Source organism: Arthrobacter sp. Dra40 (assembly GCF_059091905.1).
Genome location: NZ_JBNHHB010000031.1, coordinates 1 through 55,893 on the forward strand (window position 1 = coordinate 1; position 55,893 = coordinate 55,893).

Annotated in this window: 49 protein-coding genes and 1 tRNA gene; 26 read left to right on the forward strand and 24 right to left on the reverse strand. The window is 67.5% G+C overall.

What is annotated here, in order from left to right; translation table 11 throughout:
* On the forward strand, window positions 1–1,089 hold a 1,089-nt coding region (locus AC5RWT_RS14810; RefSeq protein ID WP_494080836.1), incomplete at its 5' end, for an AAA family ATPase.
* A 79-nt stretch (window positions 1,090–1,168) separates the two neighbouring features.
* Here AC5RWT_RS14810 and AC5RWT_RS14815 read toward each other — a convergent pair.
* Entirely contained in the window at window positions 1,169–2,308 is a 1,140-nt protein-coding gene (locus AC5RWT_RS14815; RefSeq protein ID WP_494080837.1) for a septum formation family protein, read from the reverse strand.
* Between the two features lie 263 nt (window positions 2,309–2,571).
* Between AC5RWT_RS14815 and AC5RWT_RS14820 the strand changes: the two genes are divergently transcribed.
* The gene (locus AC5RWT_RS14820; RefSeq protein WP_494042743.1) at window positions 2,572–2,802 is read left to right on the forward strand and encodes a DUF3073 domain-containing protein; all 231 of its coding nucleotides are present in this window, start codon (window positions 2,572–2,574) and stop codon (window positions 2,800–2,802) included.
* Between the two features lie 51 nt (window positions 2,803–2,853).
* Here AC5RWT_RS14820 and AC5RWT_RS14825 read toward each other — a convergent pair whose 3' ends face one another.
* The 6 genes from AC5RWT_RS14825 to AC5RWT_RS14850 all read right to left on the reverse strand — a co-directional run bounded on the left by AC5RWT_RS14825 (window position 2,854) and on the right by AC5RWT_RS14850 (window position 8,102).
* Window positions 2,854–3,318, reverse strand: a complete 465-nt coding sequence (locus AC5RWT_RS14825) for a 2'-5' RNA ligase family protein (protein WP_494042742.1) — start codon at window positions 3,316–3,318, stop codon at window positions 2,854–2,856.
* A 116-nt stretch (window positions 3,319–3,434) separates the two neighbouring features.
* Window positions 3,435–4,550, reverse strand: a complete 1,116-nt coding sequence (purM, locus tag AC5RWT_RS14830) for a phosphoribosylformylglycinamidine cyclo-ligase (RefSeq protein ID WP_494042741.1) — start codon at window positions 4,548–4,550, stop codon at window positions 3,435–3,437.
* Window positions 4,547–6,097, reverse strand: coding sequence for an amidophosphoribosyltransferase (gene purF / locus AC5RWT_RS14835; RefSeq protein ID WP_494042740.1), 1,551 nt, complete (start codon window positions 6,095–6,097; stop codon window positions 4,547–4,549). Before purF ends, purM begins: the two co-directional genes overlap by 4 nt.
* A 72-nt stretch (window positions 6,098–6,169) precedes the next feature.
* A complete protein-coding gene (locus tag AC5RWT_RS14840; protein WP_494080838.1) occupies window positions 6,170–6,709 on the reverse strand; it encodes a hypothetical protein in 540 nt (179 codons plus the stop codon).
* 10 nt (window positions 6,710–6,719) lie between these two features.
* Window positions 6,720–7,082, reverse strand: a complete 363-nt coding sequence (locus tag AC5RWT_RS14845) for a sterol carrier family protein (protein WP_494080839.1) — start codon at window positions 7,080–7,082, stop codon at window positions 6,720–6,722.
* Between the two features lie 15 nt (window positions 7,083–7,097).
* Window positions 7,098–8,102: an asparaginase gene (locus AC5RWT_RS14850; RefSeq protein WP_494080840.1), complete on the reverse strand. Its 1,005-nt coding sequence runs from the start codon at window positions 8,100–8,102 to the stop codon at window positions 7,098–7,100.
* Between the two features lie 66 nt (window positions 8,103–8,168).
* Between AC5RWT_RS14850 and purD the strand changes: the two genes are divergently transcribed.
* The gene (gene purD / locus AC5RWT_RS14855; protein WP_494080841.1) at window positions 8,169–9,488 is read left to right on the forward strand and encodes a phosphoribosylamine--glycine ligase; all 1,320 of its coding nucleotides are present in this window, start codon (window positions 8,169–8,171) and stop codon (window positions 9,486–9,488) included.
* Window positions 9,489–9,496: 8 nt separating this feature from the next.
* Window positions 9,497–10,453, forward strand: a complete 957-nt coding sequence (locus AC5RWT_RS14860) for a phosphoribosylaminoimidazolesuccinocarboxamide synthase (RefSeq protein WP_494080842.1) — start codon at window positions 9,497–9,499, stop codon at window positions 10,451–10,453.
* Here AC5RWT_RS14860 and AC5RWT_RS14865 read toward each other — a convergent pair.
* From AC5RWT_RS14865 to AC5RWT_RS14885, 5 genes are all read right to left on the reverse strand, one after another.
* Window positions 10,420–11,064 (reverse strand): hypothetical protein, encoded by a 645-nt coding sequence (locus tag AC5RWT_RS14865; RefSeq protein ID WP_494080843.1) that lies wholly within the window; start codon window positions 11,062–11,064, stop codon window positions 10,420–10,422. The genes AC5RWT_RS14860 and AC5RWT_RS14865 overlap by 34 nt on opposite strands.
* A gap of 83 nt (window positions 11,065–11,147) precedes the next feature.
* Window positions 11,148–12,305, reverse strand: coding sequence for an FAD-dependent oxidoreductase (locus tag AC5RWT_RS14870; protein ID WP_494080844.1), 1,158 nt, complete (start codon window positions 12,303–12,305; stop codon window positions 11,148–11,150).
* 117 nt (window positions 12,306–12,422) lie between these two features.
* Window positions 12,423–12,499, reverse strand: a tRNA-Pro gene (locus AC5RWT_RS14875).
* Window positions 12,500–12,602: 103 nt separating this feature from the next.
* On the reverse strand, window positions 12,603–14,411 hold the full coding sequence (locus AC5RWT_RS14880; protein ID WP_494080845.1) for an ABC transporter ATP-binding protein: 1,809 nt from the start codon (window positions 14,409–14,411) through the stop codon (window positions 12,603–12,605).
* Window positions 14,408–16,204 carry an ABC transporter ATP-binding protein gene (locus tag AC5RWT_RS14885; protein ID WP_494080846.1) on the reverse strand — a complete coding sequence of 599 codons (1,797 nt, stop codon included), beginning with the start codon at window positions 16,202–16,204 and terminating at the stop codon, window positions 14,408–14,410. Before AC5RWT_RS14885 ends, AC5RWT_RS14880 begins: the two co-directional genes overlap by 4 nt.
* 164 nt (window positions 16,205–16,368) lie before the next feature.
* Between AC5RWT_RS14885 and AC5RWT_RS14890 the strand changes: the two genes are divergently transcribed.
* On the forward strand, window positions 16,369–16,998 hold the full coding sequence (locus AC5RWT_RS14890; protein ID WP_494080847.1) for a nicotinamide mononucleotide transporter: 630 nt from the start codon (window positions 16,369–16,371) through the stop codon (window positions 16,996–16,998).
* Between the two features lie 300 nt (window positions 16,999–17,298).
* A complete protein-coding gene (locus AC5RWT_RS14895; RefSeq protein ID WP_494080848.1) occupies window positions 17,299–19,182 on the forward strand; it encodes an HNH endonuclease signature motif containing protein in 1,884 nt (627 codons plus the stop codon).
* Window positions 19,183–19,250: 68 nt separating this feature from the next.
* Here AC5RWT_RS14895 and AC5RWT_RS14900 read toward each other — a convergent pair whose 3' ends face one another.
* The gene (locus AC5RWT_RS14900; RefSeq protein WP_494080849.1) at window positions 19,251–20,237 is read right to left on the reverse strand and encodes a metallophosphoesterase; all 987 of its coding nucleotides are present in this window, start codon (window positions 20,235–20,237) and stop codon (window positions 19,251–19,253) included.
* Window positions 20,238–20,239: 2 nt separating this feature from the next.
* Entirely contained in the window at window positions 20,240–22,498 is a 2,259-nt protein-coding gene (locus tag AC5RWT_RS14905) for a transglycosylase domain-containing protein (protein ID WP_494080850.1), read from the reverse strand.
* 37 nt (window positions 22,499–22,535) lie between these two features.
* Here AC5RWT_RS14905 and sp36 point away from each other — a divergent pair, with 37 nt between their 5' ends.
* Genes sp36 through AC5RWT_RS14920 form a run of 3 tightly spaced genes read left to right on the forward strand, consistent with a single transcriptional unit; the run spans window position 22,536 to window position 24,104 of the window.
* On the forward strand, window positions 22,536–22,691 hold the full coding sequence (gene sp36, locus AC5RWT_RS14910; RefSeq protein ID WP_127512922.1) for a Sp36 family protein: 156 nt from the start codon (window positions 22,536–22,538) through the stop codon (window positions 22,689–22,691).
* A 2-nt stretch (window positions 22,692–22,693) separates the two neighbouring features.
* The gene (locus tag AC5RWT_RS14915) at window positions 22,694–23,188 is read left to right on the forward strand and encodes a RidA family protein (RefSeq protein WP_494080851.1); all 495 of its coding nucleotides are present in this window, start codon (window positions 22,694–22,696) and stop codon (window positions 23,186–23,188) included.
* A 31-nt stretch (window positions 23,189–23,219) separates the two neighbouring features.
* Window positions 23,220–24,104, forward strand: coding sequence for an NUDIX hydrolase (locus tag AC5RWT_RS14920; protein ID WP_494080852.1), 885 nt, complete (start codon window positions 23,220–23,222; stop codon window positions 24,102–24,104).
* Window positions 24,105–24,205: 101 nt separating this feature from the next.
* Here AC5RWT_RS14920 and AC5RWT_RS14925 read toward each other — a convergent pair whose 3' ends face one another.
* On the reverse strand, window positions 24,206–24,883 hold the full coding sequence (locus AC5RWT_RS14925) for a Crp/Fnr family transcriptional regulator (protein ID WP_127512919.1): 678 nt from the start codon (window positions 24,881–24,883) through the stop codon (window positions 24,206–24,208).
* Between the two features lie 251 nt (window positions 24,884–25,134).
* Here AC5RWT_RS14925 and AC5RWT_RS14930 point away from each other — a divergent pair, with 251 nt between their 5' ends.
* Window positions 25,135–26,319, forward strand: coding sequence for a MarP family serine protease (locus tag AC5RWT_RS14930; RefSeq protein WP_494080864.1), 1,185 nt, complete (start codon window positions 25,135–25,137; stop codon window positions 26,317–26,319).
* Between the two features lie 11 nt (window positions 26,320–26,330).
* Here the strand turns inward: AC5RWT_RS14930 and aroQ are convergent, their stop codons facing one another.
* The gene (gene aroQ / locus AC5RWT_RS14935) at window positions 26,331–26,783 is read right to left on the reverse strand and encodes a type II 3-dehydroquinate dehydratase (RefSeq protein WP_494042724.1); all 453 of its coding nucleotides are present in this window, start codon (window positions 26,781–26,783) and stop codon (window positions 26,331–26,333) included.
* Between the two features lie 145 nt (window positions 26,784–26,928).
* The gene (gene acs, locus AC5RWT_RS14940; protein WP_494080853.1) at window positions 26,929–28,908 is read right to left on the reverse strand and encodes an acetate--CoA ligase; all 1,980 of its coding nucleotides are present in this window, start codon (window positions 28,906–28,908) and stop codon (window positions 26,929–26,931) included.
* Between the two features lie 290 nt (window positions 28,909–29,198).
* Here acs and AC5RWT_RS14945 point away from each other — a divergent pair, with 290 nt between their 5' ends.
* From AC5RWT_RS14945 to AC5RWT_RS14955, 3 genes are read left to right on the forward strand one after another with little or no spacing between them, the layout of a single operon-like run.
* Window positions 29,199–30,797 carry a hypothetical protein gene (locus tag AC5RWT_RS14945; protein ID WP_494080854.1) on the forward strand — a complete coding sequence of 533 codons (1,599 nt, stop codon included), beginning with the start codon at window positions 29,199–29,201 and terminating at the stop codon, window positions 30,795–30,797.
* Complete coding sequence (gene nth, locus AC5RWT_RS14950; protein ID WP_494042721.1) at window positions 30,790–31,605, forward strand: endonuclease III; 816 nt, start codon at window positions 30,790–30,792, stop codon at window positions 31,603–31,605. Before AC5RWT_RS14945 ends, nth begins: the two co-directional genes overlap by 8 nt.
* Window positions 31,606–31,607: 2 nt before the next feature.
* On the forward strand, window positions 31,608–32,312 hold the full coding sequence (locus AC5RWT_RS14955) for an NUDIX hydrolase (protein ID WP_494042720.1): 705 nt from the start codon (window positions 31,608–31,610) through the stop codon (window positions 32,310–32,312).
* Here AC5RWT_RS14955 and AC5RWT_RS14960 read toward each other — a convergent pair.
* Together AC5RWT_RS14960 and AC5RWT_RS14965 are read right to left on the reverse strand one after the other, a co-directional pair.
* Window positions 32,203–33,900, reverse strand: a complete 1,698-nt coding sequence (locus AC5RWT_RS14960) for a WXG100-like domain-containing protein (RefSeq protein WP_494042719.1) — start codon at window positions 33,898–33,900, stop codon at window positions 32,203–32,205. The two genes, AC5RWT_RS14955 and AC5RWT_RS14960, sit on opposite strands and share 110 nt — an antisense overlap.
* Window positions 33,901–34,042: 142 nt before the next feature.
* Window positions 34,043–35,749 carry a bifunctional 3'-5' exonuclease/DNA polymerase gene (locus tag AC5RWT_RS14965; protein WP_494080855.1) on the reverse strand — a complete coding sequence of 569 codons (1,707 nt, stop codon included), beginning with the start codon at window positions 35,747–35,749 and terminating at the stop codon, window positions 34,043–34,045.
* A 110-nt stretch (window positions 35,750–35,859) separates the two neighbouring features.
* On the opposite strand from AC5RWT_RS14965, the gene ssd reads away from it, so the two are divergent.
* The 7 genes from ssd to AC5RWT_RS15000 all read left to right on the forward strand — a co-directional run bounded on the left by ssd (window position 35,860) and on the right by AC5RWT_RS15000 (window position 40,825).
* Window positions 35,860–36,966: a septum site-determining protein Ssd gene (gene ssd / locus AC5RWT_RS14970; protein ID WP_494080856.1), complete on the forward strand. Its 1,107-nt coding sequence runs from the start codon at window positions 35,860–35,862 to the stop codon at window positions 36,964–36,966.
* Entirely contained in the window at window positions 36,963–38,129 is a 1,167-nt protein-coding gene (locus AC5RWT_RS14975) for a TadA family conjugal transfer-associated ATPase (protein WP_494080857.1), read from the forward strand. Before ssd ends, AC5RWT_RS14975 begins: the two co-directional genes overlap by 4 nt.
* The gene (locus AC5RWT_RS14980) at window positions 38,126–38,932 is read left to right on the forward strand and encodes a type II secretion system F family protein (protein WP_494042715.1); all 807 of its coding nucleotides are present in this window, start codon (window positions 38,126–38,128) and stop codon (window positions 38,930–38,932) included. Before AC5RWT_RS14975 ends, AC5RWT_RS14980 begins: the two co-directional genes overlap by 4 nt.
* Before the next feature lie 92 nt (window positions 38,933–39,024).
* Complete coding sequence (locus AC5RWT_RS14985) at window positions 39,025–39,489, forward strand: type II secretion system F family protein (RefSeq protein ID WP_494080858.1); 465 nt, start codon at window positions 39,025–39,027, stop codon at window positions 39,487–39,489.
* A 129-nt stretch (window positions 39,490–39,618) separates the two neighbouring features.
* Window positions 39,619–39,948 (forward strand): DUF4244 domain-containing protein, encoded by a 330-nt coding sequence (locus AC5RWT_RS14990; RefSeq protein ID WP_494080859.1) that lies wholly within the window; start codon window positions 39,619–39,621, stop codon window positions 39,946–39,948.
* A 3-nt stretch (window positions 39,949–39,951) separates the two neighbouring features.
* Window positions 39,952–40,392 (forward strand): TadE family type IV pilus minor pilin, encoded by a 441-nt coding sequence (locus AC5RWT_RS14995; protein WP_494042712.1) that lies wholly within the window; start codon window positions 39,952–39,954, stop codon window positions 40,390–40,392.
* Window positions 40,382–40,825: an Rv3654c family TadE-like protein gene (locus AC5RWT_RS15000; RefSeq protein ID WP_494042711.1), complete on the forward strand. Its 444-nt coding sequence runs from the start codon at window positions 40,382–40,384 to the stop codon at window positions 40,823–40,825. Before AC5RWT_RS14995 ends, AC5RWT_RS15000 begins: the two co-directional genes overlap by 11 nt.
* A gap of 57 nt (window positions 40,826–40,882) precedes the next feature.
* Here AC5RWT_RS15000 and AC5RWT_RS15005 read toward each other — a convergent pair whose 3' ends face one another.
* Both AC5RWT_RS15005 and AC5RWT_RS15010 read right to left on the reverse strand, forming a co-directional pair.
* A complete protein-coding gene (locus tag AC5RWT_RS15005; protein WP_494042710.1) occupies window positions 40,883–43,237 on the reverse strand; it encodes a DEAD/DEAH box helicase in 2,355 nt (784 codons plus the stop codon).
* 129 nt (window positions 43,238–43,366) lie between these two features.
* Window positions 43,367–44,041 (reverse strand): GNAT family N-acetyltransferase, encoded by a 675-nt coding sequence (locus tag AC5RWT_RS15010; protein ID WP_494042709.1) that lies wholly within the window; start codon window positions 44,039–44,041, stop codon window positions 43,367–43,369.
* Window positions 44,042–44,163: 122 nt separating this feature from the next.
* On the opposite strand from AC5RWT_RS15010, the gene trhO reads away from it, so the two are divergent.
* Window positions 44,164–45,057 carry an oxygen-dependent tRNA uridine(34) hydroxylase TrhO gene (gene trhO / locus AC5RWT_RS15015; RefSeq protein WP_494042708.1) on the forward strand — a complete coding sequence of 298 codons (894 nt, stop codon included), beginning with the start codon at window positions 44,164–44,166 and terminating at the stop codon, window positions 45,055–45,057.
* A 7-nt stretch (window positions 45,058–45,064) separates the two neighbouring features.
* Here the strand turns inward: trhO and AC5RWT_RS15020 are convergent, their stop codons facing one another.
* Together AC5RWT_RS15020 and AC5RWT_RS15025 are read right to left on the reverse strand one after the other, a co-directional pair.
* Complete coding sequence (locus AC5RWT_RS15020) at window positions 45,065–45,643, reverse strand: GNAT family N-acetyltransferase (RefSeq protein WP_494042707.1); 579 nt, start codon at window positions 45,641–45,643, stop codon at window positions 45,065–45,067.
* Window positions 45,644–45,677: 34 nt separating this feature from the next.
* Entirely contained in the window at window positions 45,678–47,447 is a 1,770-nt protein-coding gene (locus AC5RWT_RS15025) for a putative bifunctional diguanylate cyclase/phosphodiesterase (protein ID WP_494042706.1), read from the reverse strand.
* Between the two features lie 75 nt (window positions 47,448–47,522).
* Here AC5RWT_RS15025 and AC5RWT_RS15030 point away from each other — a divergent pair, with 75 nt between their 5' ends.
* From AC5RWT_RS15030 to proC, 5 genes are all read left to right on the forward strand, one after another.
* Window positions 47,523–49,127: a DUF7059 domain-containing protein gene (locus AC5RWT_RS15030; RefSeq protein WP_494080860.1), complete on the forward strand. Its 1,605-nt coding sequence runs from the start codon at window positions 47,523–47,525 to the stop codon at window positions 49,125–49,127.
* Between the two features lie 82 nt (window positions 49,128–49,209).
* A complete protein-coding gene (locus AC5RWT_RS15035; RefSeq protein ID WP_494042704.1) occupies window positions 49,210–49,863 on the forward strand; it encodes an ArsR/SmtB family transcription factor in 654 nt (217 codons plus the stop codon).
* A 186-nt stretch (window positions 49,864–50,049) separates the two neighbouring features.
* On the forward strand, window positions 50,050–52,770 hold the full coding sequence (gene topA / locus AC5RWT_RS15040; RefSeq protein ID WP_494080861.1) for a type I DNA topoisomerase: 2,721 nt from the start codon (window positions 50,050–50,052) through the stop codon (window positions 52,768–52,770).
* An 88-nt stretch (window positions 52,771–52,858) separates the two neighbouring features.
* Window positions 52,859–53,878: a Ppx/GppA phosphatase family protein gene (locus AC5RWT_RS15045; protein ID WP_494080862.1), complete on the forward strand. Its 1,020-nt coding sequence runs from the start codon at window positions 52,859–52,861 to the stop codon at window positions 53,876–53,878.
* 297 nt (window positions 53,879–54,175) lie between these two features.
* Window positions 54,176–55,036: a pyrroline-5-carboxylate reductase gene (proC, locus tag AC5RWT_RS15050; protein ID WP_494080863.1), complete on the forward strand. Its 861-nt coding sequence runs from the start codon at window positions 54,176–54,178 to the stop codon at window positions 55,034–55,036.
* 82 nt (window positions 55,037–55,118) lie between these two features.
* Here proC and AC5RWT_RS15055 read toward each other — a convergent pair whose 3' ends face one another.
* A complete protein-coding gene (locus AC5RWT_RS15055) occupies window positions 55,119–55,757 on the reverse strand; it encodes a potassium channel family protein (protein WP_127512900.1) in 639 nt (212 codons plus the stop codon).
* Window positions 55,758–55,893 lie beyond the last annotated feature (136 nt).

Consider the following 55,893-nt stretch of genomic DNA (forward strand, 5'->3'; position numbering starts at 1 on the left):
CTGGCCCAGGCGCAGGCGGCCGAGGAACAGGGCGGCGCCGGCCGGGACCAGATGGTCTCCGAGGAGGTGACCGCCGACGACATTGCCGAGGTCATCTCCGCGTGGACCGGCATCCCCGCCGGCCGCATGCTGCAGGGAGAAAGCCAGAAGCTGCTGCAGATGGAGGAGCACATCGGCTCCCGGCTGATCGGCCAGTCCAAGGCGGTCGCCTCGGTCTCGGACGCGGTACGGCGGGCCCGGGCGGGGATCAGCGACCCCGACAGGCCCACCGGCTCGTTCCTCTTCCTGGGGCCCACCGGCGTCGGCAAGACGGAGCTGGCCAAGGCACTGGCGGACTTCCTGTTCGACGACGAACGTGCCATGGTCCGGATCGACATGAGCGAGTATTCGGAGAAGCATTCCGTGTCCCGCCTTGTCGGCGCCCCTCCCGGGTACGTGGGCTACGAAGAGGGCGGCCAGCTCACCGAGGCCGTGCGCCGTCGCCCCTACTCGGTGGTGCTGCTGGACGAGGTGGAGAAGGCCCATCCCGAGGCCTTCGACATCCTGCTGCAGGTGCTCGACGACGGACGCCTCACCGACGGTCAGGGCCGCACCGTGGACTTCCGCAACGTGATTCTGGTGCTGACCTCCAACCTGGGCTCGCAGTTCTTGGTGGACCAGTCACTGGACCAGGAGAAGAAGCGCGAAGCCGTCCTCAGCGTGGTGCATGCAAGCTTCAAGCCCGAGTTCCTCAACCGGCTGGATGACGTGATCATCTTCGACCCGCTGAGCATCGAAGAGCTGTCCCGGATCGTGGACCTGCAGGTGGCCTCGCTCGCCGCCCGGCTGGCCGACCGCCGGCTCACCCTGGAGGTGACGGACGCGGCCCGGGAATGGCTGGCCCTGACCGGCTTCGATCCGGCCTTCGGTGCCCGGCCGCTGCGCCGGCTGGTGCAACGCGAGATCGGCGACAAACTGGCCCGCGGCCTGCTGGCCGGCGAGATCAGCGACGGCGACACCGTGCTGGTGGATGCACCGGAGATCGGCGGAGAGGGCGGTGCCGGCGGCCTCACCGTGCTGGCAAAAGTGGGTGCGGTCCGGAACGTCTAAGGCAGGACCGTTCCTGGGACGGAAAAGTCCGGCGACGCCGCATCAGCGGTGGTCGCCGGACTTTTGTGAGTCGGCGGCGTTACGGGCCGACCAGAGTGCCGGTGATCTCTTCGCCTTCGGCGGCGATCTTGAAGCAATCGATCCTGCGGTCGCCCCGGGCCCAGGTTTCCTCGGACGGCATCCCGTAGGAGTCCTTGAGCTCGGGGGCCTCTGCCACGGCGTCGTTGAGGACGACGGCGGTGCAGACCGCCTGCGCCTTGATGTTCAGTTCGTCGGCACCCGGGAACTTTTCATCGGCGCCGTAGGAGAACGTTCCGACCAGCTGGGCCGTGTGCGGGGTGTCGCAGGTGACCACGGTGGCGTCGCGCATCACCGCCTCGAAGTCGGTGAAGCACTGGCCCTGCTGGAAGTCGAACGGCGAGACGTCCTCGGCGACCACTCCGTCGGCGTTCGCCGTCTCCGCCGGACTCTGCGACGACGAGGGGCTCGCGGCCCCGCCGGCCGGCGAGCTACTGGTCAGGCTGGACACGATGATGGCGATAATCACGATGGCTACAACGACCACCGCGCCGATGATGACCAGCGGCTTCCAGTCGATGTTCCGACCCGACCCAGCGGCGGAATCCTCGGCGGCGGCGGTGTCGTCGCCGGTGCTGTTCGGGGGCGTGGTTCCGGCGGGGGTCGAATACCATTTCTTTTCCGGCGCGGAACCGTCGGCGCTTGCCGGCGCGGAGTCCCAGTCCGCGGGCGGCATCGGCGGGGCCGCCGGTGACGTGGGCGGGACCGCGGGCGACGTGGGCGGGACGGCCGGCGACGTGGGCGGGACGGCGGGTGAAGCCGCGGTGGCTTCCGGTGCGTGCGCAGCCGGGAACGCCTCTGCGCTTTCCCCCAGGTCCTGATCGCCCGCCGCTGCTCCGGCCGGCGCGGTGCCGCTGGCCTTGATGGCACCGTCGTCACGGGGGCCACCGATTAACCGCCCGGCAGCTTCGGCTTCCTCCTCCACCGCCTGGGCTTCGGCGGCAGCGACCGCCAGATCGGCCTCGGCCGCGGTGTCGTCACTGATCCGCGCAGGGCCCAGGGTCGGCTCAGCCAGTTCGACGTCGTCGGCGCTGACATGGAGATCGGGTTCAGGCACGTGGAGGTTCTCCGCGTCGAGGTTCTCCGGGCCCTCCTGCGGAGGCCTCCCGCGGTCGTCAGGCCGCTTGTCCTGTTCGCTCATGGGGAAACTTGCCTTCCGTGCGTGTTGTCCTCCGGGAGAAAGGAGAACTGGTCCACGATGACTTTAGCCAACAATCCCGTTGCGCCGCACGATTTTGCCGTTTCCGGACGTGGGGAGTCGCCTCGCAGCGACTGGCCGCCCTGCCACGAGCAGTGTGGAAAACCATGTACCCTAGAGGTACGACAGAATTGATCAATTATTCCGGAGCCTCGTGCGCTAGCCGTGCGACCACCTCCGGATCGACGTACAAAGGGGGTCACGCCATGGGGCGCGGCCGTCAGAAGGCAAAAGCAACCAGGCAGGCCCGGGACATGAAGTATTTCAGCCCGGCCACTGACCTCACTGCTCTCCAGCGCGAACTCGGCGCTGCGAAACGCCATACCTCCGACGCATTCTCCGATAATCCGCCTGAGCCGGATTACTCGGGTTATGAGGACAAGTACGCGGATCAGTACGACGATGACGAGGACGAAGGCAGCCGCAACGTCGGTTAGCCGGCCGCGGTCGCTACCTCCCTGTCGAACGCTTTCGGCCGGACTTCCCGCCTAGTTCCAGACGGCGAGGACCCGTCGGTGCTTTGCATCCCCGTCGGGCCGCATGTCCACCAAAGCTGCCTGCTCCACCCGGATCACATCGCCCGGCTGCAGCCGTCCTTCTGCTTGGTGGCTGATGTGCGGGCGGAAGTTCTGGCGGGTGTGCTGCGGGCTGAGCAGGTGGATCTCCGTTCCGAGTGCGTCGAGCAGGCGGTCGTGCAGCAGCTGCAGTTGCGGATGCGGTTCCACCAGCGAGACCGGCACGGAATGGTTTCTGCCGAAGAAGTCGTCCGCCCCGGCGCGTACGTCAAACTCCAGCAGGCCGGCGAATGCGCCGCCGATCCGCTCGCCTACGCCGTCGGGCGGCTCCTTGCTGTCGAAGCGCGCCAGCGTGATGTGCAGCGGCCAGTCGCTCCGCGGGAACGTGTGCCCGGGGCGCACCGGCTTGACGAACACCACGACCACGTACGCACCCATACGCCCAGTGTCCCACCGCGGGTGGGCCCTGGACATGTCCGGCAAAGCAAAACCGCCCCTGCACCGGATGCGGTGCAGGGGCGGTCCAGCGTCGGAACGGCAGCGTCCGGGACGGCTCAGGCGTATGAATTGACCAGATGGACGGCGCCGCCGTCGACGCCCTTGGCGCCCTGGACAAAGTCGACGCCGCCCAGCGAAGCGTCGATGGGAGCAACCTGCCCCATGACCCAAGCCGGCATGCCGCGCTCGTTCAGCCGCTGCAGGGCGGCATCCGCCCCGGCGGCGTCCACGATGGCGACCATGCCGACGCCGAGGTTGAGCGTCCGCTCCAGATCGGCCTGCGGCACGTTGCCCAGTTCGGCGATGAGCTTGAAGATGGCCGGCAGCTCCCACGTGGAGCGGTCCACCGTGGCCATCAGTCCTTGCGGCAGCACGCGTGCGAGGTTGGCGGCCAGACCGCCGCCGGTGACGTGGCTGAAGCCGTGCACCCCGGCCGCTTCAAAGCGGGCCAGGTCCAGGCAATCTGCCGCGTAGACGCGGGTGGGCTCCAGCAGTTCCTCGCCGAGCGTCCGGCCGAACTCGGTCACCTGCCGGTCCAGCGCCCAGCCGGCGTGATTGATCACGCGTCGGACCAGCGAGTATCCGTTGGAGTGGATGCCGGAGGACGCCATGCCGATCACGACGTCGCCGTCCTTGACCCGCTCCGGACCGAGCAGCGCATCGGCCTCCACCAGCCCGGTGGCAGCTCCGGCAACATCGTATTCGTGCTCGCCCAGCAGGCCGGGATGTTCGGCCGTCTCGCCACCCACCAGTGCGGTGCCGGCCACCTCGCAGGCGGCCGCGATGCCGCGCACAATGTCCGCGATGCGCTCGGGGACCACCTTGCCGCAGGCGATGTAGTCGGTCATAAACAGGGGCTCGGCGCCCACCACCACGATGTCGTCGACGACCATGCCGACCAGGTCGAAGCCGATGGTGTCATGGATATCCATGGCCTGGGCGATGGCCACCTTGGTGCCCACGCCGTCGGTGGAGGTGGCGAGCAGCGGCTTGCGGTACTTCAGCAGTGCCGAGACGTCGTACAGTCCGGCGAAACCGCCGACCCCGCCGATCACGTTGGAGTTGTGAGTGGCCTTGATGGCACCCTTCATCAGCTCGACCGCCCGGTCGCCGGCTTCGACGTCGACGCCGGCGCTGGCATAGGTGATCTGGCCCTGTTCGGGGGAGGTCATACTCGCTCTTTCTTGTCTTCGGCGGTCAGGAGGTTCTCCAGGTCCGAGTCCGGCCCTGGGTCGCAGGAGCCGTGCTCCGGTTCGTCGCCGCGCTCGAGCAGATTCTTGCCCAAGCGGTCCGCGGACGGCAGTTCGATCGGATACTCGCCGGTAAAGCAGGCGGTGCACAACCGCTCGCGCGGCTGTTCCGTGGCTTCGATCATGCCGTCTTCGGAAATGTAGCCGAGGCTGTCGGCTCCCAGGGATGCCCGGACGTCTTCGACGCCGATTCCATTGGCGATCAGCTCGGCCCGGCTGGCGAAGTCAATGCCGTAGAAGCAGGGCCACTTGATGGGCGGCGACGAGATCCGCACGTGCACCTCGGCCGCACCGGCCTCACGCAGCATCCGGACCAGGGCCCGCTGGGTGTTGCCGCGGACGATCGAATCGTCGATCACCACCAGCCGTTTGCCCTGCACGACGGACTTCAGCGGGTTCAGCTTCAGTCGGATGCCCAGTTGGCGGATGGTCTGGCTGGGCTGGATGAAGGTCCGGCCCACGTAGGCATTCTTGACCAGCCCCTGGCCGTAGGGGATGCCGGAGGCTTCGGCGTAGCCTATGGCTGCCGGTGTGCCGGACTCCGGCGTGGGGATCACAAGGTCGGCCTCGACCGGATGTTCCTTGGCCAGCTTGCGGCCCATCTCCACCCGGGCAGCGTGGATGCTGCGGCCGTTGATGGAGGTGTCCGGGCGGGCCAGGTAGACGTACTCGAAGACGCAGCCGGCGGCCTTTTTCTCGGCGAAACGCTGGGAACGCAGTCCGTTCTCGTCGATCGCGATGAATTCGCCCGGCTCAACTTCGCGCACGAAGGAAGCGCCGACGATGTCCAGCGCCGCGGTCTCCGAGGCCACCACCCAGCCGCGTTCCAGCCGGCCGAGGACCAGCGGACGGACTCCGGCTGGGTCGCGCGCAGCGTACAGGGTGCCTTCATCCATGAAGGTGAAGCAGAACGCGCCGCGCAGCTTGGGCAGCAGTTCCATCGTGCGCTCTTCGAGCGACTGGCCTTCCTGGCCGGCCATCAGCGCGGTGACCAGTGCGGTGTCAGTGGTATTGCCCTGGGCCATTTCGCCGCGGTCGGGCTTGCCGAATTTCTCCAGCACCTTCTCGTACAGCTCCGCGGAGTTGGTCAGGTTGCCGTTGTGCGCCAGCGCCACCGTGCCGGTGGCTGTAGCGCCGAGGGTGGGCTGTGCGTTGGCCCAGGTGGAGCCGCCAGTCGTGGAGTAGCGGCAGTGGCCGACGGCGATGTGCCCGGTCAGCGTGTTAAGCGTGGTTTCGTCGAAGACCTGGGACACCAGGCCCATGTCCTTGTAGACGTTGATGCGTTTGCCGTCGCTGGTCGCAATACCGGCGGACTCCTGTCCGCGGTGCTGCAAGGCGTACAGGCCGTAGTAGGTCATTTTTGCTACTTCTTCACCGGGGGCCCAGACGCCGAAAACGCCACAGGCGTCCTGGGGTCCCTTTTCGCCGGGGAGAAGATCATGGGAGAGTTTTCCGTCACCGCGTGCCACCCGCTTATTCTCTCATGTGACCGGCGGGCAGCATCACCGAGGTGATGGGAATTACGGCCGTCGGCCGGCAGGTTACGTCCGGCGTTCGCCTTCGGATTCGCCGTCCGGTTCGCCGCCGACGGCAGCGCTGCCGGCAGTGGAGCTTTCGTCCTGGCCAGTGGAGTCGGCAGAAACTTGCGGCGTACTCATGGCGGTGTCCGTCTCGGCGCCGGCAGAGCCGTTGGCCTGCGCGTCGTCGGGCTCGGGCTGGCCGGGTAGCAAAAGTTGACCGTCAGTTGCCGCGGAGTCAACCACGTCTTCCTGCCCCGGCTCGGCAACGGCCGTAGCCGGCTTGGCACGCTTGACGCTGACCCGGTCGATGACCAGGAACAGCAGCGAACCGATCAGCACACCGGCCAACGCGAAGAGCACGGCCAGGAAGGCGAAAATGGTGCCGCGGGTGAAATCGGGGTTCTCCGGGCCGGTATACGCAGAGATGGCGGCAGCAATGACGCCCAACAGCGCCCAGATGAGGACGAAGGGCACGAATTTCGGCGCCCGGCGGACGGTGACGTCCCGGCGTTCCGGATCAGCCTGCCGGTTGTCGCGGGCCGGTTCTTGCTCAGAAGTCATGCATTCCAGCCTACCGGGCGAAGAGCGGCAGCCTATCCGCCAGCCCGGCCCGCAGGCCGGAGGCAGCCACCTTGCCTGCTGCGACGGCGCTGTCCCACCCCAGCGCCCCCGTCACCAGAGCCAGCCACGTGGCCGGGTCGGTTTCCACCACGTTCGGGGGAGTGCCGCGGGTATGCCGCGGACCTTCGATGCACTGGGCGACGCCGAACGGCGGCACCCGCACTTCCACGCTGTTGCCGGGAGCACGCTCGGAAAGTTCCTCCAATGCGTACCGCACGGCCGTTGCGGTTGTCTTCCGGTCGATGGCGCCCGCCCGCCACGCAGCCAAGGCGGCGTTGCCCTCTTCCGCCGCGATCCGGCGTCGTACTCCCATGGCTGGTGCTCCGCCTCAGTCCAGCAGGGCGACCATGGGCGGTGCCAGCCGGAGCCGGCCGACAGGCTGGCCGCCGCCGAGCACCGGCTTGACCACTTCCTCCAGCACCGGCCCCACCTTGTCCACGTCGATGGCGTCGCAGGCGGCCAGCAGGGTCAGCGCGATCAGCGAGCCGGCGCGGGAACTGCCGTCCAGGATCTTCACCGCCACCGAAACCCCCGACGGCGTACCCATCACCATCACGCCTTCGGCGCCGGACTTGGCGATGATCTCCAATTCCTGCATCACCACGGTGTTCTCCTGGCCGTGACCGTGGACGGCCCACGGGTAGTCCAGCATGGCGGTGGCGATGGTGGCCGCGCGGGCATCGGCGTTCTTGTCCGCCGGGGCCTTGGCCAGCTTGCCCACGGCCCGGGCGAGGCCAGTCAGGGACAGCGCCGGAGCCGGCGCGCCGCAGCCGTCGACGGCGATGTGCTCGATCTTCTCTTCGGCGTACTCCTCAAGGACTTCCATGACGCGGCGCTGGAGCGGGTGGTTCGGCTCCAGATAGTTGCGGGTGTTCCAGCCGTTCTCCACGCAGGCCCACAGGAAGGCGGCGTGCTTGCCGGAACAGTCGAAGGCCAGGCGCTGCTGGCCCCGTTCGGTGCGGACCAGCCAGCCCCGCGCCTGTTCGTCCTGCGGCCAGGCCGGCGGGCAGCGCAGGTCGGCGTCGGTCAGGCCAGCGGCCTTGAGCATGCCCTCCACTACGTCCATGTGCTCCAGCGATCCCACGTGGCTGGCACAGGCCAGGGCCACCTGGTCGCCGCGAAGCGGGACGCCGGACTGCATCGCGGCCAGGGCCTGGAAGGGCTTGAGCGTGGAGCGCGGGAAGATCGGTGCGGTGATGTCGCCGAGTTCGGTCACCACGGTGCCGTCCGCGGCCATCACCACGGCGGAGCCCAAGTGGCGTGATTCGATGAAACCGTTGCGTTCGACGACGGCCAGTTCCACGGCGTCCGCGGCTTTGAATGTCTCGGGCATGGACTTAGTTTAGGTCCGGCGCAACAACTTCGAGGCTCCGCCCCGCGCCAAGTAGGGTAGTTCTTTGTGAAGGTACTTGTGATCGGCCCCGGTGGCCGCGAGCACGCAATAATCCGTTCCCTGTTGGCCGATCCGTTTGTGACCGAGGTCCATGCTGCCCCGGGCAACGCCGGCATCGCGCAGATCGTGCCCACCCACCCGGTGGACGCCAGCGACCCGGCCGCCGTCGCCGAGTTGGCCCAACGGCTGGAATCCGACCTGGTGGTCGTGGGCCCGGAGGCGCCGCTGGCAGCCGGCGTGGCTGACCCGTTGCGCGCGGCCGGGATCCCGGTGTTCGGCCCCAGCAAGGAAGCTGCCCGATTGGAGGGCTCCAAGGCCTTTGCCAAGCAGGTCATGGCCGCGGCGAACGTGCCCACCGCCATGGCGCATGTTGCCACCAACGCCGAGGAGGCAGCCGAGGCGCTGGATGCGTTCGGCGCTCCGTACGTGGTCAAGGATGACGGGCTGGCTGCCGGCAAGGGAGTGGTGGTGACCGGGGACCGCGATGCAGCCCTGGCCCACGCCCAGGCCTGCTTCGACGCCGGCGGCTCCGTGGTGATCGAGGAATTCCTGGACGGCCCGGAAGTCTCCCTGTTTGTGATTTCCGACGGCGAACGCGCCATTCCGCTGGTGCCCGCGCAGGATTTCAAGCGGATTTTCGACGGCGACGAAGGCCCGAATACCGGCGGCATGGGCGCCTACACCCCGTTGCCCTGGCTGCCGCCGGGCTTCGTCGAGGAGGTCATGGACCGCGTTGCGCTGCCCACGATCCGCGAGATGGCCAACCGGGGCACACCGTTCGTCGGCGTGCTGTTCTGCGGCCTGGCCGTGACGAGCCGCGGGGTGCGGGTCATCGAGTTCAACGCCCGCTTCGGCGATCCGGAGACCCAGGCCGTGCTGGCCCGGCTGCGGACGCCGCTGGGCGGGCTGCTGCTGGCCGCGGCCAAGGGGGAGTTGGACGACGCTGAACAGCTGGTGTGGTCCAGGCGGTCCGCGGTGGCAGTGGTGCTCGCCTCGGAGAATTACCCAGGCACGCCGCGCACCGGCGACCGGATTCGCGGGCTGAAGAAGGCCAACGCGCTGGACGACGTGCATGTGATCCACGCCGGAACGGCGCTGGACGAGAACGGCAAGGTGACCAGCGCCGGCGGGCGGGTGCTCGCCGTCGTCGCCCTGGGCGAAGACTTGGTGGAAGCGCGCGAACGGGCCTACGAAGGCATCGGCACCATCGGCCTCGAGGGCTCGCAGTTCCGCAGCGACATCGCACTATTGGCAGCCCAGGGCGCCATCACCGTGCCCGGGCAGGCCACGCACGCCGGGCCGCAGGCCGAAGCACAGAGAGACTGAGGAACGCCATGGCATTCGCCCCCGACGTGCTGGAACTGCCCGGCTGGAAGCATGTCTACTCCGGCAAGGTCCGCGACCTGTACGTGCCGGCCGCGGCCCAGCAGGTGGAGACCTCCAGCGAGGACATCGCCGCCGAAGGCCTGCTGGACCAGCGCAACGACACCGTCCTGGTGGTGGCGAGCGACCGGATCAGCGCCTTCGACCATGTGCTCTCCAGCGAGATTCCGGACAAGGGCCGGATCCTTACGCAGTTGAGCCTCTGGTGGTTCGAACAGCTCGCCGGAGGAGACAGCCCGATAGCCCACCACGTGGTGTCCACGGATGTGCCCGAAGCCGTGGCCGGCCGGGCGATGGTCTGCAAGAAGCTGGACATGTTCCCGGTGGAATGCATTGCCCGCGGCTACCTGACCGGATCCGGGCTGGAGGAGTACCGGCAATCCCAGACGGTGTGCGAGCTTCCGCTGCCCGCGGGCCTGGTGGACGGCTCCCGGCTGGAGCCGGCCATCTTCACGCCGTCGGCCAAGGCCGAGGTGGGCGAGCACGACGAGAACATCACCTATGACGCCGTGGTCCAGACTATGGGGGCGGAGACCGCAGCCCGGCTGCGCGAGCTGACCCTGACGATCTACACGCGCGCCGAGGAGATTGCCCGGGGACGCGGAATCATCCTGGCGGACACCAAGGTGGAGTTCGGCATCGATCCGGCGACGGGGGACATCACGTTGGGCGACGAGGTGCTGACCCCTGATTCCTCCCGGTTCTGGGATGCGGACACGTACGAACCCGGCAAGGCGCAGCCCTCCTTCGACAAGCAGTTCGTGCGCGATTGGCTGACCTCGCCGGCCTCCGGCTGGGACAGGAACTCGGACACCCCGCCGCCGGTGCTGCCGGAGGAGATTGTGCAGAAAACCCGGGCCCGCTACGTGGAAGCCTACGAGCGGCTCACCGGCCGGACGTTCGCCTGACCGGAAGGCCTGACCGGCAGGAAAGCCCGGCCGGTCTGCGCGACGGCTTCCGCGGGACGGCCCGCGGCCCGTTCGGCCTCCGAGAGGCGGGCCGCTGCTTCGGCGACCGCCGTCGGGAAGGCGCCGGCACCGCCGTCGTCATCCGGACCCAGGGAACGCAGCGCATCGGCGCGTTTCATGGCACGGAGCATGGCCGCTGTCTCCGGCCGCGAGACGTCCGACATGTCCGGGTAGTCGATGGCCAGGGCCGGATCCAATTCGTACGCCAGCCAGCGGGTGCGGGCCGCATCGTGGCGGGCGGCCGCTTCATGCCAGCCGCGCGTGTCCTGGTAGCGGACGGCGGCGGCGGCCCGGCGGGTAATCCGCCAAGCGGCGGGGGCCGCGCAACCGGCGGCGAGCAGCAGCCAGAGCGGCACTGCTGCCGGGAAGAGCGCGGCGGCGGCAAGCACCACGGTCAGCGCGCAGCAGAGCCCGGAAAAGCAGTACCAGAACGCCGTATCCGCGTCGGGGGAGCGGCGCAGGCCGCGTTCGACCGCGTAAGAGGTCAGGAAAACCACAGCCGCCAGCACCACGGTGGCCATGGCCAGCTGCGCGAACTGGGCGAGGAACATCTGCACCCCTGGGGGACGGAGTTACCTCTATTTCAGTACGGACGCGGGCTTCAGTCAATGGCGGTCGGCTACTGCGGGCCGGATCAGCTCTCGACGCGGCCGACGACGTCGTCCAACTGCCGGTACACCACTGCCTGCGGCAACATGCTGATCAGCGAGCGTTGGAGTTTTTGCTTCCACGGCTTCTGCTCCCGGGCCATGTTTGCCATCTTGCGTGAGCCCTTCACCACCTTGGCCGTGTGTGGTGCCCGCGCCTGTTCGTAGCTGCGCAGGGCGGTGGTGATGTTCCAATCGGCGGCCAGCGCATCGGCCAGCGCGACGGCGTCCTCGAGGGCCTGGCCCGCCCCCTGGCCGAGGAACGGCAGCATGGGGTGCGCGGCGTCGCCCACCAGCGTGGCGTGGTTGCCGGACCAGGCCAGGACCGGCTTCCGATCGAAGAGCTCGTGGGCCATGATGTCCTGGCTCTTGGTGGCGCGGATGACCGCCCGGATGGCCGGGTGCCAAAGGTCGAAGCGCTGCAGGGCCAGCGTGCGCCAGAGGACGTCGTCGTCCTGTGCCAACGCCGCATTCGGCATGGTGGCATACCAGTAGATCTGCCCACCGGGCAGCGGGACCATGCCGAAGACCTCGCCGTTGCCCCACGACTCACCCCACGGGAGCCACGCGGGATCAAGGTCCCCGATGGGGCAGACCGCGCGCATCGCGGTGATGCCGGAGGGACGCGGGGTGCCGTCGCCCACCAGGTCGTGCCGGACCAGCGAGCGCAGGCCGTCGGCGCCGATCACCAGGTCGGCGTGCATCCTGCCGCCGTTGTTCAGCATGACGGTGCCGCCGTGCGGATCGCGGCTGAACTTCACTGCCTGCAGGCCCAGGTGAACAGTGTTGACGTACAGCGAGTCGTTCAGCAGTGTGGTGAGGTCCGAGCGGTGGATCGCGCGCAGGGGGTGGCCGTACCGGTGGCGCATGTCATCGCTGCTGAAGCTGGCGAGCACGTTGCCGAACTGGTCGTGTGAGCTGCCGCCGACCGGCAGCGAGGCGTCTTGGAAGGCGCCGAGCAAACCGAGGCGCTCCAAGGCGCGCGTCCCGTTGGCCCAGATGGTTATTCCGGTACCTATCGGCTGCAGCGTTCCGGAGCGTTCGACCACATGGACTTTCCAGCCGGTTCGCTGCAAGGCCCGCGCTGTGGCGAGCCCGGCGATTCCGGCCCCTACGATGAGCGCCGAGCGCTGCTGAGAAGCCATGGGTCCATACTTCCCGCTTTAGGGGCGGGTTCACAACTTCCCGGCGGTACAAATCGGGTGGGGGAGCAGGAAAAGCAAAAACTCCCGCCGCTCCGAAGAGCAGCGGGAGTTCTGATCTGGTCGGGGTGACAGGATTTGAACCTGCGACCTCGTCGTCCCGAACGACGCGCGCTACCAAGCTGCGCCACACCCCGATACCGGTGCCCCGCCGTCGTTATGATGACCGCGAAAGCAACTGTTCAAGGATAGCGGAGACAGGTCCGAAACGAGAAATCGGCGTCCGGCTGCCCGCACGGATCAGATCAGCGAATCCTTCCACGCGGCGTGCAACTGCGCGAAGCGGCCGCTGCCGGCGATCAGCTCCGCCGGGGACCCGTCCTCCACCACCTGGCCGTCATGGATCACCAGCACGCGGTCGGCTATCTCCACGGTGGACAGCCGGTGCGCGATGATCAGCGCGGTGCGGTTGCCGAGCAGCGTCTGCAGGCCTTCCTGGACCTGGCGCTCGCTCGGGACGTCCAGCGAAGCGGTGGCTTCATCCAGGATCAGCACGGCCGGATCCGCCAGGAACGCGCGGGCGAAGGAGACCAGCTGCCGCTGCCCGGCGGAAACGCGGCCGCCGCGCTTGTTCACATCGGTGTCGTAGCCCTCTGGCAGGGACAGGATGAACTCGTGGGCGCCGACGGCGCGGGCGGCGTCTTCGATCTGCTCGCGGCCGGCCTGCGGGTTGCCCAGGGCGATGTTCTCCGCGACGCTGCCGCTGAACAGGAACGCCTCCTGCGTGACCATGACGACGGCGCGGCGCAGGTCCTCGTTGGACAGTTGCCGCAGCTCGACGCCGTCCAGGGTGAGCGAGCCCGAGGTCAGGTCGTAGAAGCGGGCGATCAGTTTGGCGACCGTGGACTTGCCGGCTCCGGTCTGCCCGACGACGGCGATGGTCTGGCCGGCGGGAATGTCCAGGTTCAGTTGAGGCAGCACCACCCGCCCGTCCCCGTAACCGAAGACCGCGTCGCGGAACCGGATTGCGCCCCGGGCGTTTTTGAGCGGGACGGGAGTTGCCGGGGGAACCACGGTGGGTTCCTCCTCCAGCAACCCGGAGACCTTTTCCAGCGCCGATGAGGCAGATTGGAACGAGCTGTAGAACATGGCGATCTGTTCCGTGGGGCGGAAGACCTGCTTGGTGGCCAGCAGCACCGCCACCAGCGTGCCGATGGCCAGGTCGCCGTCCAGCACGCGGAAGCCGCCGATCAACAGCACCGCGGCCACGGTCAGGTTGCCGATGCCGTTCAGCGCCGGCTGGAGCACGCCGAAGTACTTGATGTTCCGCAGGGTGGCGCGGCGATAGTCGCCGGCCAGCTCGTCGAACCGTGCGGCGTTGTCCCGCTCGCGGCGGAAGGCCTTGACCGCCCGGATGCCGGTCATGGTTTCCACGAAGTGCACGATCAGCCGGGCCGAGACCACCCGGGACGCGCGGTTGGCCAGCTCCGAACCCTTCTGGTACCACCGGGTGACGAACCCGATGGGGATGGCGGCGACCAGGATGATCACGCCGCTCTTCCAGTCCAGGCCCACGATGCTGATGGCGGTGAAGACCATGAACATCGCCCCGGAGGTCAGCTGGGTGACGCCGTTGTCCAGCAGCTCCCGCAGCGCCTCCAGATCGGAGGTCTGCCGGGAGATGATCCGGCCGGAGGTGTAGGTCTCGTGGAACTCCAAACTCAGCCGCTGGGTGTGCCGGAAAACGCGCACGCGCAGGGCCAGCAGCATGGCCTGGCTGAGCCGGGCGGTGACATAGGTGTAGGCGGCCAGCAGCGAGCCGCCGGCGATCGCGATGGCCGCGTAGGCGGCGGCCACCAGCACCAGCGGGGCTGCGTCGCCGTCGGTCAGGGACGGCAGGGCGTTGTTGATGCCGAAGGCCACCAGTACCGGGCCAGCCGCGCGGGCGGCATTGCTGACCACCACCAGGACGACGGACAGCGCGAACAGCCTCCGGTGCGGGGAGACCAGCTCGCCCAGCAGGTGCAGCGAACGCCGGCGGACGGCTTTGCGGTCGGCCTTGGCCAGGTTGATGTTGTCTTCGCCGGCGACTCCGGTCATGGAACTCATCGGGATTCCTTCGCGTCCAACACGTCTTCGACGGAGGGCTCGGCCGCCAGCGAGGCGATCACGTAGCGGTAATGGTCGTTGGTCCGCAGCAGTTCGGAGTGGGTGCCGACGGCGGCGATGCTCCGGTCCTGCAGTAACGCCACCCGGTCCGCCAGCGCCACGGTCGAGGGCCGGTGGGCCACAATCAGGGTCGTCGTACCCTGCAGTTCTTGGCGCAGCCGCTGCGTCACCGCTTCTTCTGTCCGCACATCCAAGGCGGAGAGCGGGTCGTCCAGCACCAGCACGGCCGGCCGGGCCGCGATGGCCCGGGCCAGCGCGATCCGCTGCCGCTGCCCGCCGGAAAGGCTCAGCCCTTCCTCGCCGATCTTCGTCTCCACGCCCTGCGGCAGATCGTAGGCGAACTGGGCCTGTGCCACCTCCAGCGCGCGGGCCAGCAGGTCGTCCGGGTTTTCGCCGCCGGGCCTGGCGCCCAGCAGCACATTTTCCCGGACCGAGGTGGAGAACAGCGTGGAATCTTCGAAGGCCACCGACACGTGGCTGCGCAGTTCGGTGAGCGGGAAGCGGCGGATGTCCGTACCGTCCAGGAGCAGGGCGCCTGCGGACACGTCGTACAGCCGGGGGACCAGTTGCAGCAGCGTGCTCTTGCCTGAGCCGGTCACGCCCACCAGCGCCATGGTTTCGCCGGCGCGCACATGCAGGTCCACGCCGTCGAGGACCGGTGCAGTGCCCGGCGCGGCGTCCGGGTAGCGAAAGACGACGCCGGCCAGGCGCAGGTCCCCGCGGACGGAGCCCGCCGGCTGCGGCTCTTCCGGATCCGTGATGGTGTTCTCCGTGTCCATCACATCGAAGTGCCGGTCCAGGGCGGTCTTGGCCGTCAGGGTCATGCCCATCAGGGACCCGATCGCTTCCACCGGCCCGGCCACCACTGCGGCGGTCGCAAAGAAGGCGACCAACTCGCCCACGGTCATCTGTCCGCCGGCCACTTGGATGATGCCGATGACCAGGGCTGCACCCAGCACCAGGTCCGGCAGCGAAACAACGGTGGCCAAGAACTTGGACAGCGTGCGGGCCTTGGCCAGCTCGGTCTGGCGCAGTTCTTCCGCCTGCCCGTGGAAATTGTCCAGCGCGTACGGGCCCCGGCCGAAGGCCTTGAGCACGCGGATGCCGTGCACCGATTCCTCCACCGTGGTGGCCAGATCTCCGGCCTGGTCCTGGCTGAGCCGGGAGGAGGCGCCGAATGCCGTACGGAAGCGGAACCCCTGCCAGACCAGCGGCACGGCAACGACCAGGAAGATCACTCCCAGCAGTTGGTTCAGCGCGAACATCAACGCCAGGCCCACAGCCACGGTCACGAAGGAGACCACCAGCATCAGCGAGCCGAACGCCAGCCAGCGGCGGATCAGGCCCAGGTCGGCCATCGCCCGGGACAGCAGCTGGCCCGATCCCCACCGGTCGTGGAAGGCGGCGGGCAAGTGCTGCACATGCCTGTAAAGACGGGTGCGCATGCCCATCTCCACGTCCGTGGCCGGCGCGATTACGAAAACACGCCGCAGGTACACCAGACCTGCCTCCGCCAAACCCAGCAAGGCAATGACGACGGCGGGGCCCCAGACTTCGGAGGGATCGCCTCCGGTGTGGATGGTGTCGACGAGCCCCCGGAGCACCTGCGGAATGGCCAACGCCACGAGGCTGGCACCGAGGGCACTGAAGAATCCCATAATCAGCCGGGGCAGGATGGGCCGTACATATTCATTGAGCCTGGCAATGGTCCGCCAGAGGGAAAGCTCAGTCATTTCGTCGATTCATCGCCATGGATTTCGTAGCGGGAGTGCCTTGTGTACTGCAGCAACCATCCTAGCGAGCCGAGTGAGGCGCCGGTCACCCTGAGGGCACTTACCGTGATGCCTTCGTTGGCGGTGCTTGTTAGTCTTGGCGAAACCGTTCACCGGGGGAGCGCATGGAACTGACCGAGGCATTCAGCAGCATTGACGCTGTCGTCTTTTGGGTGATCTTCCCACTGTTGAGAATGCTGACGGTGCTGCTGATGGCGCTGCGGAAACGGGCAGGCTGGCTGGTGCTGTTGGTGGAACCAGCCCTGTCCCTGGTCTTGATGACGGCGGGCGGCGGCTTCAGCTTCGCATCAATGCTGCTACCGGCGGTCGCCGTGTACGGCTGGTGGCAGTGGCGCAAGCGCGCGGCCGACGGGTCTCCTCCCGTGCATTCTGTGCAGCGGCAGGATTGGCTTGCCGCGGCTGCATTCCTTGTGTTGACCGTTGTGGTCACCAGCATCCAGACCCTGCCGATGATGATTATGTACATGACTAGCGTGTCCGTGATGGTCCAAACGCTGTTGGTCAACGCCCTCACCATGCTGTTGTACTTTGGCCTGGCGCGCGGGGTGGTTGAGGCGTGGTGGCTCGGCATCGCCCTGTCGCTGATGGGGCTGGCCACTGCCATCGCCGCCCCAGCGGGCCCGGGAGTCATCTGGTTGCTGGAGGGACTGACCCTGACGGTGCTGTCCGGGCTGCTCTACGTTTACGGTTGGTTCCGGTGGCGGGCCGCGCGAACTCAGACAACCGTTTCCTGATTTCATTCGCAGACGGCAAGCCTGACGGGGTGCAGGTGAAACCCTGACGTTGCAGGGCCCTCCTCTGTGCTGCTGTCGGCAGTTTTGTGCCGCGGCGACACTGATTGCGCTCGCCTTGAGCGGGCGGCACCTCCTATTGCGCTCGCCTTGAGCGAGCGGCACCTCCTATTGCGCTCGCCTTGAGCGAGCGGCACCTCCTATTGCGCTCGCCTTGACCGGGGCCCCAATTCAGCGCCGACTCGTCCTACACATTGCGGGTTTTCGCTAGGGGTCGAAAATGTGTACGAATAAAATTGTGGTATGACGCTTGCAGCGATGGACCGGACCGAGGAGACGGAGACGTCTCTGGCCGAGGTACGCGCAGTGCTCCAAGACATCGCCGCCTGCTTTGCGGCCGAAGCGCCGTCGCTTTCCACCCGGGATCTGGCTACCAGAGTAGCGGCGGTCGAGGACGTTTCTAAGACGGTGGAATACCTGCAGGCAGCAGGCGCGCATGCCGTGGAGCGCGCTGACCTGGCCGCCAACGGGGAATCCGCCGCCCCCACCGCAGCCTTCGCCGATGATTGCGCTCCCGGGAGTGCGGGGGAGTGGGCCAATCCGGCTGCCGCCATCACCGCGGGCGGCGGGGCCCTCCCCGAGAGTCATGACCGCCTCGGCAGCTCCGACGCCGCAGGCTCCAAGAAGCGGCAGCGCCGCCGCAAGACCGAGTTCCGGAACAACGCCGAATACCTGCGCTCGCGGCTGGGGATCGGCATCGTCGAAGCGCGGCGGCGGCTGCGGGTCGGCAAGGCCGTGAGCGCCCCGGTCAGGCTCGACGGCGAGGCCGGTACCCCGGATCTGCCCGTGCTGGCAGACGCCATGGCCCAGGGGGACATCAGCGGCCAGGCCGCGGCCCTCGTTACCGATTCCATCGGGCGGGCCCGTCACGCCGCTGATCCCGGGACCTTGGAGGCCATGGAAGCCTCGCTGGTCGCCCAGGCCATTGAAACCGACACTGACACGCTGGTTATGGTCGCCAAGACCTGGGAAACAGCCGTGGACCAGGACGGAGCGGAACCTTCCGAGGAGGAGCTGCGGGCACGGCAGGGCATGTTCTACCGCGGACGCCGGCGGGGCTTGCACCAGTTTGTCATCAACACTACGGACGACCAGTACGAACTCCTCGCCACGGTGATGAACTCCGCCGCGAACCCCCGCATCCGCCCGGAAGCCATCGAAGCTGCAGCAACCGGCCCCGATCACGCTGCCATCGGTGAAACCGGCGCCACCACGGGCACCGTCGACGCAGACAGAGCCGCAGACAGTGGAGCGGCATCCGCCACCGCCGCAGCAGATGCGGTACAGGGCGGCTCCGGGGCCGGAGGCACAGCATGCGGTAGCGCCGGCATCCTCGCAGAAGAAGGAAACGGTGCGGTCCACGATTCCGAAGACAGCAGCCACGCGGATGCGGTCCCAGAAGGCACTGATCCACAAGGCGCTTATCCCGACGACATCGACTCCGATGGTTTGGCTCCTGAGGGCGTAGAACCCGTGGTCCTAGCGGGGCTTGATCAGTTCACCCGGGCGCAGAAACTTCTGGCGGGCCTGATCGGTGCCTGCCGTATCGCCCTGAACGTTGACAAGCTCCCGGACTCCGGAGGGCTGCGCACGCAAATGATTGTCACGAGCGGTTATGAACAACTCGCCGGGCTGCTGTCGGGCGGCGGCAGCGCCGTCTACAACGGCTCGCTCTCGGCTCAAACGGTGCGCCGGATGGCCTGCGACGCTGAGATCGTTCCCGCAGTCCTCGGCTCCAAGGGCGAGGTCCTGGATTTGGGCAGGTCCCAACGCTTTTTCAGCCGGGCCATCCGCAAGGCCCTGATAGCCCGGGACAAAGGCTGCGCCTTTCCCGGCTGCACTATGCCCGCCCTCTGGACCGAGGCACACCACATCGTGCCCTGGTGGGCCGGCGGACGGACCGACGTCAACAACGGAGTCTGCCTCTGCGGCCTCCACCACGACCTGATCGAACAAGGCAACTGGGAAATCGACGTCCTCAAAGGCATCCCCTGGTTCATCCCACCGGACTACATTGATCCCCGCCGCAAACCACTCCGAAACGCTTACTGGCAAACCCAGGTTCCGGTCCGGCCGCTCCGCCCCGGGCCGCGAACGGGGCGGCTGCGGGAGCAAGCCGCAAGGTGAGGCGCAAGGTGGGCCGCCGATCCGCATGGCTGAGCCTTCTCGAACCAGCAGCGCTACAACCTGCACGTTCAGCCGAGCCGGGGCCCTTCCGTGGGGACTTCGCCGGCGGTGGCGGATGGGGAAGGCGTCAGCGTCAGCAGCACTGCTTCCGGGCGGCAAGCGAATCGGATCGGAGCCAGCCGGGACGTTCCCAGCCCTGCCGACACGTTCAAGGGCACGCTGCGCCCTTGGTAATCCCAGTACGTCAGGCCGCGGGCACGCCAAGTTGGCAGATCGCAGTTGCTGATCAAGGCCCCGTAACCGGGAAGGCAGACTTGGCCTCCATGGGTATGGCCGGCCAGGATCAAATCGGCGTCTCCGGCGGTGAAGTTGTTCAACACGCGCTGGTAGGGTGCGTGTGCCACGGCGATGCGCAGATGGGCCGCGCTGTCTGCAGAAGTGGATCCGTTGGGAAAGCCCACATACCGGTCCCGCTGCAGGTGCGGATCGTCCACGCCGGTGAAGTCCAACCGCACTCGGTCCACAACCAGCGACTGGTTCCGGTTGGTCAAATCGATCCAGCCGGCGGTGCCGAAAGCGGCGTGCATTTCACGCCACGGCAGCTCCCGCGAACCATAGTCCTCTGGTTGTTTCGACGGTCCGGTGAGGTAGGAGAACGGGTTCTTCATCACCGGGGCGTAGTAGTCGTTGGAGCCGGGGACGAAAACACCCGGCACGTCCATCAGCGGAGCCAGCGAGTCCAACAGGGGTTTCACGGCTTGGCGGTGGCTGAGGTTGTCGCCGGTGTTGACCACCAAATCAGGTTCCAGCGCAACCAGTCGACGCAACCACTTCTGCTTGAGCGACTGCCCAGGCGACATGTGGATGTCGGACAGGTGCAGAATCTTTAGCGGAGGCTGTCCCGCCGGCAGGATGGACAGCGTTTCTTCGCGCAGTCCGAAGAGGTTGCGCTCGATGACTGAGCCGTAAACCAGCGTGGCCCCGCCCGCGGCAGCAGCCCCAAGGGCCAGCTTGCCTGCGGTGCGGAGCCGCGCTCGCAGTGCTTCAGCGTCCACGGTCAGTCGTCGCTACCGTTGCGGTTCCCATTGCCGCCGCCGCCGTTGCCGTTATCCGAGCCGCCGGAGTCGTTGTCATTGTCGGAACCGCCGTTGTCGGAGCCGCCGCCGTCGCTATCGCCGGAATCTGAGCTCTTCTTGTCGTCGGTCTCAACCTTCTTGGCCTGCGGCGGATAGAGCATGCTGCCGGGTGCGGAGCCGAAGCCCCCGGTCTTGTACAACCCCGCGACCTTCTCCATGTAGTCGGTCCACTGGCCGCCCGCGATGGTCGCGCCGTCAACGTAGCTGCGGGTCACGCCGTTGATCGGGATGTTGTTGATCGACTTGTAAGCGTGTGGGTTGCCCACCCAGGAAGCAGTAGAGATGCCCTTGGTATAGCCCACGGTCCAGGTGTACTCGGACTTGTCCGTGGTACCGGTCTTGGCAGCGGCGGGAACGCCGATCGGGTGGATCCCTCCGAGCCGCAGGTTGACCAAGTTTTCCAGCGGGACGCTGACGGCAGCGGCGACCTCTTCGGAGATGGCCCGGTCACAGGACTTCTTCGGGACCTTGTACTTGTTGCCCTCGGCGTCCGTGACGGAAGTCAGCGCGATCGGCTTGCAGTACACGCCGCCGTTGGCGAATGCCGCGAACGAGGCGGCCATCGTCATCGGCGAAACGTTGGTCGTGCCGATGATGAAGGACGGGTGCTCGATGCTGATCGGCTCTTTGTCCGTAGCCGTGCGTACGCCGAGTCGGGTTGCCGCGTCCTGGATGTCGCACAGGTCCAACTGCGCTGCCATCGCGGCCGTGGCGGAGTTGATCGACCAGGTCAGGCCCTGGCTTGCGGTCATGCTGCGCTCGAAGCCGGGCAGAGCGTTCTGGAAGTCCCACTCGCTGAACCACGCGTCCGGCGGCAGGCAGCTGGCCTGCCAGTTGTACTGCGCCGGGTACATGGTGCGGCGCGCATCGACCGATGCATTGAGCGCCCTGCCCGATTCCAGCCAGGCGACGGTGGTGTAGGGCTTCATCGTGGAGCCGGGCTGCCAGCCGTTGCCGCCGCCCATGTCAGCGTCCACGTTGTAGTTCAGCTCCGTGTTGGCCGCGCCATCTTCCGGGCTGTACTTGGTGTTCTGGGCCATCATCAGGATCTTGCCGGTGCCCGGCTCGATCGAAACCATGGAAGAACCGACGCCGGACTTATCGCCCTTCGGGACTTCCTGCTCGATCTGCTTCTGGCCTTCCTTCTGGAGGCGGGAATCGAGCGTGGTCTTGATCGTCAGGCCGCCGCGGGCCAGCAGCTTGGCGCGTTCGGTGGAGTCCGCCCCGAAGGCGTCCGACTGCATGATCGCGTGCTGGACGTAGCTGCAGAAGTAATCGGCGAAGTTGGCCGCCACACAGCCCGAACGCACGGGCTTGAGGTTGAGGTCCAAGTCGGTGGCGACGGCTTCGTCGTATTCCGCCTTGGTGATCTTGCCTGCGCTGAGCATGGCCGCCAGCACGGTGTTGCGCCGCTCCAGCGTGGCCTCCGGATTGTTCACCGGGTTGAAGTAGTTGGGCGACTGCACCATGCCGGCCAGCATGGCCGACTGCGGAATCGTCAGCTTCGCGGCGGAAACGCCGAAGAACGTCTTGGCAGCAGCTTCGATCCCATAAACCTGGCCGCTGAACAACACAATGTTCAGGTAGCCCTGCAGGATCTCTTCCTTGCTGAATTCCTTCTCGACGGCGATGGCCAGCTTCGCCTCGCGGAGCTTGTCGCCAATGTCCTTGGTGCCGCTGATGGTCAGCTCTTCGGCCCCCTTGCCCGCGGACGCGCCGGCGTCGATCAGTACGTTGTTCACGTACTGCATGGTCAACGTGGACGCCCCCTGCAGGTCGCCGCCTGCCAAGTTGGTCACGGCGGCACGCATGATGCCCTGCGGGTCCACGCCGTTGTGCTCGTAGAAGCGCACGTCCTCGATGGAGATGATGGCGTCCTGCATATGCGGGGAAACCTTGTCCAGGCTGACGGGAACACGGTTTTCGGCGTAGAACGTAGCGATCAGCTTGCCGTCGGCGGAGAGGATCCGCGAGGGCTGGGACAGCGGCTGTGTCTGCAGTTCGTCCGGCAACTGGTCGAAGTACTCGATCGAGGAGGTTGCCCCGACACCGGCTACGGCAGCGGCCGGGACCAGCAGGCCCGCTGCGAGCACGCCACAGAGCGCACTGATACCCAGGAAGCCAACTATCTTGCCGAGGGTGGTCGCAGTGTCGAAGAAGGGGGATTTGCGAGCGGCCATGGGGTCCACTTTACAAGCAAGCGCTAGGCTTTCATTCATGACCAAATGGGAATACGCGACAATTCCGCTCATTATCCACGCGACCAAGCAGATTCTTGACCAGTGGGGCGACGACGGCTGGGAGCTCGTCCAGGTGTTCCCGGGCCCGAACGGGACCAACCCGGTCGCCTATTTGAAGAGGGAGAAGCAGTAGCCATGAGTGGAACGACCGAAGCCCGAATGTCCGCCGTCGAAGAGCGCCTCGCTGGACTGGGCATGTCCGTGCCGGAGGTCGCAGCTCCGGTGGCCGCCTACGTGCCGGCGGTAGTCACCGGGAACTACGTCTACACCTCCGGGCAGCTGCCGTTTGTCAAAGGCGAACTGCCAGCCGTGGGCAAGGTGGGCGACGGCGCCGGCTTGGTCAGCGCCGAGGAGGCCAAGAAGCTGGCCGCGACCGCCGCGGTGAATGCGCTGGCAGCGGTCAAGAGCGTCATCGGCGACTTGGACCGGATCACGCGGATCGTCAAGGTTGTCGGTTTTGTCGCGTCCGATCCCGCCTTCACCGGCCAACCGGGAGTGATCAACGGGGCGTCCGAACTGCTGGGGCAAGTTCTCGGCGACGCGGGCGCTCACGCGCGCTCCGCCGTCGGCGTGGCAGTGCTGCCGCTGGATTCGCCGGTTGAGGTAGAACTGATTGCCGAATTCAGCTAGTCCGCTTCGAGAGGAGCAACGGCTCTTCCCAGTGGCTCCGGACCAGCTGGGCGCGGCCCACAGCTGGTTCGAGCATGGGGAGCGCTCACCGCGGAAGCCGCGCCTGGCGTCCTCCGTGGTCCTGGTCCGGGATGGGGCTGCCGGCACGGAAACCTACCTCGGTTACCGTTCGGGCTCCTCTCCTTTGGGCACTGTGGCGTTTCCCGGCGGCAGCGTGGACGATGACGACGGCGAGCCCATTACCTGGTTCGGGCCGTCGCCGGCCAAGTGGGCCGAGACGATGGGGATCAGCGACCATCGCGTTGCCCAGGCCCATGTGGTGGCCGCCATCCGCGAACTGTTCGAGGAAACCGGCGTGCTGCTGGCCGGCCCGGACGAGTCCAGCCTGCCGGAATCGACCTCCGGCGCCGACTGGATGCGCACTCGCGAGGCGGTGGCCGGCCAGGAAAAGTCCTTCGCCGAGGCGCTTGCCCGGCGCGGGCTGGGCGTGCGTACTGATTTGCTCAAGCCGCTGTCCACCTGGCTGAGTCCGGACTTCGCCCACCGCCGCTTCGACACGCGCTACTTCGCTGCCGCCCAGCCGGCCAACCAACGGCCGTCCCTGCTGGAAAGCAAGGGTCTGTGGGCAGCCTGGCTGCCTGCGCAGGAACTGATGGCGGGGCGGGAAACCACGGCGTTGGGCGATCTGGTGGATCAGCCGGACACGCGGGGACTGACCTTCAGCGAAGTGACGTCGCCGGCGGTAGAGGTCATCGTGGAGAAGATCGCGTCGGCCCGTGGCTGCATTGCCTACCTGTCACACAAACGCCCGCAGCGGATCTACCACCCCGAGCTGGTGCTGGTGGATGGCGTGCCGATGCTGCAGGTTGTGGCCAGCGCCGCTGCCGAGGGCGGAGCAGTTCAGCGGGGTCGCTAAGCGGGGCGTTTGAGTGCGCACTGTCCCTCACCACGCAACCAGTACGACGGCGGGGGCCCACCTTAAGGTGAGCCCCCGCCGTCGTACTTTTCAGTGGAGAATCAGCGAGAACGCTGGCGCAGACGCTGGATGTCCAGGATGACCACGGCGCGTGCTTCCAGGCGCAGCCAGCCGCGCTGGACGAACTCGGCCAGGGCCTTGTTCACGGTTTCGCGGGAGGCGCCCACCAGCTGCGCCAGCTCTTCCTGGGTCAGCTCGTGCGCCACCAGGATGCCATCCGTGGCCGGGCGGCCGAAGCGGTCGGCCAGGTCCAGCAGGGCCTTGGCAACACGGCCCGGAACGTCGGAGAAGACCAAATCGGCCAGCGAGTCGTTGGTACGGCGGAGGCGGCGGGCCAAGGCCTGCAGCAGCTGCGCCGAAACCTCGGGACGGGTCTCCAGCAAGCCGCGCAGGTTCTCGTTCTTCAGTCCGGCCAGGCGGGTTTCGGAAACAGCCGTTGCCGAGGTGCTGCGCGGGCTCGGGTCGAACAGGGCCATTTCGCCAAAGAGTTCGCCCGGGCCGAGGATGGCCACCAGGTTCTCGCGGCCGTCGTTAGCGGTGCGGCCCAGCTTGATCTTGCCGGAGACGATGAAATAGAGCTGGTCGCCTTGGTCACCTTCGCGGAACACCGAAGCGCCGCGGGACAGGTCGACCTCGGTCAACTCGTCGGTCAGCGCTGCAAACACGTCATCGTCAAGGGTGGCAAAAAGAGGTGCGCGGCGAAGGATCTCTACGTCCATGAATTCTCCAATTTAGTACTGTTCGGCGTGGGCAGGCTGCTCTCCCGTGGGGGCACTGGCTTCCATTTTGCCGTATGTAAAGCGGTTGTGACATCTTCCACAAGGCTTTTCGCTCCCAGAGGACGGGAAAACCGGCGGCGTCGTGGGCCGCGCAGGGACTACCGGAGTGGTCAACGGCCAACCTGCCTGAATAATTCCCACAGGTGGACGGCTTAGACTATTGCACATCCGACCGCTACGGAGAATGTGTGATTTTCGGCCTGACCATCTTGGACATCGTCCTGCTTCTGATCCTCTTGTCCTACCTGATTTCAGGCCTGCGCAAGGGGTTCGTGGTCACGCTCGGCGGCATCGTTGGCATCGTCGCCGGAGCGGTGGCGGCCTTCTTCGCGATCCCGCTGGTCAGCCAGTGGGTGCCGGACAGCGGATGGCGGCTCACTGCAACCATTGCCGTGGCGGTGTTGTTGGTGGTGCTGGGACATGCCCTCGGATCCGGAATCGGCGCCGGCATCCGGCGGCGGATGGACTTCCCGCCACTGCGGCCGGTGGACCGTTTGCTAGGCGGTGCTATGAACCTGGCCGTGACCGCGCTGGTGATCTCCATGCTGGCGTTCAGCCTGGGCACCATGGGTGTGCCGTTGATTTCCCAGCAGATTGCCGGGTCCAAGGTGATTGCAACCATCGAGCACCTGACCCCGAATCCGGTAAAGGCCTGGGCGGCCCAGGTGCGTTCCGCCGTGGTGCCCGACGGTATCCCGTTGGTGCTCGATCCGCAGGCGCCGCGGGAACCGGCGCAGATCCCGGACACCAGCACGGACACCGCGGCGCTGAACGAGGCATCGGCATCGGTGCTCCGGATCGCCGGAACGGCCTTCCAATGCGGGCAGAACCAGACGGGCTCGGGCTTTGCGGTGGCGCCGAACCGCGTGATGACCAACGCGCACGTAGTGGCCGGCGTCAATGAACCGGTGGTGGAGATCCCGGACGGGCGGGTGCTGCCCGGCCGAGTGGTGTTCTTCGACGCTGTGCGCGATCTGGCAGTGCTGGCCGTGGACGACTTGAATGTGCGGCCGTTGCCCTTGGGCGGCGAACTGTCCGAAGGCGACTTCGCTGCTTTCCAGGGCTACCCTGCCGGCGGCCCTTTCCAGAGCAACCCGGCCACGGTCCAAGGCCGTTCCCAGGTATTGGTCCAGAACATCTACGGTGCGGACCCGTCCTCGCTTCAGGTGTACACCTTGGCCGCGGACGTGAAGCAAGGCAACTCCGGTGGACCGCTGCTGGATGCCGATGGCAACGTGGCCGGTGTGGTGTTCGCGAAGTCCACCCAGAACGTGCCGGTGGGTTATGCGCTGACGCTGGAAGAGGTCAAGCCGGTGGTTGACGCGGCACTTGGCTACCAGGAGACCATCTCCGCCGGCCAGTGCGTGACCCGCTAGAGGCGGTCCGGCTACAGGACCTCGGCGAGGTATTCGACCGCCAGCCGGTAGCCGGCAATGCCGGCGCCCGCGATCACCGCGTCGGCCACACCGGAAATATAGGAGTGGTGGCGGAACTGTTCGCGCTTGTGGATGTTGGTGATGTGCACTTCCACCACCGGCAGCGCCACCCCGGAGAGCGCGTCGCGGAGGGCCACGGAGGTATGGCTGTACCCGCCCGGGTTGATGATGATTGCATCGGCAGTGTCCCGGGCGGCGTGGACCGCATCGATCAGCGCGCCTTCGTGGTTGGACTGCACGCACTCGGCGCTCCAGCCGTGCGCCGTTGCGGCCTCGGTGGCTAGCTTCTCCACATCCGCCAGCGTTGCCGTGCCGTACACCTCGGGCTCGCGCGTGCCGAGCAGGTTCAGGTTCGGGCCGTTCAGTACCAGTACGCGGCGGGATCCGGGAGTGTCTGCAGTCATGCCCTTACTATGCCTCAATCCCGCCGCCGGCGAGATCTCCTGTTACGCGTGGTCTGGTGGTGTGCAAGGCAGACAGGGGCCTCCCGCCGGGGGCTTCCCGCCAGGACAGTCAGCGGGAAGCCCCCGGCCTGCAGCCGGCTGGCCGTCAGGCCTTGAGTGAGGCGGCGATCTGCTGCATGACGGTGTTGTCGGCCAGGGTGGTGGCGTCGCCGACTTCACGTCCTTCGGCGACGTCCTTGAGCAGCCTGCGCATGATCTTGCCGGAGCGGGTCTTGGGCAGTTCCGGCACCACCAGGATGGTGCGCGGCTTCGCGATCGGACCGATCTCCTTACCGACGTGTGCGCGCAGCGTGGCCACGATGTCCGGGTCTTCCGCCGCGCCGCCGCGAAGGATCACGAACGCGACGACGGCCTCGCCGGTGGTTTCGTCCTTCGCTCCGACGACGGCGGCTTCGGCGACCGCGGGGTGGGAAACGAGGGCGGATTCGATCTCGGTGGTGGAGAGCCGGTGGCCGGAGACGTTCATCACGTCGTCCACCCGGCCGAGCAGCCAGATGTCGCCGTCGTCGTCCTTTTTGGCGCCGTCGCCGGCGAAGTACATGTTCTCGAACCGGGACCAGTAGGTTTCCTTGAACCGCTCCGGGTCGCCCCAGATGCCGCGCAGCATGGCCGGCCACGGCTCGCGGATCACCAGGTAGCCGCCGTGGCCGTCCGGGACGGAGGCGCCGAGTTCGTCCACCACGTCCACGGCGATGCCCGGCACGGCGACTTGGGCGGAGCCGGGTTTGGTGGCGGTGACGCCGGGCAGCGGGGCGATCATGTGGGCGCCGGTCTCGGTCTGCCACCAGGTGTCCACGATCGGTGCCTTGTCGCCGCCGATGACGCGCCGGTACCACATCCAGGCTTCGGGGTTGATGGGCTCGCCCACGGATCCGAGCACACGGATGGAGGACAGGTCATACTCCGCAGGGATGTGGTCGCCCCACTTCATCATGGTGCGGATCGCCGTCGGCGCGGTGTAGAGGATGGAGACCTTGTACTTTTCCACGATCTCCCACCAGCGGCCCTGGTGCGGCGAGTCGGGGGTGCCCTCGTACATGACCTGGGTGGCGCCGTTGATCAGCGGCGCGTAGGTGACGTAGGAGTGGCCGGTGACCCAGCCGATGTCCGCGGTGCACCAGAAGACGTCGGTTTCCGGTTTCAGGTCGAAGACGACCTTGTGCGTGTAGGCGCACTGGGTGAGGTAGCCGCCGGTGGTGTGCAGGATGCCCTTGGGCTTTCCGGTGGTGCCGGAGGTGTAGAGGATGAACAGCGGGTGCTCGGCGTCGTGCGGCACGGGGGTGTGCTCCGCAGACGCGGCTTCCACGGTGTCCGCCCACCACTGGTCGCGGCCTTCGTGCCAGTCGACCGGTTCGCCGTTGCGCTTGACCACCACCACGTTGGACACAGTGTGGCCGGGTGCGGCGAGGGCCTCGTCCACGGCGGGCTTCAGCGCGGAGGGCTTGCCGCGGCGCCAGGTGCCGTCGGCGGTCACCACCAGTTTCGCCTCGGCGTCGTCGATCCGGGAGCGCAGCGCATCGGCGGAGAAACCGCCGAAGACCACCGAGTGCACGGCGCCGATCCGCGCGCAGGCCAGCATGGTGATCACCGCTTCCGGGATCATCGGCAGGTAGACGGCGACCCGGTCGCCCTTGGCCACGCCGAGGGATTCGAACGCGTTAGCGGCCTTTTTCACTTCCTCGGTCAACTGCGCGTACGTGTACGTGCGGGTGTCGCCGGGTTCGCCCTCGAAATAGATGGCCACCCGGTCACCCAGACCGTTCTCCACGTGCCGATCAAGCGCGTTGTAGGCCGCGTTCAGTTCGCCCCCGACGAACCACTTGGCGAAGGGGGCCTCGGACCAGTCCAAGGCCTGGGTGAAGTCTTTGTCCCAGGACAGGACGTCGCGGGCCTGCTTGGCCCAGAAGGCCGGACGGTCCGCCTCGGCTTCCGCGTAAACACCCGGCTTGGCCACCGCTGCCTCAGCGAATTCAGCGCTTGGCGCAAATTTACGGTTCTCCTGGAGCAGGTTCTCCAAGGCATCGCCGGCGGCGGTGGAAGTCTGCGGTCCATTGGCTTCAGACATATGAAGGCCCCTTCGTTTTTGCTGCGGTCGTTGGCGTGCACCGGCTTCCGTCGGCCGGGCACATCTGCTGCTTTTCAGCCTAATCCTTCGTGGGCCTTTCGCAGTGTCGACCGTCACAATGCTCGATGCAAAAGGTCTCGAATCTGCGCTGAACGGCACCAGCAAGTGCGTTCGACGGCGGTGGTCCGGCTAGTGAAGGGTTGGTTCCTTGACTACGCTGAGACCAGCGCCAGAACGTTGCACAGCGGGCCAGACCCGCTCTGCAACCGCAACGACCCGGAGGATCGACGATGTCACAGAGCTCCCAGACCCACGGCACGGCAGGAACTGCGGTGGCCGGCCCCTTCACTGCGCGAGACCTGGTGGTGGGCGCCGGCGTCATCTTGCTGTTCCTCTCCTCGGTGCTGCCCCTCGAAGTTCTCCGGGGGATCGGGGTGAACTTGTGGAACTCGGCCGGACTGTTCCAGCTGGGGCTGGGCATCCTGCTGCCTGCGGTGGTGCTGGTGCTCTTTGTGGTGCGCCGTTTGGCGCCGCAGACGCCGCTGCGGATCGGCTCCTTGTCTGTTGATCAATTCGCCTCGGTGGTGGCATCTCTTGCCTTGGCCTTCTACTTCCTGACCATCGTCACCGTCTACAGCGTCAGCGGAATCATTGGATTCATCGGCGCACTGGTGCTCTTCGCCGGGACCGTCTGCGCACGATGGATCCCGCAGTTGGCCGCAGACTTTGTGGGCCGTCCCGAGACGCCGGCCCACCCGGTGGCGCGGGATGCCGTCCCGGCAGCACCCCGGCCGAAGGCACCGCAGCCTGCAGCGCAGCGTCCCGGCGCGCCTGCCGACTACGGGACGGAGGCTGCTAACCAGCATCAAACCGTTTCGGCCGGAGCCGGTGCCTATGGATCCGCAACCCCGGCTGCTGCGGGGTGGGACCAGAGCAGCACGCAACAGCCGTCCACCGGCCAGTTTGCCGCGCCGTCCGGCAACGGGGCAGCCGGGGTTGCGGGTGCTGCCGCGGCTGCCCAAGCAACGCAAGCGCCGGAGTCAGCCACCGCCGCCTCGAGGCACACCACGGGGCGGGACACCGCAGCCAGTCCGGCCGGCGTCCAGCAGGCCACGGAACTCGAAGCCGACGATTCCGTTGCACCGGGTGCCGCAGACGGGGAGGCCGTCGGCATTCCGGTGACTGATGACTCGAGCGGTTCGTCCACCACTAGGGCAGGTGCCCTCGCAGCAGGCGGTGTTGCCCGCGATGTGGGGTACTCCGGAAAAACAGTGGTGGGAAGCCCTCAGCCGTCCGCCGACGGCCAGCGTGTCCCGGAGCCTGCCGGTGCAGGTGGCGCCGAACCTCGGGATCGCGCCAACGGCACGGCACAGACCGGCATTGCTGAACCTCAGGCCGAGACGGCCGTCCCTGCCGGGGGAGCGATCGGCGGGGCCGCCGCCGAGCCAACCGCAGCCCGAACCGGCTCGACTCGCGTCGACGCCGAGCCAACTGCAGCCCGAACCGGCTCGACTCGTGCCGACGCCGAGCCAACCGCAGCCCGAACCGGCCCGACTCGTGCCGAGGCTGTCCCGGAAACGACCACGGCCATGCCGTCCGTCGCAGCGAACGGCGCTGACCGCGCCCCCGCCGAGGCTGCCTCGGCGTCGTCTCCGATCAGCGCCACGCGTGAACACTACGAGGAAGCCGAGGAGGAGTACGAAGCCTTCTGGTTCGCCGTCGGACGCACCCGCCCCGTCTTGGACGAGAACACCGGGCAGGTCATGTTCACAGTCGAACCGGGGTCCTGGATCCTGGCGCTGCAAGACCGGGGGGATGAATTCCTGGTCCAGCACACGGACGGCAGGGTTGGCGTTTTGAGGGACCTGACGAACATTGAGCGTGCCTGACAAGGCGCCGGCCACCCGCCGGCGCAAGATTGAAGAATCCCTACTGGCACGCAAACGCCGGGCCCGGCGGATCAACAAGGAGCTCGCCGAGCACTACCCCTACGCGGTGGCCGAGCTAGATTTCAGCAATCCCTTCGAACTGCTGGTGGCAACCATTTTGTCCGCGCAGACCACCGATGTCCGGGTCAACATGACCACCCCGGTGCTCTTCGCACGCTATCCGGACGCGCGCGCGCTCGCCGAGGCAGATGAGACGGAACTGCAGGAGCTGATCAAGCCCACCGGCTTCTTCCGTGCCAAGAGCCAGAGCTTACTCAAGATGGCCGGCCAGATCGTCGATGAGTTTGATGGCGAGGTCCCGGGCAAGCTGGATGACCTGGTCAAGCTCGCCGGCGTAGGACGCAAGACCGCGAACGTGGTGCTTGGCAATGCCTTTGGCATCCCGGGGATCACCGTGGATACGCATTTCCTCAGGTTGTCGCGCCGTTTCGGTTGGACCGATTCCACCGATGCCGTCAAGGTGGAGTACGACGTCGCGGAGCTGTTCGAGCCCAAGGACTGGACCATGCTCTCGCACCATGTGGTCTTTCACGGCCGCCGCGTGTGCCACGCCCGGAAGCCTGCCTGCGGCGCCTGCCCGGTCGCCCAATGGTGCCCGTCCTATGGCGAGGGGGAAGTTGACCCGGAGAAGGCACGGAAACTGCTGAAGTACGAGCTGGCCCCGGGACGTGAAGAACTCCTGGCCCGGATGATGGCCGGTGAAACCCGCCAGGAGCTTCGCGCCGCAGGATTCCCGCTGGGAGCCTGACAGTGAGTGCGAAGAAGGATCTGCAGCGGCTAATGGAGCTGCCGATGGAACAGCGGCTCTCCGTCCGTGAACGCGAGCGGTGGTACAACGTCGCCTTGGAGGCGGAAGCGGTGCGCCCGGCAGCGGTGCTCCTGCTCTTCGGTGCCCTGGACGATGCGCCGGCCCACTTTCACGACTCCGCCGTCCCGGATGACCTGGACGTGCTTTTCGTGGAGCGCGCCGCCAACCTCAGCTCGCATCCAGGGCAAGTCGCCTTTCCCGGTGGCGCCATTGACTCCGACGACGACGGACCTGCCGCCGCCGCAGTGCGCGAAGCGGTGGAGGAGACCGGGCTGGACGCCACCGGCGTCGAGGTTCTGGGGGTCCTGCCGGACATCCCGTTGTCGGTCAGCAACTTCCTGGTCACTCCCGTCCTGGCCTGGTGGGCTTCTCCCTCGCCGGTGGCCGTGGTGGATTTCGCTGAGTCCGCACAGGTTTTCCGGGTGCCGGTCGCGGACCTGCTGGATCCTGCCAACCGGCGGATGTCGGTGCTCCGCCGCGGCGGCCAGATCTTCCGCAGCCCGGCGTTCCTGGTCCACGGAGTGGTGGTCTGGGGCTTTACCGCGATCCTGCTGAGCCATCTTTTTGATGATCTGGGCTGGACTTTAGAATGGGACACGTCCCAAGAGATCCCGGCCCCGATCGCTCCGCCCCGGGTGGACGACTGACGACATCGCGCATGCCTGACGCAGGCGGACCCGCGCGGGGCGGGGGAGCCGTCGCAGGCGGCGGGGCCGGCCGCGTAGTAATGCCAGCGGACGGCCGAGAGGGATCGGTTGGCCTGGCAGTGGCCTCTGTGCGAGGTGGCGGCGTGGGCCTGGGTTGTGGCACCGGCGACGGCGTGGGACCCGGTTGTGGTCCAGGGGTTGGGGCGGGTCCCGGGTGCGGCACGGGCGAGCGTTTGTCCCGGTCAGGCGGCACGGCGCCGCCGGCACCTAGGACTTGCTTCAACCAGGAGTCCTTCGACGAAAGCGTCCACGCGCTATCGGCCCGCTGGGCCCAGTTGTAGGCCGTGAAAACGGAGAAGACGAACGGCACCAACCTGCCCGGCTTCAGCATGGAAGTCACAGGGCTCGCTGTGGGTACCGGGGAGAGGAGCCGCGGCGCCAGCTGCGCCGTCAGCCGGCGCTGAGCGGTCTGGCCGGCAAGCTGCAGTACGAGGCTTTCCGGTCCTGCGGCCAGCACGCCGAGGATGGAGTCGCCGTGGCTGCGCAGCAGAGCCCGTGCGGCTGCCATGTTCTCGGAGGCAAGGGCCAGCTTTGCACGGGTGGAGGCCTTGACCAACCCGCGGGCTGCGACAGCGGTGGAGGAAGCAGCGATCCCTCGCATGCGGTGTGAGACGGCGGCGACCCGTGCCATCGCTGCGGCACTGGTGCCAGCAGCCCTCGCCGACGCTGCCCCCAGCGCACCGACCACCGAACGGAAAATCGATGCTGCGGCAGCTAGCCTTGCAGCACCGGCGGCACTGGAGATAAAGACCGAGAGTCCCGCGCTGACCGGCGCCAGCGCCATGCTCACACCCAGCGTCAGGGCGACGTCGCGGGTAAACGCGGTGGCCTCCTCAACCAGTTGCCGATGCGCCAGTTCTACCGCGTCGGCGTACTCCTTGCATCCCTCGGCGAGGGCGTCACAACCGTCCGCCAGCACGGAAGCGCTAGCCGTCAGCTCACCGTTTGCATCGAGAAGCAGCAGCACATCCGTCGCGCGAAGGCCCGAGAGCGCGCGCGTCGCCGCTCGGTCTGCGGCGGCCGCATGTGTCTTGGTCTCTCGGCCGATGTCCTGCCAGACGCCGGCTATGCTGCGCACTGCGGCGGCGTCGCCGGACGGCCAGAGCACGCCGGCGGCATCGGCGATCAGTTGCCCGAGTTCCGGAAGCAGCGGAAACTTGCCGCCGACGGCTGACGCCGGCAGGGGAAGGCAGCGTTCGCCGTGCGGGGGAGCCGGTTGTTCGAAGGCTGTGGGGGATCCCGCGGCCGCCTGTTCCGTGAACCGGTAGAGCGCCGCGGCGCACTGCGTGGAGCAGCGGAGCCGGCCGTACGCGCCGGCAAGTCCTTCAATCCCGCGCAACAGCAGCGCTGCGTCGCGGTCGTAGGCACGTCCCCAAACCGAAGCATCGGCCTCCCAGCCCGACATTCCAGCGCCCACGCCCAACCGGCCGTTTGCCGCTTCCCGCAAGTTCTCGTAGGCTGCGGCTGCCGTTCCCGCCGCCGCTGCGGCCCGCTCCAAGGCGGCAGTATCAATGGCGAGCACTCCCATCCGCATCCCTCCTCCGGCACCGCCGAACGGCGGCCACCGCCGTGGGAGACAACGCTACGGCGGAAGGCGATGGCAGGCCGAGGCAAAGGTCCGCGTTGTGGATAACCTTCCGCCCGGAGCGGGCCGTTGCGGCCCGGAGGAGTTACTTAGCGTCGGCGTAGGAATCGACCACGGCAACGCTGACCGGGAACTCCACGGGGATCCGGCCGAAGACCAGGCGGGTGGCCGCCGCGGCGGACTCTTCGACCAGCCGGCGGGCCACGTCCGTCCGGTCCTCGTGGACATGCAGCATGACCTCGTCGTGCAGGAAGAACACCATGTCCCCCACAGAGGCGCCCTCGGCAGCGCAGGCGCGCAACCGGCGTCGTAATTCGGCCAGCCAGCACAGTGCCCATTCCGCAGCGGTGGATTGGACCACGAAGTTGCGCGTGAAGCGGCCGCGGCTGCGAGCCAGGCCATCGGCCCGTCGCTGCTCTTCCGCGGTGGTGGTCCGTTGGGCGGCCAGCCACCGGTCGGACGGCGGAGGGCAGCTGCGGCCCAGGTAACTGCTGACCACCTGGCCCGCCTCGCCGGCCCGTGCCGCTCGTTCGACCACCGCGATGGCCTGCGGATAAGTGCGGGTGAGCTGGGGCATCAGCCGGCCGGACTCACCGGTGGTCGCCCCGTACATGGCGCCCAGCATGGCGATCTTCGCTTTGGCCCGGTCACCGCCGAAGCCCGCGTCGGCAATGCCCTGGTAGAGGTCTTTGCCCCGCCCTGCCGCTGCCAAGGCGGAGTCCTGTGCCAGGACAGCCAGCACCCGGGGTTCCAATTGAGCCGCGTCGGCGACGAGGAGCTTGCGGCCGGGATCGGGACGGACTGCATCCCTGATCTGGCCGGGTATCTGCAGGGCACCGCCGCCGCGCGAAGCCCAGCGCCCGGTGACCACGCCGCCCACCACGTACTCGGGCCTGAAACGGCCGTCCCGGACCCAGGCGTCGAGCCACGCCCAGCCGTTGGCCGTGAACAGCCGGGACAGCTTACGGTACTGCAGCAACGGTTCGATAGCGGGATGGGAATGCTCCTTCAACTCCCAGGAACTGGTGGTTTTGACCTCGATGCCGGCCCGGTGCAGGGCACGGATGAGCTGCTGCTGGGAGTCCGGGCTGAAGGTGGGATTGGCCAACTCCTGGCCGAGCTTGTCGGCGAGGTCCTGCAGTTTTTCCGGTCGCTGGCCTTCGCTCGGCCGTGCACCCAAGTGGGAAGAGAGAATGTCCAGGTGGACGTCCTCGCTCCAGGGCACGCCCGAGTGCTCCATTTCGGCGGCGATCAGCGCGCCGGCCGATTCGGCAGCCAGCAGCAGTTGCAGCCGGCCGCGCTGCGGCGAGGCGGCAACGGCGGCCAGCTGGTCCTGCAATTCGGCCACCAGATCTTCCAAAGCCGTCCCGGTGGCCCGCGGTTCGTCGAAGAGCGTGAACTGGTCCGGGGACTGCTGCAGCGGCGGCAGATGGCGGGGGAGCTCGTCGTCCTGGTGGACCACCGGCACCTCCCGGAGCGCGCGGATGTATGCCGTGTCAGGTGCGTTGACGGACAGCGACAGGATGCTGCGGACCAACGCCAGATCGTGGCTCCGGTCCACGTCCGCCCCGGCGGCGAGCAGCGGCAGATAGGCGTCGCGGGTGGATTCGAAGACCCAGCGAGGTGCCTCTGCGTCTAAGCCGCGGACCGTCTCGGCCAGTTTTCCGGCGGGCACGACGGCGGGTGGTCCGGCGGGTGCGCCGTGCGCGTCGGTGCGCTGCAGGTACGCTTCCGGTTCCGCCCCTGCAGGCACGGGAATGTTCCGCGCTACGGACGCGAGGACGATGTACACGCCTCAATTCTCCCCTGAGCTGTCCTCCACACAGGCACGGCAGGCCGCCGCCGTACACATCGGCCGGTGCTCCGGACCCGCCCCTGTCGGACTCGCGGGACGATCGCAACATGCCAAGACACAAGACGGTCAAAGAACGGACGCCTTGGAGACCGGCGGAAGCGACCGACGTCGTGCTCCTGGGCGGGACGGACCGGCTGCGCGATGAAATCGCGCGGATTGCCGCCGCGGCAGGGCTGGCGCTTCGCCCCGAGTCGCCGAGGGAAGCGCCGGTGACCGCTGCCGGAGCCACCCCGGTGCTGTTGGGAACCGGGTACACCCGGGTCCCGCGGACCACTGCGGAAGTCATCGTGGTCGGTTTCATCGATGAGGCGACGGCCCTCTGGGACCTGGCTGCCTCGACCGGTGCGGGCCGGGTTGCCGTGCTGCCCGACGGCGCGGCGTGGCTGGCTGAGTACTTGAGCCGGTCCTGGCGGCGTGAAACTGCCGGGAAGTTGGTTGCCGTGCACGGGGCCAGTGGCGGAGTGGGGACGTCGGCGCTGGCCGGATGGTTGGCCGTGACGGCAGCACGTTCTGGAACAGCCACGGTGTTGGTGGATGGGGATCCGCTGGGCGGTGGACTCTCGTCGGCCCTGGGCGCCGCCGACGTTCCGGGACTGGTCTGGCCGGATCTGACGGAAGTGCAGGGAACGGTGAACCCGGTGCAACTGGCGGCGTCGCTGCCGGCGATCGCCGGCTTCTCCCTGCTGTCCTGGCCCGGGACAGGGGAAGCAACCCTGCCGGAGATGCCGGCGGTCGACACTGCCGCGGCGGTCATGGCAGCTGCCGCGGGCGCTTTTGGTTTGGTGGTGCTCGACGCCGGTCGGCTGGGGACGGGTCCCGACATCGGGCCACCGGCGGACGACATTGTTCTGCTGACCAGAGCAGATTGCCGATCCCGGCGGGCCGCCGCGTCTGCGGTCACGGCTGCAGTCGGCACCGGCGCCAACGTACACGTGGTGGTCAGGGGGCCGTTGCCGGCGGGGACCGACGAACAACTGATTGCCGATGGGCTGGGTGCGCCGCTGGCCGGATATCTGCCGCATCTACGGTCGGTGCCGGCGGGCCAGCGGGATGGACGGCTGCCGGAGCTGGCGACCCACAGACGGATCCGATCCTTGTGCGCCAGCTTGCTGGACCGGCTGGATACCGGAAACCAACCGGGGAAGCTGACATGAACGGCGTTGGTCGCGGGCGCCGGGCTGCACCGCCGGAGGTCCGCGGCATTAGCCTGGAACCTTTCCGCAGCGCCGTCTTGTCCGACCCGTCGCCGGTGACCGGGGTCCGACTGGCGGCAGCGGTGCAGTCGAGCGGACGGCTGTTGGGAACAGCCGGGACGCTGCAGGCGGTTGATTCATTAGCGGCGGAGCTGCGCGGACTTGGGCCACTGCAGCAGCTGGCAGACGCCCAGGTGACGGACATTCTGGTGAATGGGCCGCACGACGTCTGGACGGACGGGGAAGGAGGCCTGCGTCGGGCCGCTGTCACTTTTGACAGCGATGCCGATGTGCGGGCGCTGGCCGCGCGTCTGGTCGCGGCCGGCGGGCGCAGGCTCGACGACGGAAACCCGTGCGCGGATGTACACCTCGCGGGCTACCGGGTCCATGCCGTGCTGCCGCCGGTTTCCACCGGCGGCACACTGTTGTCGATCCGTCTCCACCGGCCGCGCCGCTTCTCACTTTCGGAACTGCTCGTCGCCGCCCCGCAGTGGCAGCCGTACCTCGAAGCCATCGTGCTCCAGCGGCTGAATTTCCTGATCTGTGGAGCAACCGGATCCGGCAAGACCACCATGCTCGCGGCCATGCTGGCGGCCGCTTCCCCTCAGGAGCGGATGGTTTTGGTCGAGGACGCCGCCGAGCTTAATCCGGGCCATCCGCATGTGGTGGGCCTGCAGAGCCGGACCAGCAATGTGGAGGGCACTGGGGCGGTCGGCATGGCGGAGTTGGTCCGGCAGGCCCTGCGCATGCGCCCGGACCGGCTGGTGGTCGGAGAGTGCCGTGGGGCGGAAGTCCGTGAATTTCTGGCCGCGATGAACACCGGCCATGCTGGCGCCGGAGGAACCATCCACGCGAATTCTGCGGCAGCCGTGCCGGCTCGACTGGCGGCCATGGGCGCGCTCGCTGGCATGAACGCCGACTCGATTGCGCTGCAGGCCGCCAGCGCACTGGACCTGGTGATCTCGATGCAGCGGACCGATGCCGGGCGCTGCGTGCAGGAAGTCTGCCTGCTGCAAATCAACGATGCCGGACGCTTGCACACCATCACGGCATTGGCCGCCGACGGAGCCGGTGTGCGGCATTGCCATGGCTGGGGCGAACTCCGCGGGCGGCTGTTCCCATGACCGGGCTTGTTGTGTTCCTGCTGACGGCGACCGCCTGCCTGCTGTTGGTGCCGTGGAGGCAGCCCGGCCCAGCGGACATGGAAGGGGGCTCCCGTCGAAGGGCATTCAGCAACGGCAGGCGGCGGCAAGTCGCTGCGGCGCAATTGGACCAGTTGCCCCTGTTTGTGCGGCAGTTGGCCGCGCTGCTGCGTTCGGGGCGTACCCCGGCACAGCTGTGGCCGGACATGCTCGCGGTCTACGCCGTACCGGCAGCGCCCGGCGGAGAGCCGCAGGGCAGCCGAAAACCGGCCCGGACGGGGCCGGCACCCGGTGCGCCGCCGGGAGGGGCGGCACTATTGCTGCCCAGTCTTCAGGCGGCGACCCAAGCCGCGGAACTGGGACTGGGCATCGGGCCGGTCCTGCGCCGGCCGCAGCCGGCCAGGGGCAGGCGGGTGGACGTTACCGCCGTCGCAGCACAACGCATGTGGCAGGACTTGGCCTCCTGTTGGGAGGTTTCCGAAAGGACCGGGGCACCGCTGGCGCTGTTGCTGGAGAACTATGCGCGGCACCTGCAGGATCGGCTCGATGGCAGGGCCGGGCGCCGGACTGCGCTGGCGGGACCGAAGGCGACGGCCACCCTGCTCGGCTGGCTGCCGCTGCTGGGACTCGGCCTTGGAACTGCCATGGGAGCCGACCCCATCGGGACGCTGCTGCTGTCAGCGTCGGGGTGGCCGGTCCTGCTCGTCGGGGCAGCGTTGATGATTGGCGCACGCCTCTGGTCGCGAGAACTCGTCCGCCGGGCCGCCGGACCGGATGCCCTGTGATCCCGATCCTGACGGTCACACTGCTCTTCGGCGCCGCCTTGTTGCTGTGGCCTGGGCTGTCCGGAGCGGGTCCAGCCGCTGCCAGACGGGCCATGGACACAGACCGGGGGAGCGAGGGTGGAAACGAAGCACCTGACGATCCGGCGCTGCAGTTGGACCTGCTCGGAGCCATGCTCGCCGCGGGTTTGTCCCTGCCGCATGCCGTGGCTGCCCTAGCTGCCACCACTCGCGGACCTCAACAAATAGCTTTGCAACGGGTCGCTTCGGCCCTGTTGCTGGGCGTGGACTGGCAGGAGGCCTGGGCGCTCGGGGAACGTGGAAGCGGGCTGGACCTGTTTCGCGACTCGTTGCGCTTCGGTGCCGCCACGGGTGCTCCGTCTGCAGCTGTGCTCTTTGCCCAGGCCGACCAGCTGCGCCGGCGCCGGAGGCAGGAAGACCAGCAGCGCGCGGCCGCGCTTGGCACAAAACTCGTCCTCCCGCTGGGCCTATGCGCCCTGCCCTCCTTCATTGCGCTGGGAGTCGTGCCGGTACTGGTCGCCCTCGTGCCCCGGTTGTAAGCATTCCTCCACAGTGCAACTGAGGCCGATGGTTGTCCACCAGCACCAGACGAGCTCTGCCGGGAGTGCGACGTTGTCCGGGAAGCTCGAATAACCGCAATCCGGCGGTCGCATCAGGAGGAAAACACCATGTCATTGTCACTGGCTAATTGGCGGGACCGGACAGCACCGAGCCGGCCACCGCTGAGCCCGGCACCGGCGAAAGGACCCGAGGCCGAGCATGATGAAACCGACCGTTTGGCGGAGGTGATTGCGTTTCCGGGCGGAGCGCAGGACACCCGGGCCGGGAGCAGTTGGCGCCAGCCGGGCGGTTCCGAAGCGGGGATGGCGACCGCCGAGTATGCCATCGCGACGCTCGCCGCCGTAGCATTCGCCGGTCTCTTGGTCCTGATCCTGCGCAGCGGCGAAGTCCGCGGCATGCTCACGGGCCTGGTGGAACTGGCGCTCACGGCGGTCTGACGGATGCGGAGTCGCTGCGGACCAGTCCGTCATCCCCGGCGCGGTGCGACCGCCAACGGCCGGTGCACCGGTGAACGCGGCAGCGTCACGGCGGAATTCGCCGTCGCCCTGCCGGCAGTCGTCGTCGTACTGGCGTTCCTGTTGGCGGGTGCGGCAGCCGGGGCAGCCCAGTTGAATCTGGAGAAGGCGGCGCAGGCGGCGGTCCGCCAACTGGGCCGCGGCGAGACGGAGGCAGCAGCCGCCCACACCGTGCGCTCCATTGCAGGCGAGGGCGCTGCGGTGGCGGCGGACAGCAGCGGCGGCTGGGTGACAGTCCGGGTCACAGCGTCGGTACCCGGCCCCTGGCCGGAGTTCGGGGGCTGGACACTGGCCGCCGAAGCCACCGGTCCGGCCGAGCTAGGCGGCGGACCGGTGGTTCCGGGAGCAGGCAGCGGTGGCACCTAACGAGCCTCCGTCTGCCCGGGCGGTGTTACGCCGTTCGGCTGTCAGCGCACCCACCCGGCATCTTGAGGACCGCGGGGCCGGAACGGTTCTCGCAGTCGGATTCGTGCTGCTGCTGTGCCTGATGTTCGCCGTGGTCGCCTCGGTGCTGCAGGCGGGAACGGCATCGGCGCGGGCCGGCAAGGCAGCCGATCTGGCTGCCCTGGCCGGCGCCGATGCAGCCCGCGGGTTGTTGGCAGGCGACCCTTGCAGTCTTGCCGCGGAAGTAGCGGGCAAGCAGGGCGCCGAGCTGTCCGCGTGCAGCCGGTCGGGACCCGGTGGTGTTGTGGTCGACGTGCGTTCCCGGACCGCGCTGCCCGATGTCTTTGGATGGCTGAACGGGGAGTGGACTCATGCCGAAGGCCGGGCCCGGGCGGGGCCGCCGCCCAGGAGATAGACGACCGGCGGCGGGGCGGCAGCAGCGGTGGCCCGGCTTCGCAGCGGCGCTGCCCTGCTACACCGCCGTTGCCTGATGCCGTTCTGCCTGGGCAGGGCCGGCCTGGGAGAGCAGCGCCTCGATCAGCGTGACCGCGCCGGACTTGTCCAGCGGATTGTTCTTGTTGCCGCATTTCGGCGACTGCACACAGGACGGACAGCCGGTGTCGCATTCGCAGGAACGGATGGCGTCGCGGGTGGCCGCCAGCCACGTCCGCGCCGCCTCGAAACCGCGTTCGGCGAACCCTGCGCCGCCCGGATGGCCGTCGTAGACGAAGATCGTCGGCTTGCCGGTGTCGGCGTGCAGGGCGGTCGAGACTCCGCCGATGTCCCACCGGTCGCTGGAGGCCACCAGCGGCAGCAGGCCGATGCCGGCATGTTCGGCGGCATGCAGGGCGCCGGGAACGCGGGCCGCGACCAAACCGGCGGAGGCCAACTGCTGCTCGCCGATGGTGAACCAGACGGCCTTGGTAAACAACTCCCGGGCACCCAGCTCCAGCGGTTCTTCACCCAGAATCTCATTGGAGATGAACGCCTTGCGCTGGAAGGAGATGACCTTTGTGGTGACCTTGACGTCGCCGAAGCATGCCTGGACCTCGCCCCAGTCCTGGGTCCGTTCGGCTCCGAGCACTTCAATCTGCGTGATGTCGCGGGCCTGCGTGTAGTAGTCCGGATTGGCCCGGGTCACCATCGCGCAGTGGTCCTGCTCGTTGAGCTCATCCACCACATAGGTTGTTCCCTGATGGACGTAGACGGCACCGCTGTGGGCCTGATAGTGCGACTGCGGCGAGTCCATGGTCCCCAGCAGCGTGCCGGATTCCGACTCGACAATGCTGATCGGTCCACCGCCGTCGGCCCGGAGGTTGACCATGGCGGCTGCGCTTTCCGGGTGGGTCCAATACCAGCCGGCGGGCCGGCGGCGGAGGTAGCCCTCGGCCGTCAGCCGGTCGAGCAGGCCCGGGGCGGCGGCACCGAACAATTCGATATCCGCCGGCGTCAAGGGAAGCTCCTGGGCGGCCGCGCACAGGTGTGGGCCCAGGACATAGGGATTCGATGGGTCGAAGACGGTGGCTTCCACCGAGACGTCGAATACCGCTTCGGGGTGGTGCACCAGATACGTGTCCAGCGGATCGTCGCTGGCTACGAACGCAGCGAGCGCGTCCTGGCCGGACCGGCCGGCCCGGCCGATCTGCTGGAAGAGCGAGGCGCGGGTTCCGGGCCAGCCCGCGACCAGGACGGCATCCAGCCCGGAAATATCGATGCCAAGTTCCAGCGCTGAAGTGCTGGAGACGCCCAGTAACTGCCCGGACCTGAGCTTGGCTTCCAGCTCGCGTCGTTCCTCCGGCAGGTAGCCGGATCGGTACGCCGCGACCCGGCCCGGCAACGAGGGATGGACGTCGTCTAGCAGCCGCTTGGTGATGGAGGAAATCGTCTCGGCGCCGCGGCGGGACTTGATGAAAGCGATCGTGCGCACCTGCGCGGACACCAGATTGGCCATCAAGTCGGACGTCTCGGCGACCACAGTGCGCCGTTCTTTGGCTCCGTTTTCGCCTTTAAGCTCCGTGAGCTGGGGCTCCCAGAACGCCACGGTGGTCGATCCGTGCGGCGAACAGTCTTCGGTGACGGCCTCGGCGTCGGCGCCGATCAGCCGGCCGAACGAGATCCCGGGGTCCGCGGAGGTGGCCGAGGCTCCGATGAATACCGGGTCGGTCCCGTAGCTGGCGCAGATCCGGCGCAACCGGCGCATCAGGTTGGCCACATTCGAGCCGAAAACGCCGCGGTAGCTGTGCGCCTCGTCAATGATCACGTAGCGCAGCCGGCGGAAAAACCGCGCCCACCAAGCATGATTGGGAAGGATGCCGAAATGCAGCATGTCCGGATTGGCCAGCACGAAGTTGGCATGGTCCCGGATCCAGCGGCGGGCACCGGGGTCGGTGTCGCCGTCATAGGTTTCCGCCCTGACGGTGGGCAGCTTCAGCGACTTGATCGCTGCCAACTGATCGGCCGCCAGCGCCTTGGTGGGGGCCAGATACAAGGCGACGGCGCCGTTGGGCTCCAGGCTCACGGCGTCCGCCAGCCCAGTCCGGTGGATGGCATCCAGTGCCGGCAGCTGGTAGGCAAGCGATTTTCCGGAGGCCGTGCCGGTGGCGATGATCGTGTGCCGCCCGTTGTGGGCGCTCTCGGCCGCCTGAACCTGGTGGCGCCACGGCTGGTGCACGCCGAGCATGGCGTAGGCGGCGCGGACATCGTCGTGAACCCAGGCTGGCCAGGGCTCGATCACTGCCTCCCTGGCCGGGAGTTCGCGGACGTGCACCAACTGCTCGGGCTCCGGACCGGAACCGAGCAGCGGAATCAAGGAGTCGTGCATCGCCACCCGAACATTGTGTCATCACCGCGGGGCGCGACGGCGCGCTCCGGCCGGGACCGCCGGGACGGCGGGCACGGCCCGGGCCAGCCGCAGCCGTGCGTCAGTGCATACGCCTGCAGCGCCAGCCGGAAGCGATCAGCTCTCCGCGGCCGGCTTGAGGATCATCACGTCGCAGACGGTGTCCCAGCCCAGGTGGTTGTAGAGCATCTGGCCGTCGTGCGAGGCGATCAGCAGGCCGGTATCCACCACGTGTTCAAAGGTGGAGGCGATCAGCGCGCGCATCACGTGCGTGGCCAACCCGCGGCGGCGGTAGTTGATGTCGGTTTCGATGTGGTCGAAGACAGCGAAATTGTCGACGACGGCGACCACGCCGTGTGCCGCCTCGTTGCCTTCATGCACTACCCGGACCCGGTGGACGTTGCCAATTTTTTCCAGCTCGGTTTTGAAATCGGCGTCGCGGTACCACGGATCCTCGGCGTCCTGCCCGGACATGTCCGTGACCATCAGCGACTGGGCGTTGTGGTGCACGCGGAGACCGTGCTGCGGGGCCAACTGGTGGATCCGCTGTGCGTCGCGGGTCAGTACCGTGAAAATACGTCCCGGAGACTTGGTGGTGTCGCGGGCCACCGCGGCGAACTCTTCATCGCCCGGCTCAAAGGCAAAGTATTCCCAGTCTCCGGTCTTGTCGGCCAGCAGCACCGCGGGGTGGCCGGCAACTTCTTCGGAGGAGTAACCCCGGCAGGCAGACCAGCCGGCAACCCAGACAGAAAGGACGTCGTCCGGAACGTCAGTCGTGTAATCGGTGCCCATAGCAGGACTGTACCTAACAGCGGCCGCGGGCGGCACCTGTTATCGATGACAACCCTGTCACAATCCCAAATTCCATGCCGGCCCGCAATTTTGGATTCCTTACCACCGCGTAATCTTGATGGGTGGCTTTGAACCGAATTGTGCTCTATTACGCTTTCACCCCGCTGCCGGACCCGGACGCCGTCCGGCTGTGGCAGCGCGCGCTGGGCGAGAAACTCGGCCTGCGCGGCCGGATCCTGGTCTCCAAGGACGGCATCAACGGCACCGTCGGCGGCGAGCTGAACGCGGTGAAGCAGTATGTGAAAACCACGCGCGAGCACCCGGCCTTCCGCAACCTTGACGTGAAATGGTCGGACGGCGGGGCGGAGGACTTCCCGCGCCTGAGCATCAAGGTCCGTGACGAGATCGTCTCCTTCGGCGCCCCGGGCGAGCTCATAGTGGACCAGAACGGCGTGGTCGGCGGCGGCAAGCACCTGCGCCCGGAGGAACTGCACCAGCTCATCGATGCCAAGAAGGCAGCCGGCGACGACGTGGTCTTCTTCGACGGCCGCAACTCCTTCGAGGCACAGATCGGCAAGTTCAAAGACGCCATCGTTCCGGACGTGGCCACCACCCACGATTTCATCAAGGAACTGGACTCGGGCAAGTACGACGACCTCAAGGACAAGCCGGTGGTCACCTACTGCACCGGCGGGATCCGCTGCGAAGTTCTCTCCTCCCTGATGGTCAACCGGGGGTTCCAAGAGGTCTACCAACTCGACGGCGGGATTGTCCGCTATGGGGAGACCTTCGGCGACGCCGGGTTGTGGGAGGGTTCGCTCTACGTCTTTGATCAGCGCATGCACCTCGAATTCACCCCGGACGCCAAAACCATCGGAGAATGCGTCCGCTGCCAAGCGCCGACCAGCAAGTTCGAGAACTGCTCCAATGCCGAATGCCGGCAGCTGACGCTCTACTGCTCCGCGTGTGCAGCGGATCCCGAAACTCTGCGCTGCCCGGACGGCTGCCCGGCATAGCCGCGGTTTACACGGCCGCGGTCTCCGGCCATAGCCCGGCGGTAGCATCCTGCGGTTCGGTCTCCTCCACTTCCGTCTTGAACACGCTCATGCCGCGCGCCTGGTAATTGGCAACGGCCGCCGGGCCGTCCAAGGAACAGGTGTGCACCCAGACCCGCCGCACCGGCGTGAACCCGTCCCAGCGTCCGTCCAATTGCCATGCCTGCCGGATGCCTTCGGCCAGCAGCGCCCCGCCCAAACCGTGACCGATCGCCTCGGGAAACAGCCCGAAGTACATGATTTCGACGTCGGTGCCCGCCTCGGCGGGCCGGCCCAGCAGTTCCACGTAGCCGGCCGGCGCGCCACCGGTGTAAAGCACCCAGGTTTCGGAGCCGGGAGTGCGGACCACCTGTTCCCACTCGCTGCGCGTGAGCACCAGCCGGTCGCCCCAGTTCCAGCTGCTGCCTACGCTGCGATACAGGAACTTGCTGAACTCCGGGCTGATCCGCCGCACGCGCACAACGGCGGCGTCGTCCGGCAGCGGGCGGGACCCGGGAACCAGGTGGGCGGGATCGGTTTGTTCAAGGTGGGTGGTGGTGACGAGCATGCAGTCATTTAACCACCGGGCCGCGGTGCCGGGCTCACAGCACAGCCGTCGGCTGCGGCCGCTGGAGCGCTGCCAGAGCCTGCGCCCCCGGCAGATCCGTGGCACTGGCGGGGCGGGAAATGTAGTAGCCCTGCGCGGTGTCGCAGCCCAGCTCCCGCAACACCTTCAGCTGCTCCGGCCGTTCAACGCCTTCGGCGGTCACCTTGAGCCCCCACGCGTGGGCGATGTTGATCAGGCCGCCAACGAAGGCGGCTTCGCGTTCGGACGTGTCAATGTTGTCGATAAACGACTTGTCGATCTTGACCGTGTTCAGCGGCAGGTCGCGCAACATTCCCACGGAGGAGTAACCGGTGCCGAAGTCGTCCAGATCGACGCCGATGCCGGCCTCCCGGAGCTGGGCCAGCTGTTTAATTGCGCGGGGGAAGTCCGCGATCGCGGAACTCTCGGTGATCTCCACCCGGATCAGTTCCGCCGGAACACGGTGCGCGGCCATGGCGGCCTGCAGTTCGCCGACCACCTTGTTCGCGGCCAGCTGGATCGGCGAGACATTGATGGAGATCGTCCGCGGGCTGCCTGCCTCCAGCCAGGCGCCGGCCTGGGCACACGCCTCGTTGAAAACCCAACGGCCGATCTGCTGGATCAGGTTCACGCTTTCGGCCACGGGGATGAATTCCGACGGCGGTACCGAGCCGAGGACCTCGTCGTGCCAGCGAAGCAGCGCCTCCACCGCCAGGCTGCCGTCGGTAGCCAGGTCCAGCAGCGGCTGGTAGTGCAGCCGGAAGCCGCCCGCAGCCACCGCCAGCTGGAGCCGGCGCCGCAGCTGGGCCTGCCTGGCCACCGGTGCGGTTTCACCGCGGGCGCTGAGCCAGACCACCCTGCCCTTCCCTGCCCGTTTGGCCGCCAGCATGGCGCCGTCCGCCTGCCGCAGTAGCACGTCCAACTGGCTCAGCTGCTCTTCCTCGACCACGTCGGACGCCAGCGCCAAGCCGATGGACGCGGAGATGTGAAGCTCGTGGTCATCGAAGGGGAATGGTTTAGCCGCTTCGGCCAAGATGCGGTCCGCGATGCTGCGGGCCTGCTCAGGTCCGACGTCGACCAGCAGCACCGCGAATTCGTCGCCGCCCAGCCGGGCCACGATGTCGCGGCCGCGCACGGTGCGCTGCAGCCGGCTGGTGAATCCCGTCAGAATGCTGTCGCCGGCCCGATGGCCGAACGTGTCGTTGACGTGCTTGAACCGGTCGAGGTCGATGCACAGGATGGCTACGCGGCCGGGATCGCAGTCGCCGACCAGTTCCGCCCCGCGCTCGTCGAGTAGCCGCCGGTTGGGCAGCCCGGTCAGCGGGTCGTGCATCGCGTCGTGCTGGAACAACGCCGAAACCTCTTCGAAGATCCGCGACACGGCCACCACCCGCGGCCCGTCGGGGCCGACCACCAGGAAGTCCTCGTACCGCGCGCCGGGCGGGCGGGCCAGAATCCGCCGCGCGGCCTGCGTCATGGACAACTCCGGGGCCACCTCAAAGGAGTGGTCCGGCCGGAGCTGGCCCACCCGCGTGCGGCTGTGCAGCGCGCGGCCATAGCCCAGCCGCCCGCTGAGCTCCGACTCCAGCCGCTCGCGGAGGAGCAGCCAGTGCGGCCCGTCGGCCTCCACCGCCACGGCTTGCAGCGAGCGGTCGGCTTGGAACCAGCCGTTGACCTCCATGATCAGGGTGTCGGCGGACACCACCGGGACCTGATGACCCAGGTCGCCGACCCGTTGCGGCCGGTCCGCGAGGCGCAGGACGGCCCCGTTGGTACGTGAATCCATGCCCCAGTCAGTACCACACGCTCGCGGCGTCCAGATGAACGCCAGGGAAACCGGCCCGCTCACTAGACTTGGCGGGTGGACTTTGCAGACTTCTCCGATGTGCCCGACGCCCCGGCCAGCAGCGACCCGCGGCTGCTGGCGGAATTGGCCGCCGACCTGGCCGCCCTGGACTTCAGCGTGGATGGGGTGGCGGCGCTGCTGGGTGCCCAGGCCTGGGCGGCCTTTGACCGTGACCAGTTGGTCCCGGCCGTGCTGGCCACCGGCCGCTTGCTGGAGGATCCGGCACACGGCCGCCTGGCCGCCGTCGTGCGTTGCTGGCTCTTGGGCCGCACCGTGGAGCCGGAGCAGTTGGCGCCGGCGTTCCCACGGACGGGGCTGGAAGGACTGGCCGTGCTGGGGCTGGTGGAGCGCGACGGCGGCGCGTTGCGTGCCGCCGTCGACCTCCGTCCGTACGCCTTTGGCGGCACCGAACTGTGGGTGGCCAGCGACCTGGGCGCGCACCAGCGGCCCGGCGTCCTTCGCCGCGACCATGTGCTGGGCATCGGCCAGGCCTCGCTGACGTTGGCCCAGCTGACCATCCGAACAGAAGTGGAGCGGGCACTGGATCTGGGCACCGGCTGCGGGATCCAGCTGTTCCACCTGCTGGGCCACTGCCGGCACGTCACGGCGACCGATATCTCGGAACGGGCGCTGGCGTTCACCCGGTTCAATCTGGTGCTGAACGCCGCCGCGCTCGGGCTGGACCCGGACCATCTGGCGGCGCGGGTCAGCCTGCGGCTGGGCAGTCTGCTGGAGCCGGTGGCGGGGGAGCGGTTTGACCTGGTGGTGTCCAACCCGCCGTTCGTGATCACGCCGCGGCAGGAGGCGGAACGCGCCGAGGAGCAGTTCACGTACCGCGACGGCGGGCTGCCCGGGGACGACATTGTGGGTTCCCTCTTCCGCACCCTCCCGTCCGTACTGGCCGACGGCGGCGTTGCCCAGCTGTTGGGCAACTGGGAGATCCCCGAGGGCGCCGTCAGCTGGCATGCCAGGCTCGAGCAGTGGCTGGCGCCGGGAACCGACGCCTGGGTGATCCAGCGCGAACAGCTCAGTCCCGCGCAGTACGCGGAAACCTGGCTGCGCGACGCGTCGGAGAACCGCGACCCCGCCTTGTTCGCCTCGGCCTACGCCGCCTACTTGGACGACTTCGAGTCCCGTGCGGTGGAAGCCGTTGGCTTCGGCATGGTGTGGCTGCGCCGTTCCGCAGCGGGCCCCGCGGCGTCGGCCAACGGTACGTTGCGCCGGTTCGAGGAGATCACCTATCCGATCGAGCAGCCCGTTGGGCCGCATCTGGCAGCGGCGGTCGAGCGCTCGGACTGGCTGGCCGCCCACGCCGCGGACTTCGGCCGCCAGCACCTCCAGGTGGCCGAAGACGTGACCGAGGAGCGGCACCAGCGGCCCGGAGCGGAACATCCCGGCGTGATCTTGTTGCGCCAGGGCGCGGGGCTGCGCCGGACCAACCTGATGAGCACCGAACTGGCGGGGTTCGTCTCTGCCAGTGACGGCGAGCTGGACGTGGACCAGATCATCGGCGCCTTGGCCGCGCTGCTGGGCCGACCGGAACCGGACTTCGCCCGGCAGCTGTCCGAGGAAGTGCGGAACCTGGTGGCCGACGGGTTCCTGGTGCCTACCGGCCAGTAGGCCTGATCGTTTCCTGATTGCAGCCTGTAAGAATGAGGAACACCGCCGCCGGCGGCCGTGAGCGGCATTACACTTACTGATCATGACTAAGGGTTCAACCACGACGACCGGCCGTGCGGCTGCTGCTGCCGCGGACCCCCAGAGGGCGCCGGAAGCCGGGGACAGGGTCAATATCTCCGATGCCCGGGCCATCCGGGCACTGGCCCACAACGTGCGGTTGAAAGTCATCGAGGAGCTCTTCGATACGCAGCAGCCGGCCACCGCTACCGAGTTGGCCCAGCGGCACGGGCTGACGCCCAGCGCCATGAGCTACCACCTGCGCGCCTTGGAGAAGTGGGGATTCGTCAAACGGTGCGCCAACCAGGGGGACGGGCGGGAGCGGCACTGGCAGGCGGCCGCAGGGCGGTTGGACGTGACCAGCGTGGCGGACAGCCGCGCCGCCACCTTGGGCGTGGTGGACGTGGAACTGAACGATCTTCGCGAACGTCTGTCCAAATATGTCAAACGGGACAAGCAGGCGCCCGATCCGGACACCTGGCGGCAGGAAGGGCATCTGGCTGCGCTCAGCACGGGGCGGTTCTATTTGACCGAGGAACAGCGACACGACCTCGGCCGGCGGATCGGCGAGATCCTGCTGGAATTCAGCCCGACCACCAACCCGGAGAATAGGGGAGAAGGGGCGGAGAAACTCTACTATGTCTTCTCTTTCCTGCCCGGTGACATCGACAACGACTAGCGGTCCGGCGGGGCCACTCCCAGCCTCCCGCTCACCCCGGAGCCAGTCACTTCGCCAGTTCGCGTGTTCTGGTTCGCGGTACTGTTGCGGCTAACCTAGTGCTGACGGTCCTCCGCCCCGCCGGGTTGGAGGACGTACTTACAAGCGCATCAATACCTTTCTTTTCTTTCTTTACGTAGGAGCACAGTGCCAGCCAAGGCCCGCGAAAAAACCGGCAAGAAACTCGTCATTGTCGAGTCTCCAGCCAAGGGCAAGACCATCGCCGGGTATCTCGGCGAGGGTTACGAGGTCACGGCCTCCATGGGTCATATCCGTGACCTGCCCCAGCCCTCCGACCTGCCTGCTGAACTCAAAAAGACGTCGGTCGGCAAGTTTGCGGTGGACATCGAGAACGATTTCGAGCCCTACTACGTGGTGTCGCCGGACAAGAGGAAGAAGGTGTCCGAGCTCAAATCGATGCTCAAGGACGCCGACGAACTCTATCTGGCAACTGACGGTGATCGCGAGGGCGAAGCCATCGCGTGGCACTTGCTCCAAGTGCTCCAGCCCAAGGTGCCGGTGCACCGCATGACCTTCAGCGAGATCACCCGCGAAGCCCTGCAGCGCGCCCTGACCGAGGTCCGCGAGGTCGACACCGACCTGGTGGACGCGCAGGAGACCCGCAGGATCGTGGACCGGCTGTTCGGCTACGAGCTCTCTCCGGTGCTCTGGCGCAAGGTCAAGGCAGGCCTGTCCGCCGGACGCGTGCAGTCGGTGGCCACACGACTGGTGGTGGAGCGCGAACGTGAGCGGATGGCTTTCCGTGCGGCCTCCTACTGGGATCTGCTGGCCACGGTGCAGCCCGAGGACATTTCCAAGGGCACGGCGTTCAAGGCCAAGCTGGTGGCGGTCGACGGCGGCCGGGTTGCCGTCGGCAAGGACTTCGACGATCTGGGCCGGCTGAAGGCCCGCTCGGCCGTCCACCTGGACGAGGCAGCCGCCACCGGTCTGGCGGACTCGCTGCGCAGCGCCGAGTTCTCCGTCCGCGCCGTGGAGAACAAGCCCTACACCCGCCGCCCGGCCGCCCCGTTCACCACCTCCACCCTGCAGCAGGAGGCGGCCCGCAAGCTCCGGTTCTCCGCCCGCTCGACCATGCAGGTGGCGCAGAAGCTGTATGAAAACGGCTACATCACTTATATGCGTACGGACTCACCGGCGCTAAGCGACCAGGCCGTCAATGCGGCCCGCCGCCAGGCCTCGGAGCTGTACGGACCCGAGTACGTCCCGGATTCCCGCCGGGTTTACAAGGGCAAGGACAAGAACGCCCAGGAAGCCCACGAAGCCATCCGACCCGCCGGTGATTCGTTCCGTACGCCCGGTCAGGTCCGCAGCCAGTTGTCCAGTGACGAGTACCGGCTCTACGAGCTGGTCTGGAAGCGCACCGTGGCGTCGCAGATGACCGATGCCAAGGGCTCGACTTCGACGGTGCGTCTGGGCGCCATTGCCGGTGACGGTCGGGACGCCGAATTCACGGCATCCGGCACCGTGATCACCTTCCCCGGATTCCTGGCCGCCTATGAGGAGGGTAAGGATGCCGGCCGGGACGAGGACGACGATGCCAGCGGCGGCCGCCTGCCGAACCTCGCCCAGGGCGACGCCTTGGAAGCCCAATCGGTAGACGCCGTCGGACACGAGACCTCCGCGCCGCCGCGCTACACCGAAGCATCGCTGATCAAGACGTTGGAAGACCGCGGCATCGGGCGTCCGTCCACTTACGCCGCCACCATCTCCACCATCATGGACCGCGGCTATGTGCGCACCCGCGGTTCCGCCTTGGTGCCGAGCTGGATCGCGTTCTCCGTGGTCCGGCTGCTGGAGGAGCATTTCAGCGACTACGTGGATTATGACTTCACGGCAGAGCTGGAAGAGGACCTGGACCGTATTGCCCGCGGCGAGGCCAGCCGGACCGAATGGCTCTCCGGCTTCTACTACGGGGACCGCAAGGAAACCGGGCTGAACACCGTGGTCAACGATCTGGGCGAGATCGATCCCCGCGAGATCAACTCCATCGATATTGCCGACGGCATCACCCTGCGGGTGGGCAAATTCGGCCCCTACCTGGAGCGCAACGGCAACGGAGAAGGGGAGGAGCCGCAGCGCGCCAACGTCCCCGATGATCTGGCCCCGGACGAGCTGACGGCGGAGAAAGCCGTCGAGCTGATGGAGACCCAAGGCCCGGGCGAGCGCGAGCTCGGCACGGATCCGGAGACGGGTCGGACCATTGTGGCCAAGGAAGGCCGCTACGGCGCCTACGTCACCGAAGTGATCTACGAGCCGACGGCCGAGGAGCTGGCCGCGCAGCCGGTGGAGTACTACAAGAACGGCAAGCCCAAGCCGCCGAAGAAGCCCGCCAAGGTCAAGCCGCGCACCGGGTCCCTGTTCAAGTCGATGAGCGTGGACACGGTGACCCTCGAGGATGCGCTGAAGCTGCTGAGCCTGCCGCGTGTGCTGGGCACCGATGCGGAGGGCGCCGAGATCACCGTGCAGAACGGCCGCTTCGGCCCGTACCTGAAGAAGGGGACGGATTCGCGGTCGATCGGTTCGGAAGAGGAAATCTTCACCATCACGCTGGAGCAGGCGCTGGAGATCTACGCGCAGCCGAAGACCCGCGGTGGCCGGACCGCCGCAGCACCGCTGGCCGAGTTCGGCGTGGACCCGGTGTCGGAGAAGAACATCGTGGTCAAGGACGGTCGGTTCGGCCCGTACATTACCGACGGCGTCACGAACATTACGGTGCCGCGTTCCACCAGCCTTGAGGAACTGACGCGCGAACAGGCCGTTGAACTGCTGGCGGAAAAGCGGGCCAAGGGACCGGCGAAGGGGCCCGCCAAGAAACCTGCCCGGCGCAAGGCAACCGCCAAGAAGTAGCCGGCCACCCGCTTCGGCAGCCTGAGCAACTGCTGCCGAAGCCGGGTCCGGTTACAGTGCCCCGGCAACGGCGCTGCATAATATGAGAATGCGTCTGGGCGTTCTCGACATCGGTTCCAACACTGTGCATTTGCTATTGGTGGATGCCCACCCCGGCGCCCGGCCGGTGCCGTTCGCGTCACACAAGCGGCCGCTGTCTCTGGTGGCCTACCTGGACGCCGACGGCAATATCACCGAGGAAGGCCAGCAGGAACTCATCGGTTTCGTGCGGGAGGCCTGGCGGTTCGCCGGGCAGCACCGCGCCGAAGACATGCTGGCTTTCTGCACGTCAGCCATCCGCGAGGCCGGCAACGGCCGGGCCGTGCTGGACCGGGTCAAGGCGGAAGCCAACGTCACCCTGCAGGAGCTGACCGGCCCGGAGGAAGCGGGCATGACCCTGGTGGCGGTCCGTCGCTGGTACGGCTGGGGATCGGGCACCGTCCTGGACCTGGACATTGGCGGCGGCTCCTTCGAAATGGCGATGGGGCATGACGAACAGCCCGACCTGGCCGTATCGGTGCCGCTGGGAGCCGGCCGGCTGACCAGGCAGTGGTTACCCGAGGACCCGCCGAGCGTGAAGAGCATCAAGGACCTGCACGGCTACATCCGCGACACCATGGCGCCTGCCGTGGCGGAGTTCGCCGCCTTGGGCCGCCCGGACATGGTGGTGGGAACGTCGAAGACCTTCCGTTCGCTGGCCAGGATTGCCGGAGCCGCTCCCTCGGCGGCCGGACCCTACGTGCGGCGCGAATTGCACCTCACCGACTTGTCCCTGTGGGCCCGAAGACTGGCGGCCATGCCGGTCGGTGACCGCGTGAATCTGCCCGGGGTCTCGGCCGTGCGGGCGCCGCAACTGTTGGCGGGCGCGATGGTTGCCGAAGCGGCGATGGAAATGTTCAGGATCGAGACCCTGCAGATCTGCCCGTGGGCGCTGCGCGAGGGCCTGATCCTCAAACGCTTCGACCACCTGCTCTTCGACAGCGATGCACCGGTCAGCCCGGTGGGCACCATGCTGGTGCAGAAGGCCGTGGAGCCGGCCCCCGCCATCGAGACGGTGGGAAGTCAATAAGCCTTACCTTGGCGGCGGGTGAAGCCGGGTTGAATGGGGCTCGGAGCTTAAAAGGCGGCGCCGGCGAACGTTGCGGTCGGTTGGGGGAGTCAACCGCTGTTCGCCGGCGCCCGGACCGGACCAGCAGATCCGGTCCATCATCACTCGCACCTTGATGAGGTCTTATAGACATTAGGGGGCGAAGTTGGGATAACGCCCTTAAGAACCTGAAAAGCAGCTGTGAGTTGTTTTCGCTGCCCGCCGAAGGGGACGCCCCGCGGTGCGCGCCGCGCAGGACTGCGTGATTCAATGGCAGACATGACTGCTGAAGCCACTGGGACGCCATCCACCCGCCGCACCGTCTTCTTGGGCTGTGGCTCCATGAGTGAAGCAATCCTCGTGGGGCTGCTGTCCGCCGGAACACCTGCGGGGAACGTGACGGCAACAGTACGCCGCAGCGAGCGCGCAGAGGAGTTGCGTGGCCGCTATCCGGGCCTGACGGTGCTTGCGGAACACGACGACGCCGGTGCCAACGCCACCGCTGTGAAAGGTGCGGACGTTGCGGTGCTGGGGGTCAAGCCTGTGGGGATAGCCGACATGTGCCGCAGCATCGGGCCCGCGTTGGATCCGACGACGGTGGTGGTCTCCGTGGCGGCTGCAGTCACCATTGCCACGATGGAAGCGGCGCTGCCGGAAGGCCAGCCGCTGGTTCGCAGTATGCCCAATACGCCGCTCAAGGTCGGCCGCGGGGCCGTCGGCATCTCGGCCGGCAGCCATGTGACCGATCCCCAGCTGGACGCCGCCCGTGAGGTGTTCGCCGGAGCCGGTACCGTCGTCGTTGTTCCGGAGGATCAGCTGGACGCGGTGTCCGCGGTCAGCGGTTCCGGTCCCGCCTATGCGTTCTACCTGGCCGAGGCAATGGCTGCCGCCGGCGTGGAGCTGGGCCTGGACCCGGAGCTGTCCATGACGCTGGCCCGCGAAACGGTGGCCGGGGCAGGCATCATGCTGACTGCGGAGGACGCCGACCCGGCGGTCCTGCGCCGCAATGTCACCAGCCCCAACGGCACCACGGAGCGGGCCATCGCCGCTTTCGACGAGGCCGGGCTGTCACAGATCATCGCGCGCGGCGCAGCGGCCGCCGCGGAACGGGCTGCCGAGCTGTCCCGCGAGCTGGCCTGACCTGTTCGGGACCTGTTCGGGGCCGGCCTGACCTGCTCTGGCAGCGGGCCAGCCAGCCGGTCCGCGCTGCGCCAGGGCCGGGTCAGGGGCGGGCGGCGAAGCGCTCCAGCAGGTCCACATGGCCGGAGACAATCAGCATGTCCCGGCTGGACACCTTGGTTTCCGGCCGCGCATAGGTGAAGTCCTCGCCCGGGGACTTCACCCCCACCACGGTGACGCCGTACTTGGAGCGCACCTGTGACTCACCCAGCGTGAAGCCCTGGGTTTCCTTCGGCGGGTACATCTTCACGATGGCGAAACCGTCGTCGAACTCGATGAAGTCCAGCATCCGGCCGCCCACCAGATGGGCGGCGCGGCGACCGGCGTCGGCTTCCGGATAGATCACATGATTGGCGCCGATGCGGGAGAGGATCTTGCCGTGCGAGGGCGTGATGGCCTTGACCCAGAGATGTTCGATGCCCAGGTCCACCAGGTTCACGGTGATCAGCACCGAGGATTCGATCGACGTGCCGACTCCGACAACGGCTGCGCTGAACTCCTGGGCGCCCAGCTGGCGCAGCGCGTCGATGTTCGTGGCGTCCGCCTCCACCACGTGGGTCAGCTGGCCCGACCACTTTTGCACCAGTGCCGGATCGCGTTCGATCGCCAGCACCTCGCGGCCCTGCCTGACCAGCTGTTCAGCGGTGGAGGCGCCAAACCGGCCCAGTCCGACGACCAGCACGGGGGCGTTGTGGGCGGGGCGTTTGCTCGATGCGGACTTGTCAGCCAATGATGGGCCTCTCTTCGGGGTAGTGGAACAGCTGGCGCCGTTCGCGCAGCGCCAGCGCGGCGGCCAGCGTGATGGTGCCGACGCGGCC

Bases quoted from the DNA above. Each gene is read 5' to 3' on its own strand.
- AC5RWT_RS14815 (WP_494080837.1), bottom strand. From the start codon at position 2,308: ATGAGCGAACAGGACAAGCGGCCTGACGACCGCGGGAGGCCTCCGCAG.
- AC5RWT_RS14820 (WP_494042743.1), top strand. From the start codon at position 2,572: ATGGGGCGCGGCCGTCAGAAGGCAAAAGCAACCAGGCAGGCCCGGGAC.
- AC5RWT_RS14825 (WP_494042742.1), bottom strand. From the start codon at position 3,318: ATGGGTGCGTACGTGGTCGTGGTGTTCGTCAAGCCGGTGCGCCCCGGG.
- purM (WP_494042741.1), bottom strand. From the start codon at position 4,550: ATGACCTCCCCCGAACAGGGCCAGATCACCTATGCCAGCGCCGGCGTC.
- AC5RWT_RS14840 (WP_494080838.1), bottom strand. From the start codon at position 6,709: ATGACTTCTGAGCAAGAACCGGCCCGCGACAACCGGCAGGCTGATCCG.
- AC5RWT_RS14845 (WP_494080839.1), bottom strand. From the start codon at position 7,082: ATGGGAGTACGACGCCGGATCGCGGCGGAAGAGGGCAACGCCGCCTTG.
- AC5RWT_RS14850 (WP_494080840.1), bottom strand. From the start codon at position 8,102: ATGCCCGAGACATTCAAAGCCGCGGACGCCGTGGAACTGGCCGTCGTC.
- AC5RWT_RS14860 (WP_494080842.1), top strand. From the start codon at position 9,497: ATGGCATTCGCCCCCGACGTGCTGGAACTGCCCGGCTGGAAGCATGTC.
- AC5RWT_RS14865 (WP_494080843.1), bottom strand. From the start codon at position 11,064: ATGTTCCTCGCCCAGTTCGCGCAGCTGGCCATGGCCACCGTGGTGCTG.
- AC5RWT_RS14870 (WP_494080844.1), bottom strand. From the start codon at position 12,305: ATGGCTTCTCAGCAGCGCTCGGCGCTCATCGTAGGGGCCGGAATCGCC.
- AC5RWT_RS14880 (WP_494080845.1), bottom strand. From the start codon at position 14,411: ATGAGTTCCATGACCGGAGTCGCCGGCGAAGACAACATCAACCTGGCC.
- AC5RWT_RS14885 (WP_494080846.1), bottom strand. From the start codon at position 16,204: ATGACTGAGCTTTCCCTCTGGCGGACCATTGCCAGGCTCAATGAATAT.
- AC5RWT_RS14890 (WP_494080847.1), top strand. From the start codon at position 16,369: ATGGAACTGACCGAGGCATTCAGCAGCATTGACGCTGTCGTCTTTTGG.
- AC5RWT_RS14895 (WP_494080848.1), top strand. From the start codon at position 17,299: ATGACGCTTGCAGCGATGGACCGGACCGAGGAGACGGAGACGTCTCTG.
- AC5RWT_RS14905 (WP_494080850.1), bottom strand. From the start codon at position 22,498: ATGGCCGCTCGCAAATCCCCCTTCTTCGACACTGCGACCACCCTCGGC.
- sp36 (WP_127512922.1), top strand. From the start codon at position 22,536: ATGACCAAATGGGAATACGCGACAATTCCGCTCATTATCCACGCGACC.
- AC5RWT_RS14915 (WP_494080851.1), top strand. From the start codon at position 22,694: ATGAGTGGAACGACCGAAGCCCGAATGTCCGCCGTCGAAGAGCGCCTC.
- AC5RWT_RS14925 (WP_127512919.1), bottom strand. From the start codon at position 24,883: ATGGACGTAGAGATCCTTCGCCGCGCACCTCTTTTTGCCACCCTTGAC.
- aroQ (WP_494042724.1), bottom strand. From the start codon at position 26,783: ATGACTGCAGACACTCCCGGATCCCGCCGCGTACTGGTACTGAACGGC.
- acs (WP_494080853.1), bottom strand. From the start codon at position 28,908: ATGTCTGAAGCCAATGGACCGCAGACTTCCACCGCCGCCGGCGATGCC.
- AC5RWT_RS14945 (WP_494080854.1), top strand. From the start codon at position 29,199: ATGTCACAGAGCTCCCAGACCCACGGCACGGCAGGAACTGCGGTGGCC.
- AC5RWT_RS14960 (WP_494042719.1), bottom strand. From the start codon at position 33,900: ATGGGAGTGCTCGCCATTGATACTGCCGCCTTGGAGCGGGCCGCAGCG.
- ssd (WP_494080856.1), top strand. From the start codon at position 35,860: ATGCCAAGACACAAGACGGTCAAAGAACGGACGCCTTGGAGACCGGCG.
- AC5RWT_RS14975 (WP_494080857.1), top strand. From the start codon at position 36,963: ATGAACGGCGTTGGTCGCGGGCGCCGGGCTGCACCGCCGGAGGTCCGC.
- AC5RWT_RS14980 (WP_494042715.1), top strand. From the start codon at position 38,126: ATGACCGGGCTTGTTGTGTTCCTGCTGACGGCGACCGCCTGCCTGCTG.
- AC5RWT_RS14985 (WP_494080858.1), top strand. From the start codon at position 39,025: ATGGACACAGACCGGGGGAGCGAGGGTGGAAACGAAGCACCTGACGAT.
- AC5RWT_RS14990 (WP_494080859.1), top strand. From the start codon at position 39,619: ATGTCATTGTCACTGGCTAATTGGCGGGACCGGACAGCACCGAGCCGG.
- AC5RWT_RS14995 (WP_494042712.1), top strand. From the start codon at position 39,952: ATGCGGAGTCGCTGCGGACCAGTCCGTCATCCCCGGCGCGGTGCGACC.
- AC5RWT_RS15010 (WP_494042709.1), bottom strand. From the start codon at position 44,041: ATGGGCACCGATTACACGACTGACGTTCCGGACGACGTCCTTTCTGTC.
- AC5RWT_RS15020 (WP_494042707.1), bottom strand. From the start codon at position 45,643: ATGCTCGTCACCACCACCCACCTTGAACAAACCGATCCCGCCCACCTG.
- AC5RWT_RS15025 (WP_494042706.1), bottom strand. From the start codon at position 47,447: ATGGATTCACGTACCAACGGGGCCGTCCTGCGCCTCGCGGACCGGCCG.
- AC5RWT_RS15035 (WP_494042704.1), top strand. From the start codon at position 49,210: ATGACTAAGGGTTCAACCACGACGACCGGCCGTGCGGCTGCTGCTGCC.
- AC5RWT_RS15045 (WP_494080862.1), top strand. From the start codon at position 52,859: ATGCGTCTGGGCGTTCTCGACATCGGTTCCAACACTGTGCATTTGCTA.
- proC (WP_494080863.1), top strand. From the start codon at position 54,176: ATGACTGCTGAAGCCACTGGGACGCCATCCACCCGCCGCACCGTCTTC.